The organism is Streptomyces sp. NPDC096193 (assembly GCF_040302905.1).
GTDB lineage: Bacteria > Actinomycetota > Actinomycetes > Streptomycetales > Streptomycetaceae > Streptomyces.
In genome coordinates this window covers 57,672-115,342 of sequence record NZ_JBEOSJ010000011.1, presented here as the reverse complement: position 1 = coordinate 115,342, position 57,671 = coordinate 57,672, and the positions used below count along the sequence as shown (strand labels likewise).

At 70.6% G+C, this 57,671-nt stretch carries 51 protein-coding genes and 2 pseudogenes (2 of these 53 cut by a window edge); 44 read left to right on the top strand and 9 right to left on the bottom strand.

Features of this window, described 5'->3' with window-relative positions; genetic code table 11:
• Together ABTX78_RS18205 and thiD are read left to right on the top strand one after the other, a co-directional pair.
• Window positions 1-283, top strand: partial view of a thiamine-phosphate kinase gene (locus ABTX78_RS18205; RefSeq protein WP_352207782.1) — the final stretch only. Its footprint begins 680 nt before the window's first position; only the last 283 of its 963 coding nucleotides appear in the window; its start codon lies beyond the left edge, outside the window; its stop codon occupies window positions 281-283.
• Window positions 280-1,065, top strand: coding sequence for a bifunctional hydroxymethylpyrimidine kinase/phosphomethylpyrimidine kinase (gene thiD, locus ABTX78_RS18200; RefSeq protein WP_352207781.1), 786 nt, complete (start codon window positions 280-282; stop codon window positions 1,063-1,065). The genes ABTX78_RS18205 and thiD overlap by 4 nt, the downstream gene beginning before the upstream one ends.
• Before the next feature lie 181 nt (window positions 1,066-1,246).
• Here thiD and rpmB read toward each other — a convergent pair whose 3' ends face one another.
• A complete protein-coding gene (gene rpmB, locus ABTX78_RS18195) occupies window positions 1,247-1,432 on the bottom strand; it encodes a 50S ribosomal protein L28 (protein ID WP_003957616.1) in 186 nt (61 codons plus the stop codon).
• 237 nt (window positions 1,433-1,669) lie between these two features.
• On the opposite strand from rpmB, the gene ABTX78_RS18190 reads away from it, so the two are divergent.
• Window positions 1,670-3,268 carry a DAK2 domain-containing protein gene (locus ABTX78_RS18190; protein WP_352207780.1) on the top strand — a complete coding sequence of 533 codons (1,599 nt, stop codon included), beginning with the start codon at window positions 1,670-1,672 and terminating at the stop codon, window positions 3,266-3,268.
• 158 nt (window positions 3,269-3,426) lie between these two features.
• Here the strand turns inward: ABTX78_RS18190 and ABTX78_RS18185 are convergent, their stop codons facing one another.
• Both ABTX78_RS18185 and ABTX78_RS18180 read right to left on the bottom strand, forming a co-directional pair.
• Entirely contained in the window at window positions 3,427-6,333 is a 2,907-nt protein-coding gene (locus ABTX78_RS18185) for a tetratricopeptide repeat protein (RefSeq protein ID WP_352207779.1), read from the bottom strand.
• Entirely contained in the window at window positions 6,330-8,162 is a 1,833-nt protein-coding gene (locus ABTX78_RS18180) for an HSP90 family protein (RefSeq protein ID WP_352207778.1), read from the bottom strand. Before ABTX78_RS18180 ends, ABTX78_RS18185 begins: the two co-directional genes overlap by 4 nt.
• 181 nt (window positions 8,163-8,343) lie before the next feature.
• On the opposite strand from ABTX78_RS18180, the gene recG reads away from it, so the two are divergent.
• From recG to mutM, 8 genes are all read left to right on the top strand, one after another.
• On the top strand, window positions 8,344-10,536 hold the full coding sequence (gene recG, locus ABTX78_RS18175; RefSeq protein ID WP_352207777.1) for an ATP-dependent DNA helicase RecG: 2,193 nt from the start codon (window positions 8,344-8,346) through the stop codon (window positions 10,534-10,536).
• Between the two features lie 72 nt (window positions 10,537-10,608).
• Window positions 10,609-11,193 (top strand): 16S rRNA (guanine(966)-N(2))-methyltransferase RsmD, encoded by a 585-nt coding sequence (gene rsmD, locus ABTX78_RS18170; RefSeq protein WP_352207776.1) that lies wholly within the window; start codon window positions 10,609-10,611, stop codon window positions 11,191-11,193.
• A 26-nt stretch (window positions 11,194-11,219) separates the two neighbouring features.
• The gene (gene coaD / locus ABTX78_RS18165) at window positions 11,220-11,699 is read left to right on the top strand and encodes a pantetheine-phosphate adenylyltransferase (RefSeq protein ID WP_352207874.1); all 480 of its coding nucleotides are present in this window, start codon (window positions 11,220-11,222) and stop codon (window positions 11,697-11,699) included.
• 95 nt (window positions 11,700-11,794) lie between these two features.
• Window positions 11,795-12,862 (top strand): F0F1 ATP synthase subunit B, encoded by a 1,068-nt coding sequence (locus tag ABTX78_RS18160; protein WP_352207775.1) that lies wholly within the window; start codon window positions 11,795-11,797, stop codon window positions 12,860-12,862.
• Window positions 12,863-13,053: 191 nt separating this feature from the next.
• A complete protein-coding gene (locus tag ABTX78_RS18155) occupies window positions 13,054-13,677 on the top strand; it encodes a YceD family protein (RefSeq protein WP_352207774.1) in 624 nt (207 codons plus the stop codon).
• A 2-nt stretch (window positions 13,678-13,679) separates the two neighbouring features.
• Window positions 13,680-13,853, top strand: a complete 174-nt coding sequence (gene rpmF / locus ABTX78_RS18150) for a 50S ribosomal protein L32 (protein ID WP_026165248.1) — start codon at window positions 13,680-13,682, stop codon at window positions 13,851-13,853.
• Window positions 13,854-13,872: 19 nt separating this feature from the next.
• Complete coding sequence (rnc, locus tag ABTX78_RS18145; RefSeq protein WP_352207773.1) at window positions 13,873-14,784, top strand: ribonuclease III; 912 nt, start codon at window positions 13,873-13,875, stop codon at window positions 14,782-14,784.
• A 169-nt stretch (window positions 14,785-14,953) separates the two neighbouring features.
• Window positions 14,954-15,835, top strand: coding sequence for a bifunctional DNA-formamidopyrimidine glycosylase/DNA-(apurinic or apyrimidinic site) lyase (gene mutM / locus ABTX78_RS18140; protein ID WP_352207772.1), 882 nt, complete (start codon window positions 14,954-14,956; stop codon window positions 15,833-15,835).
• A 26-nt stretch (window positions 15,836-15,861) separates the two neighbouring features.
• Here the strand turns inward: mutM and ABTX78_RS18135 are convergent, their stop codons facing one another.
• Entirely contained in the window at window positions 15,862-16,755 is an 894-nt protein-coding gene (locus ABTX78_RS18135; RefSeq protein ID WP_352207771.1) for a CAP domain-containing protein, read from the bottom strand.
• Between the two features lie 137 nt (window positions 16,756-16,892).
• Between ABTX78_RS18135 and ABTX78_RS18130 the strand changes: the two genes are divergently transcribed.
• From ABTX78_RS18130 to ABTX78_RS18115, 4 genes are all read left to right on the top strand, one after another.
• Window positions 16,893-17,174: an acylphosphatase gene (locus tag ABTX78_RS18130; RefSeq protein ID WP_352207770.1), complete on the top strand. Its 282-nt coding sequence runs from the start codon at window positions 16,893-16,895 to the stop codon at window positions 17,172-17,174.
• Window positions 17,175-17,561: 387 nt separating this feature from the next.
• Window positions 17,562-17,780 carry a hypothetical protein gene (locus tag ABTX78_RS18125; RefSeq protein ID WP_313943858.1) on the top strand — a complete coding sequence of 73 codons (219 nt, stop codon included), beginning with the start codon at window positions 17,562-17,564 and terminating at the stop codon, window positions 17,778-17,780.
• 256 nt (window positions 17,781-18,036) lie between these two features.
• Window positions 18,037-21,588, top strand: coding sequence for a chromosome segregation protein SMC (gene smc, locus ABTX78_RS18120; protein ID WP_352207769.1), 3,552 nt, complete (start codon window positions 18,037-18,039; stop codon window positions 21,586-21,588).
• Window positions 21,589-21,785: 197 nt separating this feature from the next.
• Complete coding sequence (locus tag ABTX78_RS18115) at window positions 21,786-23,204, top strand: sugar porter family MFS transporter (RefSeq protein ID WP_352207768.1); 1,419 nt, start codon at window positions 21,786-21,788, stop codon at window positions 23,202-23,204.
• A 75-nt stretch (window positions 23,205-23,279) separates the two neighbouring features.
• Here ABTX78_RS18115 and ABTX78_RS18110 read toward each other — a convergent pair whose 3' ends face one another.
• The gene (locus tag ABTX78_RS18110) at window positions 23,280-24,254 is read right to left on the bottom strand and encodes an LLM class flavin-dependent oxidoreductase (protein ID WP_352207767.1); all 975 of its coding nucleotides are present in this window, start codon (window positions 24,252-24,254) and stop codon (window positions 23,280-23,282) included.
• A 133-nt stretch (window positions 24,255-24,387) separates the two neighbouring features.
• Window positions 24,388-25,848 carry a cytosine permease gene (locus ABTX78_RS18105; protein WP_352207766.1) on the bottom strand — a complete coding sequence of 487 codons (1,461 nt, stop codon included), beginning with the start codon at window positions 25,846-25,848 and terminating at the stop codon, window positions 24,388-24,390.
• A 173-nt stretch (window positions 25,849-26,021) separates the two neighbouring features.
• Here ABTX78_RS18105 and ftsY point away from each other — a divergent pair, with 173 nt between their 5' ends.
• On the top strand, window positions 26,022-27,245 hold the full coding sequence (gene ftsY / locus ABTX78_RS18100; RefSeq protein WP_352207765.1) for a signal recognition particle-docking protein FtsY: 1,224 nt from the start codon (window positions 26,022-26,024) through the stop codon (window positions 27,243-27,245).
• A 129-nt stretch (window positions 27,246-27,374) separates the two neighbouring features.
• Here ftsY and ABTX78_RS18095 read toward each other — a convergent pair whose 3' ends face one another.
• Window positions 27,375-28,028: a bifunctional DNA primase/polymerase gene (locus ABTX78_RS18095; protein ID WP_352207764.1), complete on the bottom strand. Its 654-nt coding sequence runs from the start codon at window positions 28,026-28,028 to the stop codon at window positions 27,375-27,377.
• Between the two features lie 428 nt (window positions 28,029-28,456).
• Between ABTX78_RS18095 and nsdA the strand changes: the two genes are divergently transcribed.
• From nsdA to ffh, 5 genes are all read left to right on the top strand, one after another.
• A complete protein-coding gene (gene nsdA / locus ABTX78_RS18090; RefSeq protein WP_352207763.1) occupies window positions 28,457-29,929 on the top strand; it encodes a transcriptional repressor NsdA in 1,473 nt (490 codons plus the stop codon).
• A 338-nt stretch (window positions 29,930-30,267) separates the two neighbouring features.
• Window positions 30,268-31,623, top strand: a complete 1,356-nt coding sequence (locus ABTX78_RS18085; protein ID WP_352207762.1) for an ammonium transporter — start codon at window positions 30,268-30,270, stop codon at window positions 31,621-31,623.
• Window positions 31,620-31,958 (top strand): P-II family nitrogen regulator, encoded by a 339-nt coding sequence (locus ABTX78_RS18080; RefSeq protein ID WP_352207761.1) that lies wholly within the window; start codon window positions 31,620-31,622, stop codon window positions 31,956-31,958. Before ABTX78_RS18085 ends, ABTX78_RS18080 begins: the two co-directional genes overlap by 4 nt.
• 19 nt (window positions 31,959-31,977) lie before the next feature.
• Entirely contained in the window at window positions 31,978-34,455 is a 2,478-nt protein-coding gene (locus ABTX78_RS18075; RefSeq protein WP_352207760.1) for a [protein-PII] uridylyltransferase, read from the top strand.
• A gap of 104 nt (window positions 34,456-34,559) precedes the next feature.
• Window positions 34,560-36,107 (top strand): signal recognition particle protein, encoded by a 1,548-nt coding sequence (gene ffh / locus ABTX78_RS18070; RefSeq protein WP_352207759.1) that lies wholly within the window; start codon window positions 34,560-34,562, stop codon window positions 36,105-36,107.
• A gap of 144 nt (window positions 36,108-36,251) precedes the next feature.
• Here the strand turns inward: ffh and ABTX78_RS18065 are convergent, their stop codons facing one another.
• Window positions 36,252-37,088 (bottom strand): methyltransferase domain-containing protein, encoded by an 837-nt coding sequence (locus tag ABTX78_RS18065; RefSeq protein ID WP_352207758.1) that lies wholly within the window; start codon window positions 37,086-37,088, stop codon window positions 36,252-36,254.
• Window positions 37,089-37,298: 210 nt separating this feature from the next.
• Between ABTX78_RS18065 and proS the strand changes: the two genes are divergently transcribed.
• The 18 genes and pseudogenes from proS (at window position 37,299) to ABTX78_RS17975 (ending at window position 51,930) form a co-directional block, all read left to right on the top strand.
• Window positions 37,299-38,711 (top strand): proline--tRNA ligase, encoded by a 1,413-nt coding sequence (gene proS, locus ABTX78_RS18060; RefSeq protein ID WP_352207757.1) that lies wholly within the window; start codon window positions 37,299-37,301, stop codon window positions 38,709-38,711.
• A 273-nt stretch (window positions 38,712-38,984) separates the two neighbouring features.
• Window positions 38,985-39,578, top strand: coding sequence for a hypothetical protein (locus ABTX78_RS18055; protein ID WP_313943844.1), 594 nt, complete (start codon window positions 38,985-38,987; stop codon window positions 39,576-39,578).
• Window positions 39,579-39,784: 206 nt separating this feature from the next.
• A complete protein-coding gene (rpsP, locus tag ABTX78_RS18050; RefSeq protein ID WP_352207756.1) occupies window positions 39,785-40,240 on the top strand; it encodes a 30S ribosomal protein S16 in 456 nt (151 codons plus the stop codon).
• Between the two features lie 2 nt (window positions 40,241-40,242).
• Entirely contained in the window at window positions 40,243-40,482 is a 240-nt protein-coding gene (locus tag ABTX78_RS18045; protein ID WP_003958958.1) for an RNA-binding protein, read from the top strand.
• An 88-nt stretch (window positions 40,483-40,570) separates the two neighbouring features.
• Window positions 40,571-41,125, top strand: coding sequence for a ribosome maturation factor RimM (gene rimM / locus ABTX78_RS18040; protein WP_352207755.1), 555 nt, complete (start codon window positions 40,571-40,573; stop codon window positions 41,123-41,125).
• Complete coding sequence (gene trmD / locus ABTX78_RS18035) at window positions 41,125-41,946, top strand: tRNA (guanosine(37)-N1)-methyltransferase TrmD (RefSeq protein ID WP_352207754.1); 822 nt, start codon at window positions 41,125-41,127, stop codon at window positions 41,944-41,946. Before rimM ends, trmD begins: the two co-directional genes overlap by 1 nt.
• Before the next feature lie 132 nt (window positions 41,947-42,078).
• Window positions 42,079-42,429 (top strand): 50S ribosomal protein L19, encoded by a 351-nt coding sequence (gene rplS, locus ABTX78_RS18030; RefSeq protein WP_352207753.1) that lies wholly within the window; start codon window positions 42,079-42,081, stop codon window positions 42,427-42,429.
• A gap of 71 nt (window positions 42,430-42,500) precedes the next feature.
• A complete protein-coding gene (gene lepB / locus ABTX78_RS18025) occupies window positions 42,501-43,280 on the top strand; it encodes a signal peptidase I (protein ID WP_352207752.1) in 780 nt (259 codons plus the stop codon).
• Window positions 43,273-44,365, top strand: a pseudogene (lepB, locus tag ABTX78_RS18020) (signal peptidase I). Before lepB (ABTX78_RS18025) ends, lepB (ABTX78_RS18020) begins: the two are co-directional and overlap by 8 nt.
• A complete protein-coding gene (lepB, locus tag ABTX78_RS18015; RefSeq protein WP_352207873.1) occupies window positions 44,253-45,173 on the top strand; it encodes a signal peptidase I in 921 nt (306 codons plus the stop codon). Before lepB (ABTX78_RS18020) ends, lepB (ABTX78_RS18015) begins: the two are co-directional and overlap by 113 nt.
• Window positions 45,174-45,246: 73 nt before the next feature.
• A complete protein-coding gene (lepB, locus tag ABTX78_RS18010) occupies window positions 45,247-46,005 on the top strand; it encodes a signal peptidase I (RefSeq protein WP_352207751.1) in 759 nt (252 codons plus the stop codon).
• Between the two features lie 112 nt (window positions 46,006-46,117).
• Complete coding sequence (locus ABTX78_RS18005; protein WP_352207750.1) at window positions 46,118-46,615, top strand: NUDIX hydrolase; 498 nt, start codon at window positions 46,118-46,120, stop codon at window positions 46,613-46,615.
• A 54-nt stretch (window positions 46,616-46,669) separates the two neighbouring features.
• Window positions 46,670-46,978 (top strand): DUF2469 domain-containing protein, encoded by a 309-nt coding sequence (locus ABTX78_RS18000; protein WP_003993268.1) that lies wholly within the window; start codon window positions 46,670-46,672, stop codon window positions 46,976-46,978.
• Window positions 46,979-47,062: 84 nt separating this feature from the next.
• A complete protein-coding gene (locus ABTX78_RS17995; protein ID WP_352207749.1) occupies window positions 47,063-47,425 on the top strand; it encodes a YraN family protein in 363 nt (120 codons plus the stop codon).
• A complete protein-coding gene (locus ABTX78_RS17990) occupies window positions 47,425-49,041 on the top strand; it encodes a YifB family Mg chelatase-like AAA ATPase (RefSeq protein ID WP_352207748.1) in 1,617 nt (538 codons plus the stop codon). The genes ABTX78_RS17995 and ABTX78_RS17990 overlap by 1 nt, the downstream gene beginning before the upstream one ends.
• Window positions 49,041-50,216 carry a DNA-processing protein DprA gene (dprA, locus tag ABTX78_RS17985; RefSeq protein WP_352207747.1) on the top strand — a complete coding sequence of 392 codons (1,176 nt, stop codon included), beginning with the start codon at window positions 49,041-49,043 and terminating at the stop codon, window positions 50,214-50,216. Before ABTX78_RS17990 ends, dprA begins: the two co-directional genes overlap by 1 nt.
• Before the next feature lie 249 nt (window positions 50,217-50,465).
• Entirely contained in the window at window positions 50,466-51,302 is an 837-nt protein-coding gene (whiG, locus tag ABTX78_RS17980; protein ID WP_352207746.1) for an RNA polymerase sigma factor WhiG, read from the top strand.
• A 70-nt stretch (window positions 51,303-51,372) separates the two neighbouring features.
• Complete coding sequence (locus ABTX78_RS17975; protein WP_352207872.1) at window positions 51,373-51,930, top strand: TetR/AcrR family transcriptional regulator; 558 nt, start codon at window positions 51,373-51,375, stop codon at window positions 51,928-51,930.
• A gap of 679 nt (window positions 51,931-52,609) precedes the next feature.
• Here the strand turns inward: ABTX78_RS17975 and ABTX78_RS17970 are convergent.
• Window positions 52,610-53,152 (bottom strand): annotated as a pseudogene (locus ABTX78_RS17970) (peptidoglycan DD-metalloendopeptidase family protein); the annotation flags it as partial.
• Between the two features lie 256 nt (window positions 53,153-53,408).
• Here ABTX78_RS17970 and rpsB point away from each other — a divergent pair.
• The 5 genes from rpsB to ABTX78_RS17945 form a co-directional block, all read left to right on the top strand.
• Window positions 53,409-54,356 (top strand): 30S ribosomal protein S2, encoded by a 948-nt coding sequence (rpsB, locus tag ABTX78_RS17965; protein ID WP_352207745.1) that lies wholly within the window; start codon window positions 53,409-53,411, stop codon window positions 54,354-54,356.
• Between the two features lie 108 nt (window positions 54,357-54,464).
• Window positions 54,465-55,301 carry a translation elongation factor Ts gene (gene tsf / locus ABTX78_RS17960; RefSeq protein WP_352207744.1) on the top strand — a complete coding sequence of 279 codons (837 nt, stop codon included), beginning with the start codon at window positions 54,465-54,467 and terminating at the stop codon, window positions 55,299-55,301.
• A gap of 182 nt (window positions 55,302-55,483) precedes the next feature.
• Window positions 55,484-56,266 carry a UMP kinase gene (gene pyrH / locus ABTX78_RS17955; protein ID WP_313948849.1) on the top strand — a complete coding sequence of 261 codons (783 nt, stop codon included), beginning with the start codon at window positions 55,484-55,486 and terminating at the stop codon, window positions 56,264-56,266.
• A 126-nt stretch (window positions 56,267-56,392) separates the two neighbouring features.
• Entirely contained in the window at window positions 56,393-56,950 is a 558-nt protein-coding gene (gene frr / locus ABTX78_RS17950; protein WP_313943829.1) for a ribosome recycling factor, read from the top strand.
• Window positions 56,950-57,671 carry the 5' portion of a phosphatidate cytidylyltransferase gene (locus ABTX78_RS17945; protein WP_352207743.1) on the top strand. 397 nt of this gene lie beyond the right edge of the window, so only the first 722 of its 1,119 coding nucleotides appear in the window; the start codon lies at window positions 56,950-56,952; the stop codon falls past the right edge of the window. Before frr ends, ABTX78_RS17945 begins: the two co-directional genes overlap by 1 nt.

Sequence of the window (57,671 nt, the reverse complement as noted above, 5' to 3'; positions counted from 1 at the left end):
GGAGGCGAGCAAGGTCCGGATCGACCTGCGTTCGGGCTCGATCGACATCCCGACCCAGATGAACGACATCGGCCAGGCCGTCGGCGTCGACCCGTTGCAGTGGGTCCTCACCGGCGGCGAGGACCACGCCATCGTCGCGACCTTCCCGTCCGACGTGAAGCTGCCCGCCCGCTGGAAGGTGATCGGCGAGGTGCTCAACCCGTCGGCGCTGCCCCAGGTGACCGTGGACGGTCTGCCCTGGCACAGCAAGAGCGGCTGGGACCACTTCGGGGAGGACTCGTGACGCCCGTCCGCGTCCTGACCGTCGCCGGCTCCGACTCGGGCGGCGGCGCGGGGATCCAGGCCGATCTGAAGACCATGATGGCCCTCGGCACCCACGGCATGAGCGTGATCACCGCGGTGACCGCGCAGAACTCGCTGGGTGTGCAGGGCGCGTGGGAGCTGCCCGTCGAAGCGATACGGGCCCAGTACCGCAGCGTCGTCGACGACATCGGCGTCCAGGCGGTGAAGACCGGCATGCTGGCGTCCGCGCCGCTGGTGGAGGCCGTGGCCGAGCTGTTGGCCGGGACGGACGCGCCCGTCGTCGTCGACCCGGTGGGGGTCTCCAAGCACGGGGACTCCCTGCTCGCGGCCTCCGCGCTGGATTCGGTCCGCACGACGTTGCTGCCGGTCGCGACCGTGGCCACGCCGAATCTTGACGAGGTGACCCAGCTCACGGGCCTGGAGGTGACGGACGAAGCGGGGATGAGCCGGGCCGCGGAGGCCGTGCTCCGCTTCGGCCCGCGCTGGGCGCTGATCAAGGGCGGGCATCTGTCCGGCGACGCGGTGGATCTGCTGACGGACGGGACCGAGGAGCACTGGCTGCGCGCGACCAGGCTCGACAACCGGCACACGCACGGGACGGGCTGCACGCTCGCCTCCGCCGTGGCCGCGGGGCTGGCGAAGGGACTCACCGTCCCGGAGGCGGTACGTGCCGCGAAGGAGTACGTCACCGGCGCGATCGCGGCGGGGTTCGCCCTGGGCGGCGGCATCGGGCCGGTGGATCACGCCTGGCGTCAGCGGTAGAAGGGGCGGCTGCCCGGTACGGCACGGCTGTGCGCCCGCACGGTCGTGCACGGTTCCTCAGCCGAAGCAGGGCGGCGGGGTCGGGCACGACGGCACGACGGCACGGCAAAAAGCCGGTCCACTGATGTGGACCGGCTTTTCAAGGCAACCGCAGGGGCTGCGCTACGACGAAACGTCGCGGTTAGCGCGAGACCTTGCCGGCCTTGATGCACGAGGTGCAGACGTTGAGCCGCTTCGGCGTCCGACCGACCACGGCACGCACACGCTGGATGTTCGGGTTCCAGCGACGAGACGTACGGCGGTGCGAGTGCGAAATGTTGTTGCCGAAGCCCGGCCCCTTGCCGCAGACGTCGCAGTTGGCAGCCACGGGTCACTCCAAAGACTTCAGATGCACTTACAGTGAATTCCGGCGGCCGGAAATCAGTGATCTGATTCGGTGGCTTTGCCGGGGGAATGGCCCGACTTTCATCGGGCAACCGGAGCAGCATACAACGACTGCGTCCGAGATACGAAACTACCACGGTTCGCCCCGCCCCCTCCCCGGCCCCCGCTCCCACCGGGGTCTACTCTGCGGTGCAACCCGCCGCTCAAGGAGGATCACCAGGTGCCGCAGACCCTCGACGCCGCCTCGGTACGCATCTGGTGCTCACGGGCGCTGGAGGCACTGGGCCGGGAGCGCGAGGAGATCGACGCGATCAACGTCTACCCCGTCGCGGACGGGGACACCGGCACCAATCTCTATCTGACTCTCGAATCGGCGGCCCAGGCGGTCGAGGCCGTCTTCGCCGCGCACGAGACGGGGTCCTCGGCCCCCGCGGCGGCCGACGCGGTCCGCTCCATGGCCCACGGAGCGCTGATCGGGGCCCGCGGGAACTCCGGCACCATCCTGGCGCAGCTGCTGCGGGGCATGGCGGAGCGGCTCTGCGACGGGGATCATCTGGCGGGCGCCCTGCGACGGGCTTCCGCGCTCGCCCGTGAGGCCGTCGCGCACCCTGTCGAAGGAACGATCCTGAGCGTGGCCGCCGCGGCGGCGGAAGCCGCGGAGAGCGCCCCCGACGATGCCGCGCGAGCGGCCTACGAGGGAGCCCGGGCCGCGCTGGACGCGACGCCGGGACAACTCGACGTGCTCAGCCGTGCGGGAGTCGTCGACGCGGGCGGGCGTGGGCTCCTCGCGGTGCTGGGCGCGCTGGTCGAGGCGGTGTCGGGCGAGGCCCCGGTGCCTCCGCCGCTGGCGCACGTACGGCCGGGTCCCGAGGGTCTCGGCGCCCCGGCGCGGCCCTGCGCCGACGACGGCGGGCCGGCGTTCGAGGTGATCTACCTGCTGGAGGCGGAGGACGACGCCGTGGCGCGGCTGCGGACCCGGCTGGACTCTCTCGGCGATTCCCTGGTCGTCGTCGGCGGCGACGGGCTGTGGAACGTCCACGTCCACGTCGACGACGCCGGTGCGGCCGTGGAGGCCGGTGTCGAGGCGGGGCGGCCCTACCGGATCCGCATCACACACTTCGACCTGGCCGCGGCCCCCGTACGGGAGCAGGTGCAGCGGGCGGTGGTCGTGGTCGTCTCCGGCGAAGGGCTCGCCGGTCTGTGCGCCGAGGCCGGCGCGACGACGGTGCTCGCACGGCCGGGGGAGCCGCCCGTCAGCGGCGAACTCGTCGACGCCATCCGCCGCGCGCACGCCCGCGAGGTCGTCCTCATGCCGAACTCCGCCGACCTGCGGCACACGGCGGCCGCGGCCGCCGAACAGGCCAGGACGGAGGGCGTCCGTGTCGCTCTTGTCCCCACGCGCGCGGCCGTCCAGGGAATCGCCGCCCTCGCGGTGCACGAGCCGGACCGGCGCTTCGACGAGGACGTGGTCGCGATGACGGCGGCCGCCGGGGCGACGCGGTACGCCGAAGTCACGGTGGCCGAGCGGCAGTCGTGGACGACGGCGGGCGTGTGCCAGGAGGGCGATGTGCTCGGTTTGATCGACGGAGACGTCGCGGTGATCGGTACGGACCTCATGACCACGGCGACGACCGTGCTGGACCGGATGCTGGCGGCCGGCGGCGAACTGGTGACTCTGGTACTGGGGGAGGGCGTCGCCGACGGCGACGAGGTGGCCGCGAAGCTGGAACGTCACGTCAGGGACACGCACTTGGCCGTGGACACCGTGCTCTACCGCGGCGGGCGGGGCTCGACACCGCTGCTGATCGGCGTGGAGTAGGCGGAGCCGGGCGGCCGGGCTGGGCCCGGGGGGCCTCCCCCGGCCCCGGCTCAGGGCAGGGCCCGCCTTCGAGCCGGGCCTCAGGCTCCTGAGGCCCGGCCCCGACGGCAGGGCCTCCCGCTCACCCCCTGCCCACGTACTCCAGCAGGGCCTCCCGCTCACCGCCTGCCCACGTACTCCAGCAGCGACCGCGCATCCGCCCCCACGCCCTCGGCACCGTGACGTGCCAGCACGCCCCGGGCCCGGGACTCCGCCGCGTCGGTCGCGCCCAGATCCGCCTCCAGCCGGCCCGCCAGAATTTCCGCCCGGGCCCGCTGCTCGGCGTACTGCTCGCCCGCTGCCGTGAACGCGGCGATCGCCTTCTCCGCGTATGCCACCGCCTCCGTGTACGCGGCCCGTGCCGAGCCGTCGGTGTCGTTCTCGCCCGGCCCGACCTCGGCGGCGGATGCGACCAGCTCGGCGGTCTGCCGGTGGGTGTCGGCCAGTTCGGCGCGGAAACCGTCGCGTGCCTCGCGGTCGACGGCACCCTCCAAGGCGCCCTCGCACGCCTGCGCCGCCGACGTCATCAGCTCGCGCGCCGCCGCGGGGCCTGCCTGCCCCTCACGGACGGCGATCCAGGCCCGTACCCGCACCGTCCGCACATACGCGTGGACGTCGCCCAGTTCCCGCCACAGCTCGCCGGCCCGTTGATAGGCCAGGTCCGCCTCGGAGTCGAGGTCGGCCCGGTACAACGCCTGCCCGGCCAGGTTCGCGAGCATCGCGTGGTCGCGCTGCTCCGGCCATCCGCGCGCGATGTCCGCCGCCCGCAGCCAGTGCTCGGCAGCCGCCTGCGGCTCGTTCAGCGCCACCAGACAGTCGCCCAGCCACCACAGCGTCTGCACGATCATGCCGTCGCCGTGATCGTCGGCGGTCAGATCCGGCAGTACCGCCTCCAGCACCGCGGCACTCTCGTCGACGCGGCCCAGCTGGAGCAGAAGGCCGCCGAGCCGGTGCCGGGCGTACGCGCCGTTGCCCTTGCTCTCGCCCGCCTCGTCCGCCCAGTGCGCGGCCTCCAGCGCGTGCTCGGCGGCGTCCGCGAGCTTGTCGTTGTCGGCGAGCGACTCGACGAGCTGGAGGTGCAGCCGGCACAGCCCGCCCGGCTCGGCGTAGGCCCGTGCGTGCTCCAAGGCGGCGCGGGAGGCCCGCTCGGCCGTCTCGGGGTCGCCGAGATGCCGGCTCACCCCCGCGAGCTGGGTCTCGGCCTCGACGGCGTACCAGGGCCGTTCCGCGGCGACGTACGCCTCGGCGGCCCGGGCGTACAGCCGGGCGGCCTCCCGCGCGTCACCCCCGAAGGCCGTGATGTTGCCGAGGTAGCCGAGTGCCTCCCCGACCGTGGTGCCGACGCCCGCGTCGTCCCCGTGCGGCTCGGCGAAGGCCAGCAGCTCCCGTACGGACTCCTCCAGCGCGCCGACCGCGGCCGCCGTGTCCTCGGCAAGGTGGATCCCGTCGTTGAGGATGCGACAGCGGCACAGCAGCACCCGGCTCACCTGATGGGCGCTCGCGCTGCCTTCAGCGTGGAGGGCGAGCACCCGGGCCCGGAGCCCGGCCAGTTCCGCCAGCGCCTCGTCGAAGCGACCGGGCTGCTCGTCCTGGCAGAGCGCGTAGGCGGCCCTCGCCCGAGCGGCCACCGCCCGGCCGAGGTCACCCGCGCTCTCGTAAAGATCCGCGGCGGCGCGGAAGTGTGCCGCGCTCTCGGCGGGCGGCACCGTACGGTCCAGGCCCCGGTGCTCCTCCAACTCGGCGCGGTCGCGCGCGCCGAGCTCGGTGCCCTCGCGCCCGCCCGCGGCGGCGACGGCCGCCCAGGCCTCCAGCGAATCGGGGCGCTGCGCCTCCGAGAGGCTGCGCGCCTCGGCCAGCAGAGAGTCGAGGGAGGCGACGGGCGGCGGGACCGGGGCCGGGCGCGGCACCGGGACGGGCCGGGAGGGCCGCAGCCCCAGCGGCAGCCGCTCCAGCAGCGGTTCCCGGTCCATCCGTTCCCGGATCGCGCGGCTCACCTCAAAGGTGCCGTTGCGCTCGTCGAACCGCGCCGCGAGAGCGAGGGCCTCCTTGCGGGCGTGCACGGCCAGTTCGCGCGCCGTCCAGTCGCGGCCGCCCGGTCCGGCGAGACTCTGCTCTCCGTGGCCGAGGGTGGTGAGCCGGTCGGTGAGCAGCGCCGTCACCGCGAGGTAGCCCATCAGGCTGCTCGGCTCCCCGGAGTCGGTGAAGTACGCCGGACGCTCGGCGAGGATCTCCAGACCGCGTGCCTCGTTGCCGGTCAGCGTCAGGAACTCGACGTGCTGGGCGACGGCGCTGCGCATGCTCTCCATCGAGCGCACCATCCGGTGGCCCCGCAGATGGTGCGCGCGGGCCTGGTCCGGCCGCCCGAGACGCAGCAGGGGCAGCAGCGAGGACGAGAGCACGGCGTGCGGCTCGTGCGCACAGCTGAACTCGCCTTCGTACACAGGCCGCCAGACCTCCAGCGCCGCCGCGTCGTCGCCGCGGTGCGCCAGGTACGACCCCTGAGCCCGCAGCTCGCAGGCCCGGCAGTCGCTCTTGTTGTCGCGGTCCGCCGCCTGCCAGGCCGCGTACGCACGCTCGGCGCGCTCCGTGTCGCCCACATGGCGCGCGATCCGCAGCTCGCCCTGGCGCACGGCACGCTCGGAATGCCCGGCGACCCGGTAGCGGTGCTCCATCTCGCCCTGCCACTTCTCGATGGAGGCGAGCGGGATGTGGGGCTGGTCGATCATGCCGCTGGAGACCCACTTGAACATCCAGAACAGACTGTGCGTCTGCTGTCCGTCGAAGTCCCCGGGCCGTTCGTCCCACATGCGCAGCAGCCGCGCGAAGGGGACGAACATCTTGTCCGCCTCGGAGCTGTAGTTGTAGACCTGCATCAGATGGTTGAGGCCGTCGATCAGCAGCTCGGTGTCGCCCGACTGCTCGATGCCGGCGAATATCCGCTCCGCGCGGGCGTTGCGCGCCGGTCCCTCCGGCTCCCCGTAGTTGTCGGCCAGAGCCTGCCGCAGGGATGTGACGTCGGTACTCATCGGCCGTTCTCCTGGTCGTGGGTGGCCCATTCGAGCAGGCCGACGAACGCGCGGTTGAGCAGCGCGGAGTCGGCCGGGCGCAGCGGCCGCTGGGCCATCAGCAGGGCCTGCCCGTACAGGGCCTCCGTCGCCGTTCCGGCGAGTTCCCTGTCGTCGAGCGAACTGATCCTGCGGATCAGGGGGTTGAGGTGGTTCAGCACCAGCCGGGCCCGCGGCGCGCTGCCGCGCAGCGACCCGAGGATGCCGGCCCACAGATCGTCGGCCTGCTCCTCCGCCTCGGCGCGGGAGCGTTCATGACGGGCCGCACGGTCGTCCAGATGCAGCGCGGGCACGGTCAGCGGATGGAAGGCGCGCAGCGCCACGTCGCAGCCCAGCGGGTCGAGCTTGGCGCGGGCCGCCGCGAGGAAGCCCGCCAGCGCCAGTTCGGCGTCCGGGTCCACGGTGTCGAGATGCGCGGTGACCGTGTCGGCGTCCAGCTCGGCGACGACCGTTCCGGGCCGCACCGAGGGGAGCCTCTCCACCAGTTCGGTGTCGTACGTGTAGCCGCCGTTGACGACGCCGATGCCCTGCGCGGACGCGATCGGCGCGACCTGGCGGTACTCCTCCACGGTCCGCGTGAAGTGCACCACCGGATGCCGCCGGGCGAACTCCGCCAGCGAGAGCGAGCCGTCGGTCGTCTCGAACGGCAGCCACGGCAGCATGGTGCGCAGCATCTCGCCGTCGTGCCTGGCCAGCGACTTCACACCCAGGTGGTGGACGGACAGGAACTGCGCCAGCCGCTCCGGATCACCGGCGGCCAGAGCGGTGAGCCACTCCCTGATCCGGGCGCCCAGCGCCTCCCGCACGGCCGCCAGCGTCTCGTCGGCGTACAGCGACTCACGGGACGCGGTGGGCCGCAGCGAGTCGGTGTCGATCACGCAGCGTACGAAGAAGGCCCAGTCCGGGAGGAGTTCGTCCGCCCGGTCGGTGAGCAGCATGCCCTTCAGATGCACCCGGTGACCGGAACGCTGGGCGGGGCTGACGGCCTGTGGCAGGACGTACGCGACCCCGCGGATCCCGGCGAGCGGGACGTTCAGGTCGAGCGAGTCGAGCGGGGTGAAGCCGAACAGCTCGTGGCAGTGGCGCGCCAGAGCCACCCGGCGGGCCGCCGGGCCCGGGTAGGCGCGGTCCCAGGGCGAGGGCAGATCGGTGACCGCGGTGTCCCCGACCCGTACGTCGTAGGGCAGCAGCGAGCCGAAGTCCCGGGCGAGCGCGAGCACCCGCTCCTCGGTCAGCCAGTCGCCGCTGCCCGGGCGGGCGGTGAGATGCACGGTCGTGCCCGGTTCGGGACGCGCGCTGTCCGGCAGCGTACGCACGGTGTACGAACCGTCGTCGCGGGCGGACCACTCCACGGGCGGCGCGTCCGGCGTCCGCGCGGAACGGCTCACCACACGGATCTCGGCCGCCACGACGAAGCAGGCGAGCAGCCCGATGCCGAACTGGCCGAGGAAGTCGGCGCGCGCGGAGGCGATTCTGTCGACACCGGCACGCTTGGAGCTGCGGCCGATCGTGGCGAGCAGACTGTGCACATCGCTCTCGGTCAGACCGATGCCGGAGTCCTCGACGCGCAGCCGCCCGTCCTCGGCGAAGAGGCGCACCCGTGTGGGCGCGTCCGGGTCCTCGGCCAGCCGGGCCGTGATCGCGTCCACGGCGTTCTGCAGCAGTTCGCGCAGATACACCTTGGGGCTCGAATAGAGGTGATGGGAGAGAAGATCCACCAGGCCGCGCAGATCCACCTGGAAGGTGTGCGGGGTGGTCTCGGACGTGGGTCGCGTGGTCTCAGAAGTCATCGTCGCTGCGCCGGTGGGGGGAGGAGCGGCGGCGCGGGTCGGGCGATCCCGTCGAAGGTGATCGCGGCGTGGGCAAGCAGCGGGGAAGGCGGGGGAGACCGCGCCATCCTAGGGTCCACGGCACCGGTGTGACCAGCGGTTATCCACAGGTGCGCGACGTCTGTCGGTGCCGTGGTGTGCAATGGATCGCGTGTCCGCGCTCGACGAACCCCTGAAGAAGACGCTCGGAGCCGCCACCGCGAAGGTGATGGCCGAGCAGCTCGACCTGCACACCACCGGCGATCTGCTGCACCACTATCCCCGGCGGTACGAGGAGCGCGGCCAGCTCACCCGGCTCGCCGAGCTGCCGCTGGACGAGGACGTCACCGTGGTCGCGCAGGTCGCCGACGCCCGGGTGCACACCTTCAACGCCGGCCGCGGCAAGCGGCTGGAGATCACCATCACGGACGGCAGCGGCCGGCTCCAGCTGGTCTTCTTCGGCCGGGGTGTGCACAAGCCGCATCAGGAACTGCTGCCCGGCAGCCGCGCGATGTTCGCCGGCAAGGTCTCCGTCTTCAACCGCAAGCTCCAGCTGGCCCACCCGACGTACGCCAAGCTCGCCGCCGACAGCGGGGACGACTCCGCCGACGTCGACTCCTGGGCGGGCGCGCTCATCCCCATCTACCCGGCCTGCAAGGGGCTGGAGTCGTGGAAGATCGCCAAGGCGGTCGACGCCGTGCTGCCGAGCGCCCAGGAAGCGGTCGACCCGCTGCCGCCCGCCCTGCGGGAGGGGCGCGGCTTCGTCCCGCTGCCCGAGGCGCTGCTGAAGGTCCACCGGCCGCACACCAAGGCCGACATCGAGGACGCCCGGCAGCGGCTCAAGTGGGACGAGGCGTTCGTGCTCCAGGTGGCGCTGGCCCGGCGCCGGTTCGCGGAGACCCAACTGCCCGCCGTGGCGCGCCGGCCCGTTCCGGGCGGGCTGCTCGACGCCTTCGACGCCAAGCTGCCCTTCACCCTCACCGACGGACAGATCAAGGTCACCGAGGAGATCTTCGGCGACCTGGCCACCGAGCATCCGATGCACCGGCTGCTCCAGGGCGAGGTCGGCTCCGGCAAGACGATGGTCGCGCTGCGCGCCATGCTCACCGTGGTGGACACCGGCGGTCAGGCGGCGATGCTCGCGCCCACCGAGGTCCTCGCCCAGCAGCACCACCGCTCCGTCGTCGAGATGATGGGCGAGCTCGCCGATGGCGGCATGCTCGGGAGCGCCGAGAAGGCCACCAAGGTCGTGCTGCTGACCGGTTCGATGGGCGCCGCGGCCCGCCGGCAGGCGCTGCTCGACCTGGTGACCGGCGAGGCCGGCATCGTCATCGGCACCCATGCGCTCATCGAGGACAAGGTGCAGTTCCACGACCTCGGACTCGTGGTGGTCGACGAGCAGCACCGCTTCGGTGTGGAGCAGCGCGACGCCCTGCGCTCCAAGGGGAAGCAGCCGCCGCATCTGCTGGTGATGACCGCGACCCCGATCCCGAGGACGGTCGCCATGACCGTCTTCGGTGACCTGGAGACCTCCGTACTGGACCAGTTGCCCGCCGGACGCTCGCCCATCGCCACCCATGTCGTCCCGGCCCAGGACAAGCCGCACTTCCTGGCGCGCGCCTGGGAGCGGGTCCGCGAAGAGGTCGGCAAGGGCCACCAGGCCTATGTGGTGTGCCCCCGCATCGGCGACGGCGAGGACGAGAAGACCAAGAAGAAGTCGGCCGAGGACGAGGCGGAGAAGAGGCCCCCGCTCGCCGTCCTGGAGATCGCCGAGCAGCTCTCCGGCGGAGCCCTCGCCGGACTGCGCGTCGAGGTCCTGCACGGCCGGATGGCGCCCGACGACAAGGACGACGTGATGCGCCGCTTCGCCGCGGGCGAGGTGGATGTCCTGGTCGCCACCACCGTCATCGAGGTCGGGGTCAACGTCCCGAACGCCACCGCCATGGTGATCATGGACGCGGACCGGTTCGGCGTCTCGCAGCTGCACCAGCTCCGCGGCCGGGTGGGCCGTGGCTCCGCTCCTGGACTCTGTCTGCTGGTGACCGAGATGCCCGAGGCGACTCCGGCCAGGGCCCGGCTCGGCGCGGTCGCCGCCACCCTCGACGGCTTCGAGCTGTCCCGTATCGACCTCGAACAGCGCCGCGAGGGCGACGTCCTCGGCCAGGCCCAGTCGGGTGTGCGCTCCTCGCTGCGGATGCTCACCGTCATCGAGGACGAGGAGGTCATCGCCGCCGCCCGCGAGGAGGCCGTCACCGTCGTCCGCGAGGACCCGGAGCTGGAGCGGCTCCCCGAGCTGCGCACGGCCCTGGACGCCCTGCTGGACAAGGAGCGTGAGCGGTATCTCGACAAGGGCTGAGACACTGGTCCCGCAGGATGTTGGCCAGGCCGGCCGGCAGGAGCTCCCGGCCGCTCGCGAGTGAGGACTGAGATGACCCGCGTGATCGCCGGTACGGCCGGCGGACGCCGCCTGGCCGTCCCGCCCGGCACCGGCACCCGCCCCACGTCCGACCGCGCTCGCGAGGGCCTGTTCTCCAGCTGGGAATCGCTCCTCGGCACGCTGACCGGACTGCGGGTCGCCGATCTGTACGCGGGCTCCGGCGCCGTCGGCCTGGAGGCTCTCTCGCGCGGCGCGTCCCACGCGCTGCTCGTCGAGGCGGACGCCCGAGCCGCCCGCATCGTCCGCGAGAACGTCCGGACGCTGGGACTGCCCGGTGCCGAGGTCCGCACCGGCAAAGCCGAACAGATCGTGACAGGACCGGCGCCGAGTGACCCCTATGACGTGGTCTTCCTCGACCCGCCGTACGCCGTCACCGACGATGATCTTCGCGAGATCCTGCTCACACTCCGCTCCGAGGGCTGGCTCGCGGACGATGCCGTCGTCACCGTGGAGCGCAGCACCAGAGGCGGCGAATTCGTCTGGCCGCAGGGCTTCGAACCGGTGCGGGCCCGTCGCTACGGCGAGGGAACGCTTTGGTACGGTCGCGCCGCCTCTACGTGCGAAGACGCACCATGACCGGACCGGAGAGCGAGGGACTTCAGTTGCGCCGAGCAGTCTGTCCGGGGTCGTTCGACCCCATCACCAACGGACACCTCGACATCATCGCCCGCGCCTCCAAGCTGTACGACGTCGTACATGTCGCGGTGATGATCAATCAGTCCAAGCAGGGACTGTTCACCGTGGACGAGCGGATCGAGCTGATCCGCGAAGTCACCAGCGACTACGGCAACGTCGAGGTGGAGTCCCACCACGGCCTGCTCGTCGACTTCTGCAAGCAGCGGGACATCCCGGCCATCGTCAAGGGCCTGCGGGCGGTCAGCGACTTCGACTACGAGCTGCAGATGGCCCAGATGAACAACGGCCTCTCCGGCGTCGAGACGCTCTTCGTCCCGACCAATCCCACCTACAGCTTCCTCTCCTCCAGCCTCGTCAAGGAGGTCGCCGCCTGGGGCGGGGACGTCTCCCACCTGCTGCCTCCCGTCGTGTACGAGGCACTCACCCGCCGGCTCGCCGAGAAGTGACGTACTGACAGCCCGTCACCCGGTGTCCGGCGGACGGTCGGGGGCCGTACAGTCGTCCCGTCCGTCTCATATCAGGCAGAGAGTGGCGAACCACGGTGGACGTGCAGAAGAAGCTCGACGAGATCGTCGAGGCGGTGGGCTCGGCCCGGTCCATGCCCATGTCGGCCTCCTGCGTGGTCAACCGCGCCGACCTGCTCGCCATGCTCGAAGAGGTCCGTGAGGCCCTGCCCGGTTCGCTCGCGCAGGCCCAGGAGCTGATCGGCGGCCGTGAGCAGCTGGTCGCCCAGGCCCGTCAGGAGGCGGAGCGGATCATCGAGAGCGCCCACGCGGAACGCGGCTCGCTGATCTCGGACACCCACGTCGCCCGCCAGTCCCAGGACGAGGCGGACCGCATCCTCTCCGAGGCCCGCCGGGAGGCCGAGGAGATCCGCGCGGAGGCCGACGACTACGTCGACTCCAAGCTCGCCAACTTCGAGGTCGTCCTCACCAAGACCATCGGCTCGGTGGACCGCGGCCGCGAGAAGCTGCTCGGCCGGGGCCCGGGCCTGGACGCGCAGGGGTACGCCGACGAGGACGCCCCCGAGTACAGCTCGGACCCGCAGACCCTGATCGGCCGCGCCGACGAGTACGTGGACGCCAAGCTCGGCGCCTTCGAGGCGGTCCTGTCCAAGACCCTGGAGGCCGTCGGCCGCGGCCGGCTGAAGCTCCACGGCCGCACCACCAGCGACGCGCTCGGCGAGCACATGGCCGCCCAGGACGCCGCGGGCGTCCAGCACCGCTCCAGCGACGCCGACTACCTGGCCGGACTGGCCGAGGTCTCGGAGCCCCGGCAGACCCCGGTGCCGCAGCAGGCTCCCGTGCCCCAGCAGCCGCAGTACCAGCCGGTGGCCGAGGCCCAGCCCGCGATCCCGGCCCAGCAGGACCCCTACGCCTCGGGCTACGGGGACCAGCACCAGCAGTACGCCGCGTACCAGCAGGACCCCTACGCCGGGTACCAGCAGCAGGGCTACGACCAGCAGTACGCACAGCAGGACCCGTACGCGTACCAGCAGCCGGTCCAGCACCAGCCCCAGCAGCAGGCCGCGGCCCTCGACGAGACCAGCCTCTTCGACACCAGCATGATCGACCTCGAACAGCTGCGCCGGTACGAGCAGGGGCACTGACCCCGTCGAAGCGGCTGCCGACGAGTACCGGATTGGGTCTACGGCGGCCCGTCCGGTAGCCTGGTTCTTCGGTCGCGCGTAGATCCGCGATGCAGGCTGCCCGCTCCCTCGGAGCACCGGGCCGGCCCACTCCCCACGATTCGAAAGCAGGAAGAGCCCTGAACGCCCGCCTCGACCACCGCAACCCCCTCGTGTTCGACACGCACGAGCTGGGCCGGCGTCCCGGCACGCTCCAGCGGCTGTCCCGCTCGGTGGAGGCGCCCGGTCCGCCGGCGACCTTCGGTATCGAAGGAGTCATCGGCGTGCCGGAAGGTGCGCCCGTGAAGCTCGACCTCCGTCTCGAGTCGGTCATGGAAGGTGTGCTCGTCACCGGCACCGCCCGTGCGACCGCCGAGGGGGAGTGCGTAAGGTGTCTGGAGCCGCTGCGCCAAGAGGTTGCCGCGGACTTCCAGGAGATGTTCTCGTACCCCGACGCCGATGACCGGAGCCGCACTCGCACTGCGGTCCCCGACAAGGACACGGTCGACGGCGAGGACGAGGACACGCTCTTTCTCGAGGACGGCCTGTTCGACCTCGAACCCGTGCTGCGTGATGCGGTGGTGCTCGCACTGCCGATGCAGCCGGTGTGCCGGGAGACCTGTGCCGGCCTGTGTTCCCAATGCGGGATCAGGCTGGACGAGAACCCCGGTCACCACCATGACGCCGCCGACATTCGCTGGGCGGCACTGCAGGGACTCGCCGAAACCATCAAGGACGGCGAGAAGGACAACATGGGCGGCGCCGAAGCAGGCGTCGACGAGAAGCAGGAGAAGTAGCCGTGGCTGTTCCGAAGCGGAAGATGTCGCGCAGCAACACGCGCCACCGCCGGTCGCAGTGGAAGGCTGCGGTCCCCACCCTGGTTTCGTGTGAGCGTTGCCAGGAGCCGAAGCAGCAGCACATCGCGTGCCCGAGCTGCGGCACCTACAACAAGCGCCAGGTCCTCGAGGTCTGAGCGGCTGGTGAGAGGCCCGATGTCTGAACTGTCCCATGCCAAGAAGCAGGCAGACGCAGTAAACACAGCCAACGCAGCCTCGTCCCACACGCTTCTGGAAGGGCGGCTCGGGTATCACCTCGAGTCCGCCCTTCTGGTGCGAGCACTGACCCACCGGTCGTACGCGTACGAGAACGGCGGCCTGCCCACCAACGAACGGCTCGAGTTCCTCGGGGACTCGGTGCTCGGTCTGGTGGTCACCGACACGCTGTACCGCACCCACCCCGACCTGCCGGAAGGCCAACTGGCCAAACTGCGGGCCGCGGTGGTCAATTCGCGTGCGCTGGCGGAAGTCGGTCGCGGTCTGGAACTGGGTCTCTTCATCCGGCTCGGCCGGGGTGAAGAAGGCACGGGCGGACGGGACAAGGCATCCATCCTCGCCGACACCCTTGAAGCGGTGATCGGCGCCGTCTATCTCGATCAGGGTCTCGAAGCGGCGTCCGAGCTGGTGCACCGGCTCTTCGACCCGCTGATCGAGAAATCCTCGAACCTCGGTGCGGGCCTGGACTGGAAGACCAGTCTTCAGGAGCTCACCGCGGCCGAGGGACTCGGCGTTCCGGAATATCTCGTCACGGAGACGGGCCCGGACCACGAGAAAACCTTCACTGCTGCCGCCCGCGTCGGTGGTGTCTCGTACGGCACCGGCACCGGCCGCAGCAAGAAGGAAGCGGAGCAGCAGGCGGCGGAGTCCGCGTGGCGGGAGATCCGTGCCGCCGCGGACGACCGTGTCGCCGCCGCCAAGGTCGCCAAGGCCGAGGCGGAGAAGGCCGAGGCCGACGAACTCGCCGCCGCGGCGGCGAGCTCGGAGGCGGCCACCGCCGCCGACGCCACGGACGGAGAGGCCGCCGACTCCTCTTCGTCCTCGGAACCGGCGGACCGGGCCACGGCCTAGTCCTCGGAACCTGTGGACCGGGCCCCGGCCCGGCCCATGGCGACGCATTCCTTCCGACCACGTCAGGGCCCCTCGTTCCTTCCCGGAGCGCAGGGGCCTCGGCGTTTTTCCGCAGGTGACGGAGAGGTACGCTGCGGGCGTCACTCCGAGCCTCCCCGGAAGGAGCCCCGTGCCCGAGCTGCCCGAGGTCGAGGTCGTACGTCGCGGACTGCAGCGCTGGGTCAGCGGACGTACGATCTCCGAGGTGCAGGTCCTGCACCCGCGCGCCGTGCGCCGCCATCTCGCCGGTGCCGGGGACTTCGCGGCCAGGCTCAAGGGGCACAGCGTCGGGATAGCGCGCAGGCGGGGAAAGTACCTGTGGCTGCCGCTGGCCGACACCGACAGCTCGGTCCTCGGACACCTCGGGATGAGCGGACAGCTCCTGGTGCAGCCGGAGGACGCCGCCGACGAGAAGCATCTGCGGATCCGGATCCGTTTCGACGACTTGCTGGGCACCGAACTCCGGTTCGTCGACCAGCGCACCTTCGGCGGGCTATCGCTCCACGACAACACCCCGGACGGACTGCCCGACGTCATCGCGCACATCGCCCGCGATCCGCTGGACCCGGCCTTCGACGACGGCGTTTTCCACACCGCGCTGCGGCTGCGGCGCACCACCGTCAAGAGGGCACTGCTGGACCAGTCGCTGATCAGCGGGGTCGGCAACATCTACGCCGACGAGGCCCTGTGGCGGGCGAAGCTCCACTACGAGCGCCCGACGACCGGTCTGCCCCGCGCCCGCTCGGCCGAGCTGCTCGGCCATGTGCGGGACGTGATGAACGCGGCCCTGGCCGTCGGGGGCACCAGCTTCGACAGCCTGTATGTGAACGTGAACGGCGAATCAGGATATTTCGACCGATCGTTGGATGCCTACGGCCGTGAGGGCGAGCCCTGCCGGCGCTGCGGCACTCTGATGCGGCGACGCCCCTGGATGAACCGTTCCAGCTACTTCTGCCCGCGCTGTCAGCGGCCGCCGCGCATCGTGCGCGCGTCGCTGCCCGGGAAGCTCTAGCCCCCGGGCAGCTCCCGGCGAGACTGCTAGAAGCCGAAGTCCTGCGTCCACCACGGGCCGCCGTCGGCCATGTGGACACCGACGCCGAGCGACTTGTAATCGCAGTTGAGAATGTTTGCTCGGTGGCCTTCGCTGTTCATCCACGAGTTCATGACCGCGGAGGCGTCGGCCTGGCCGCGGGCGATGTTCTCGGCACCGAGGTTGTTCACGCCGGACTGCGCGGCGCGGACCCAGGGGGAGTCGCCGTCGGGGTCGGTGTGGTCGAAGAAGCCGCGGCCGGCCATGTCCTTGCTGAAGGCGCCGGCGAGCGCGGCCAGCGGAGCGTCGGTCCGGACCGGGCTGCAGCCCACCTTGGACCGCTCCTCGTTCACCAGGTTGAGCACCTCCGCCTCGGCCGCCGCCTCGGAGGAGGACGAGACGGGCTTCTGCCGGTCGGGAGCGCGGTCAGGGGCGCGCGACTCCGTACGGGTCGGGGCGCTCTCCTTCTTCTCCTTCTTGCTCTTCTCCGGGGAAGGCTTCACCGGCTTCGGGGCCGGAGCCTTCGCCGACGGCTCGGCCTTCGGCTTCGCGGGCTTGGTGGGCTCCGCGGGCTTCACCGGCTTCGCGCGCTTCTGAGCAGGGCTTTTCGCCGGTGCCTTCGGACGCGGGGGTGTTGCGGTGGGCGAGGTCGGGGAGGCCGGCGACGACGTCTCGGGCGTCGGTTCGGCGCTCGCGTCACCCTGGGTCTGCAGCCGGGCGGATCCCTCGGTGCGGACCTGCTCGGTGGGCGAGCTCTCGCCGCCCACGATGGAGGTGTCGCCACCCGGCAGCAGGCCGGACGCGACGATCACGGCACCCACCGCCACGGCAGCGGAGACGCCGAGCAGCCCAGTACGTACGGGCCTGCCCGCACGTTTGGCGGAGCGTCGATGACGTCCCATCTGCTGGCCTTCCTTGTGCTTTACGGCTGGACAAAGGAGGCTCACCCGAACGGGTGAGTCTCAGCTCGACCGGACTGTACGCCATAACACCGAATGGGGATGTGATGCGGCACTGGCCCATTGGCTACCTTGCAGCCATGGATGATGTTGCACGTCTGACGGCGTGGGTACGCGGCCGAGTACAAGGAGTGGGCTTCCGCTGGTTCACCAGGGCAAACGCTTTGGAGATCGGCGGCCTCACCGGCTTCGCCCTCAACCTGGACGACGGCAGGGTGCAGGTCGTGGCCGAGGGCCCACGTGAGAATTGCCACCGTCTGCTGGACTGGCTGCGGTCCGACGACACACCCGGTCGAGTCGACGGCGTCACTGAGATCTGGGACACGCCCCGCGGAGGGTACGAGGACTTCGCGATCCGCTGAGGTTCCGTCGCCGGCCCGCCCCCGCCGTCGCGGAACGCATGCCTCCGGCACCTGTCCGTGGCAGAAAGAGCCTGGTGGTTGCCAAGAAGGGCTTGTCATGCCAGGCTGCGGCCGTAAGGATGATCTCCACGCCCCTCGGCCCCGGAGAAGAGGCTCCACCGCGCGTTCCGCGGCAGTGAGCACCCGGGTTCGCCCTTGATACGGGGTGTGATCGTGTTGACCGTCAAACTTTTTGGTGAGACTCTGGAAGCCCCGCGCACCTTAGCTGTTTGGCAGTACGAACCGCAGCGACATGAGCACCAATAGCACTGTCGAGCACCGCGGGTGCGATTCCCTCACGACCCACACCGCTTCCGGTCGGTCACTCAGTGTGGAGGACCATCCATCATGGCAAAGGCGCTTCTCGGTTACGTCGGCGGCTCCGACCCGCGACTCCTCGCCGAGATGCGACGGCTTCAGCAGCGCGTCCAGGACCTCGAATCCGAGCTTGTACGGATTCAGTCCGAGAACGACGCGCTCAACGCTGCCGTCGCCAAGCACCCTGGAGAGTCGCTGCTTGACGGCATCGACATCGACGTACCCCAGGCGGAGCCCGCGCTCACCTGACAGAGCTCGGTCACGCCGGTAGATCAACCGCACAAGATATGCAAGGGACGCTTCGGCGTCCCTTCTTTCTTTCCCCCCGGCGTCCTACAGTCCTTCTTCTACCGCGTGATCTGCCCTGCGTCCTCATGGGTGAAACCGTGAGCCGCCCGCCGTCCCGGATGGCGAGACCGAGTGCACCCGCGAACTGTCCCCCGGGGCAGGCCGGGACGGGCCGGTTCCGGCGGTCCGAGCGAGGCGAAAGGTAGAGTCCGGCTGCGTGCACCTCAAGGCCATGACCCTGCGCGGGTTCAAATCCTTCGCCTCCGCCACGACGCTGCGGTTCGAGCCGGGCATCACGTGCGTCGTCGGCCCCAACGGCTCGGGCAAGTCCAACGTCGTGGACGCGCTGTCCTGGGTCATGGGGGAGCAGGGGGCCAAGTCGCTGCGCGGCGGCAAGATGGAGGACGTCATCTTCGCCGGGACGACCGGGCGCCCGCCGCTCGGCCGCGCCGAGGTCTCCCTCACGATCGACAACTCAGACGGCGCTCTGCCGATCGAGTACGCCGAGGTCACCATCACGCGGATCATGTTCCGCAACGGCGGCAGCGAGTACCAGATCAACGGCGACACCTGCCGGCTGCTGGACATCCAGGAACTGCTCTCCGACTCCGGCATCGGCCGCGAGATGCACGTCATCGTCGGGCAGGGCCAGCTCGACTCCGTCCTGCACGCCGACCCCATGGGGCGGCGGGCGTTCATCGAGGAGGCCGCCGGCGTCCTCAAGCACCGCAAGCGCAAGGAGAAGGCGCTGCGGAAGCTGGACGCGATGCAGGCCAACCTCGCCCGCGTGCAGGACCTGACCGACGAACTGCGCCGGCAGCTCAAGCCCCTCGGGCGGCAGGCCGCGGTCGCCCGCCGCGCCGCCGTCATCCAGGCGGACCTGCGCGACGCCCGGCTGCGGCTGCTCGCCGACGATCTCGTACAGCTCCGGCAGGCACTGAGCACCGAGGTCGCCGACGAGGCCGCGCTGAAGGAACGCAAGGAGGCGGCCGAGGCCGAACTCAAGGCCGCGCTCGGCCGGGAGGCCGATCTCGAGGACGAGGTGCGGCGGCTCGCGCCGCGGCTCCAGCAGGCCCAGCAGAGCTGGTACGCACTGTCCCAGCTCGCCGAGCGCGTGCGCGGCACCATCTCGCTGGCCGACGCGCGGGTCAAGAGCGCGACCGCGCAGCCCGCAGAGGACCGGCGCGGCCGCGACCCCGAGGACATGGAGCGCGAGGCCGCCCGGATCCGTGAGCAGGAGGCCGAACTGGAGGCCGCGCTGGAGGCGGCGGAGCGCGCCTTGGAGGACACCGTCGCCCACCGCGCCGATCTGGAGCGGGAACTCGCGGTCGAGGAACGCCGGCTCAAGGACGTGGCCCGTGCCATCGCCGACCGCCGCGAAGGACTGGCCCGTCTCAACGGCCAGGTGAACGCGGCCCGCAGCAGGGCCGCTTCGGCGCAGGCCGAGATCGACCGGCTGGCCTCCGCCCGGGACGAGGCCCAGGAGCGGGCGGTCGCCGCCCAGGAGGAGTACGAGCAGCTCCAGGCCGAGGTCGACAGCCTGGACGCCGACGACACGGAGCTGGGTGAGAGGCACGACGCGGCCAAGCGTGAACTGGGCGAGGCCGAGGCGGCCCTGAGTTCGGCCCGCGAGGAACTCACCGCGGCCGAGCGCAAGCGCGCCGCCGTCGCCGCCCGGCGCGAGGCGCTCGCGCTGGGCCTGCGCCGCAAGGACGGCACCGGCGCCCTGCTGGCGGCGAAGGACCGGCTCGGCGGACTGCTCGGACCGGCATCGGAGCTGCTCACGGTCGCACCCGGCCATGAGGTAGCGGTGGCGGCTGCCCTCGGCGCGGCCGCCGACGCCGTCGTCGTCTCCACCACGGCGACGGCCGCCGAAGCACTGCGCCTGCTGCGCAAGACCGACGCCGGACGCGCCGCCATACTGCTGGCCGGTGGCCCCGAGACCGCAGGGGAACGGCACCCGGACGGTCCTGGGTACGCCGCCGATCTGGTGCGCGGGCCCGAGGAGCTGATGCCCGCGGTGCGCTCGCTGCTGCGGGACATCGTCGTCGTCGGCACGCTGGAGGACGCCGAGGACCTGGTCCACGCACGGCCCGGACTCACCGCCGTGACGGCGGAGGGCGATGTCCTCGGCGCGCACTTCGCGCAGGGCGGCTCGGCCGGTGCGCCGAGTCTTCTGGAGGTGCAGGCCTCCGTCGCCGAGGCCGCCGCCGAGCTGGAGGAGCTCGCCGTACGGTGCGAGGAACTGGCGGCCGCCCAGCAGCAGGCCGCCGGGCGGCGCACCGCATGTGCCGGGCTCGTCGAGGAGTTGGGGGAGCGCCGCCGGGCGGCCGACCGGGAGAAGTCGGCGGTCTCGGGCCGGCTGGGCCGGCTCGCGGGGCAGGCGCGCGGCGCCGCGGGCGAGGCCGAGCGGACGACCGCGGCCGTCGCCCGGGCGCAGGAGGCGCTGGAGCGGGCCCGCGGGGAGGCCGAGGAGCTGGCCGAACGGCTGCTGGTCGCCGAGGAGACTCCGGTCGAGGAGGAGCCGGACACGCATGTACGGGACCGGCTCGCCGCGGACGGCGCCAACGCGCGGCAGACCGAGATGGAGGCACGGCTCCAGGTCCGTACGCACGAGGAACGGGTGAAGGGACTCGCGGGCCGGGCCGACGCGCTCGACCGCGGGGCGCGCGCCGAACGTGAGGCGCGGGCACGGGCCGAACAGCGCCGTGCGCGGCTGCGTCACGAGGCGGAAGTCGCCGCCGCGGTGGCGAGCGGCGCCCGCCAGCTGCTGGCCCACGTCGAGGTCTCGCTGGTACGCGCGGAGGCCGAACGGGTCGCGGCCGAGGCGGCGAAGGCCGAGCGGGAGAGGGAGCTGACGGCCGCCCGCAACGAGGGGCGCGACCTCAAGAGCGAGCTCGACAAGCTCACCGACTCGGTCCACCGGGGCGAGGTGCTCGGCGCCGAGAAGCGCATGCGGATCGAGCAGCTGGAGACGAAGGCGCTCGAAGAGCTCGGTGTGGAGCCCGCCGGTCTTGTCTCGGACTACGGGCCGGACCAGCTCGTGCCCCCCTCGCTGCCGGCCGAGGGCGAGGAGCTGCCGGAGGACCCGGAGCACCCCCGCAACCAGCCGCGACGTTTCGTCCGCGCCGAACAGGAAAAACGCTTGAAGTCGGCCGAACGGGCGTATCAGCAGCTCGGAAAGGTGAATCCGCTGGCCCTCGAGGAGTTCGCGGCGCTGGAGGAGCGCCACAAGTTCCTCTCGGAACAGCTCGAAGACCTGAAGAAGACGCGGGCCGATCTGCTTCAGGTGGTGAAGGAGGTGGACGAGCGCGTCGAGCAGGTCTTCACCGAGGCCTACCGCGACACCGCCCGGGAGTTCGAGGGCGTCTTCTCGCGCCTCTTCCCCGGAGGCGAGGGCCGGCTGATCCTGACCGACCCCGACAACATGCTCACCACGGGTGTGGACGTGGAGGCCAGGCCACCGGGCAAGAAGGTCAAGCGGCTCTCCCTGTTGTCGGGAGGCGAGCGTTCGCTGACCGCGGTGGCGATGCTGGTGTCGATCTTCAAGGCGAGGCCGAGCCCGTTCTATGTGATGGACGAGGTCGAGGCGGCGCTCGACGACACCAACCTCCAGCGCCTGATCCGCATCATGCAGGAGCTCCAGGAGTCGTCCCAGCTGATCGTGATCACGCACCAGAAGCGGACGATGGAGGTCGCGGACGCGCTGTACGGCGTGTCCATGCAGGGCGACGGAGTCTCCAAGGTCATCAGTCAGCGTCTCCGCTGACAACTCTTCAACTCTTGAACTGAAGCGGACACCCATGTGTCCCGAATATGTTGGGGATAGGGTCTTGACTTCGAAACTTGAACGAATAGTCTCTGCAACGTTGCTTTTACCTTCAAGTGGTGGGCCGCATGAAGTTGTGCGCCACTTGAAGGGCTCGCCCCCCACGCCCGGCGCTGCCGGAGGCCCCAGGAGTACACGTGACCAGCACTGAGCCACCACCGGCATCCGGCGCCCGTGAGGCCCACCCCGACCATCTCGGGCATGTCATCTTCATCACGGCCTCGGCCGCGATGGGCGGATTCCTCTTCGGCTACGACAGTTCGGTCATCAACGGAGCCGTCGAAGCCATCCGCGACCGCTACGACATCGGGTCCGGAACCCTGGCCCAGGTCATCGCCATCGCCCTGATCGGCTGTGCCATCGGCGCCGCCACGGCCGGCCGCATCGCCGACCGCATCGGCCGTATCCGCTGTATGCAGATCGCCGCCGTGCTCTTCACGATCAGCGCGGTCGGTTCGGCCCTGCCGTTCGCCCTCTACGACCTCGCCTTCTGGCGCATCGTCGGCGGGTTCGCCATCGGCATGGCCTCCGTCATCGGCCCCGCCTACATCGCCGAGGTCTCCCCGCCCGCGTACCGCGGCCGGCTCGCCTCCTTCCAGCAGGCCGCGATCGTCATCGGTATCGCCGTCTCCCAGCTGGTGAACTACGGCATCCTCCAGATCGCCGACGGCGACCAGCGCGGCGAGATCCTCGGCATCGAGGCCTGGCAGTGGATGCTCGGCGTCATGGTCGTCCCGGCCGTGCTCTACGGGCTGCTCTCCTTCGCGATCCCCGAGTCGCCCCGCTTCCTCATCTCCGTCGGCAAGGTCGAAAGGGCGAAGCAGGTCCTCGCCGAGGTGGAGGGCACGAAGATCGACCTGGACGCCCGGGTCGCCGAGATCGACCGAGCCATGCGCCGGGAACACAAGTCGACATTCAAGGACCTGCTCGGCGGGCGCTTCGCCTTCCTGCCCATCGTGTGGGTCGGTATCGGCCTCTCGGTCTTCCAGCAACTCGTCGGCATCAACGTCGCGTTCTACTACTCCTCGACGCTGTGGCAGTCCGTCGGCATCGACCCGAGCGGCTCGTTCTTCTACTCGTTCACCACGTCGATCGTGAACATCATCGGCACCGTGATCGCGATGGTCCTGGTCGACCGGGTGGGCCGCAAGCCGCTCGCCCTGATCGGCTCCGCCGGTATGGCCATCGCCCTCGCCGTCGAGGCCTGGGCCTTCTCCGCCGACCTCGTCGACGGCAAACTCCCCGACACCCAGGGCTTCGTCGCCCTGATCGCGGCCCACGTCTTCGTGCTCTTCTTCGCCCTCTCGTGGGGTGTCGTCGTGTGGGTCTTCCTCGGCGAGATGTTCCCGAACCGGATCCGCGCCGCCGCCCTCGGCGTCGCCGCGTCCGCGCAGTGGATCGCCAACTGGGCCATCACCGCGAGCTTCCCGAGCCTGTCGGACTGGAACCTCTCGGCCACCTACGTCATCTACACATGCTTCGCCGTGCTCTCCATCCCCTTCGTGCTGCTGTTCGTGAAGGAGACCAAGGGCAAGGCGTTGGAGGAGATGGGCTGATCCCCGCTGCCCCTCTCCTCTTCACGGCACTGCCCCGGCTCGCCGATCGAGCCGGGGCAGTCCGCCGTCTCCGCGTCACGAGGCGGTCAGCCGGGGGACCACCTGCTCGGCGAAGAGCTGGAGCGAACGCCATCCCTCGTCCAACGGCATCCCACCGCACAGTGGATGCAGGACCAGGCTGTCGGCCCCGAGCCCCACGCATTCCTCGGGCGTGACGATCCGGTACACCCCTTCGGCACGCAGCTCCTCGACCGTCGTCGCCTTCGACCGCACCGCCGAGCGGATGTCCGCGGACTGCCAGGAGGCGTAGGTCCGCGCCTCGTGCAAGAAGTGTTCGCCGAACTCCGCCCAGGTGCGGTCGGGGTCCTCGGACAGATGCAGCAGCGGGGTTTTCTCCGCGGGCATCATGCAGAAGCCGTCCGTGCCGTACCGGGTGCGCAGTTCCTGGTAGTACGCCTCCAGCTCGGGCAGATGCGCGCTCGGGAAGAACGGCAGCCCGAAACGGGCCGCCCGCCGCGCGGCGGCCTTCGAGGAGCCTCCGACCAGCAGCAGGGGATGCGGCTGGGTGTACGGACGCGGGGTGACCTGGACCGTACGACCGCGATAGCTGAACGGCTCGCCCTTCCAGGCCGTCAGCAACGTGTCCAGCAGCTCGTCCTGCAGCGCGCCGCGCCGGCTCCAGTCGGCTCCCAGCTGCTCGTACTCCTCCGGCCGGTAGCCGATGCCCGCGACGGTGACGAGCCGGCCGCGCCCGATCAGGTCGAGCACGGCGATGTCCTCGGCCAGCCGCAGCGGATCGTAGAGCGGGCCGATGATCGCGGAGACGGTGACCGCGATGCGGCTCGTGCCACCGAGCACGGCTGAGGCGAACACGAAGGGGGAGGGCAGCCAGTTGTTGACCGCGCCGTGGTGCTCCTCGGTCTGGATGGTGTCGATACCGCGGTCGTCGGCGTACGCGGCCATCTCCAGCGCCGCGCGGTAGCGGGCCGCGAGCGTCTCGGGTGTCGCGCCGGGATCGACGAGATTGAAGCGGGCCACTGTGAAGGCCATGGGGACGTCCCCCTCCACCGGTTGTGAACCTGGCGAGGATGGACGTTAGCTGACGCGCTGTCAGATTCCCAGGGTCCGGACCGCCGGGCTTCCGGTGGCGGGGGTGAAGCGGGGCGGGCGGGCCCCGCCGGGGTCAGAGCGACAGGCGTACGGGCTCGGCCGCCGCCGCTTCCGTGGCGGCCGCGGCCGGGGTCCCGGTCCGGGGCAGCACCGCGTACAGCGCCGCCGCCACCACGATCGTCACTCCCCAGCCGAGACCGTTCTCGCCGAGCCACGACGAGGCGAGCGGCCCCGAGAACCAGTCGACCTTGGTGAACAGCAGGCCCACCAGCAGCGCGGCGGCCCAGGAAGCCGTCGCCTGCCAGGCGAAACCGCCGCGGTACCAGTAGGCGCTGGTGCGCGTGGTGTCCATCAGGGCCGCGCCGTCGTAGTCCTTCCGGCGCAGCATGTCCACGCCGAAGACACCGATCCACGCGGAGAACGCCACCGCCAGCAGCGTCAGGAACGAGATGAACGAGCCGGTGAAGCTGGTCGCCACCACCATCAGCAGGAAGCCGAGGACCAGGCTGATGACCGCGTTCACACTGACGGCCCAGGCGCGCGGGACCCGGATGCCCAGGGCCTGCGCCGTGAAGCCCGCCGAGTACATGGACATGGAGTTGATCAGCAGCATGCCGACCAGGGCGATCAGCAGATAGGGCACGGCGAGCCACAGCGGCAGGATCTCGCCGATGAACGCGACCGGGTCGCTGGCACTCGCCAGGTCCGGAGTCGAGACCGCCATCACCGCGCCCATCAGCACCATCGGCAGGACGACGATCCCGGCGCCGCCGATCGTCGAGCCGACCACCGCGCGGCTGGACGCGGTCCGCGGCAGATAGCGGGTGAAGTCCGGACCCGAGGGGACCCAGCTGATGCCGCCCGCCGCGATCGTGCCGATGCCGGCGACCAACATCGCCGTCGACCCGGCCGGCTTGTCGAAGACCGCCGACCAGTCCGTGTTGGCGACCAGATGGACCAGGACGAGCACGCTGAACCCGCCGAAGAGATACGTCGACCAGGTGCTGCACCGCCGCAGGGCGTTGATGCCCAGCCCCGAGACGAGGAAGGTGCAGGCGACGAAGAGCAGCAGCGTCACGATGATCAGCGCGGTGTTGCTGCGTACGCCGAAGAGCAGATCCAGCACGGTCAGCACGGCATAGGCGCCGGTCACCGCGTTGATCGTCTCCCAGCCCCAGCGCGCGACCCAGATCAGCGAGCCCGGCAGCAGATTGCCGCGCTGCCCGAAGACCGCGCGGGACAGGGCCATGCCGGGAGAACCACCCCGCTTGCCCGCCACGGATATCAGGCCGACGATGCCGTACGAGACGACGGGGGCCGCGATAGCGACGACCAGGACCTGCCAGAAGTTCAGACCGTTGAACACCACCAGACCCGCGCCCATCGTGAGCAACAGCACACTGATGTTGGCGGCGACCCAAGTGGGGAACAGTTCGCGGACGTGGCCTGTGCGCTCCCCGTCGGGGACGGGTTCGAGACCGCGCGTCTCGACCGCGCTCTCTGTCGCGCCTTCGGTATCGGAGGCGTGGGGCATGGGGGAGCTCCGTGAAAGGGGTGGGGGGAGTCCGGGACAGGGCCGGCGCCGGCGGAAACCGGAGTCACCAGCATCGTATGTACCCCCCAAAAGGTCCAAATACAGTCCGAGGTCCCTGAAGGACCGTCCGACGCAGCCGCGGCCGGAGAGTCGTGGCCGATACTGGGTGGGTTATGGAAATCGTCATCCTTGTTGTAGTCATCGCCCTGGTCGCTCTCGGCGCGATCAGCGGCCTCGTGGTCAGCAGCCGCAAGAAGAAGAAGCTGCCGCCCTCGGCGCCGTCGAGCACGCCGACCATCACCGCTCCGCCCGCCGAGCCGCATGTAGGCGACGAGGCGGAGACCCCGCGGGACGAGCCACGCCGGACCATCGAGGAGGTCGACCTTCCGTCGGCCGAGGAGGCCGCCGGCACGCCGGTCGCCGTCGAGGACCCGGTCGTCGCCGAGCCCCCCGCCCCCGCGATCGAGATTCCGGAGCCCACCGCCGGCCGGCTCGTCCGGCTGCGCGCCCGCCTCGCCCGCTCGCAGAACTCGCTCGGCAAGGGGCTGCTCACGCTCCTGTCCCGCGAGCACCTCGACGAGGAGACATGGGAGGAGATCGAGGACACGCTGCTCACCTCTGACGTCGGTGTCGCGCCGACCCAGGAACTCGTCGAGCGGCTGCGCGAGCGGGTCAGGGTGCTTGGCACGCGTACGCCGGACGATCTGCGCAACCTGCTCCGCGAGGAGCTGCTGGCGCTCATCGGCACCGACGTCGACCGCGCCGTCAGGACCGAGAGCGGCCTGGACACTCCGGGCGTCGTCATGGTGGTCGGTGTCAACGGCACCGGTAAGACCACCACGACCGGCAAGCTCGCCCGGGTGCTCGTCGCCGACGGCCGCTCGGTCGTGCTCGGCGCCGCGGACACCTTCCGTGCGGCGGCGGCCGATCAGCTCCAGACGTGGGGCGAGCGCGTCGGCGCCCGCACCGTGCGCGGTCCCGAGGGCGGCGACCCGGCCTCGATCGCCTTCGACGCCGTGAAGGAAGGCATCGCCGAGGGCGCCGATGTGGTGCTGATCGACACGGCGGGCCGGCTGCACACCAAGACGGGCCTGATGGACGAGCTCGGCAAGGTCAAGCGCGTTGTCGAGAAGCACGGCCCGCTGGACGAGATCCTGCTGGTCCTCGACGCCACGACCGGTCAGAACGGTCTGGTGCAGGCGCGGGTGTTCGCGGAGGTCGTGGACATCACCGGCATCGTGCTGACCAAGCTCGACGGCACCGCCAAGGGCGGCATCGTCATCGCGGTCCAGCGCGAGCTGGGCGTGCCGGTGAAGCTGGTGGGTCTGGGCGAGGGCGCCGACGACCTGGCGCCGTTCGAGCCGGAGGCGTTCGTCGACGCGCTCATCGGGGAGTGAGGCAGAGCCGGGGCGAGCCCCGGAGTGCGGACGCACGAGGGCGGGGCCGGACATTCCGGCCCCGCCCTCCTGCGTCGGTCGCCCGGCGGACCTCAGGCCGCTGAGCGCGCGTGGGTCGCCCCGCCGGCCTCAGGCCGCGGAGCGGTGGCAGATGTACGCCAGCGTGCCCAGCAGCAGCCGCGCCTGCGGCGGCGCCACGGCCGTGTCCAGCGAGGGCGCCCGCAGCCAGCTGACCGGTCCGAGGCCCGCGTGGTCGGAGGGCGGCGCGGTGATGTGGCTGCCAGGACCGAGGCAGTGCAGATCGAGCCCGGCGTCGTCCCAGCCCATCCGGTAGAGCAGATGCGGAAGTTCGGCGGCGGCGCCCGGTGCCACGAAGAACTGGCAGCGCCCGTCCGGAGTCGCCGAGACCGGGCCCAGCGGCAGTCCCATCCGCTCCAGACGCACCAGCGCGCGCCGGCCGGCCGGCGCCGCGACGTCCAGGATGTCGAAGGTGCGCCCGACGGGCAGCAGCACGGCCGCGCCCGGTACCTCGGCCCACGCCTTGGTGACATCGTCCAGCGTCGAGCCGGCCGGGATCTCGGGGGCGTAACCCAGGGGATGGGCCCCGGGGGACGTACAGTCCGGGACGCCGCACGAGCACTCGCCGGACGCGGCCCGCGCCCCCGGCACGACGGTCCAGCCCCACAAGCCGGTGTACTCCGCCACCACGGTGCACTCCGTGGTGCGGCCGCGGCGTCGAGAGCCGGACCGCATGTCCCGCATGCCGCCGATAGTGAAGCCCATGCCCCCTCCAACGGGTTGCGCTCGCCGGTGGTTACGACCTGAAGTCTCCTCGTCACACTGCGTCGCAGAGGGTGAAGCTCTGGCGGCGCACTGTGGTGCGAGGAGTGGTGCGGACCTGACCGCGCGCCCCTGCGCGCATCGTTCCGCTCCCTCTCGATCGTCCCGTGTCAAGTGAATCGCGCCCGACCGCAAGGGAGTTCATTCGAAGGGGTGGCGAATGGTGGCGTTTCTGCAATCCCACTCGCTGAGTGGGTGATCGTAGGATTACTTTCAGTGCACGAACCCTGGAAGTGTGTGTACTTGCGGGTATGCCGGAGGCAACTCGGCTTCCTGTTCGAAGGAGTGCATCCACCGTACGGAGAGTCGCAACTCGCGGCATTCTGGTAGGGGTTCGCACGATCACAGCAGCAGTGGATGGGGGCGTTCCAGTGGACGGCAGCGGCGCCGGTACGAATACCGGCAAGCGCCCGAACGAGCAGTTGAGCTCGTGGTTCGTGCGCAGCGGTTGGTCCAAGGGCGAGCTGGCACGCCAAGTCAACCGCCGGGCGCGGCAGATGGGCGCCCATCACATCAGCACCGACACCTCGCGGGTGCGGCGCTGGCTCGACGGCGAGCAGCCGCGCGAGCCGATTCCGCGGATCCTGTCGGAACTGTTCTCGGAGCGCTTCGGCAGCGTCGTCGCGATCGAGGACCTCGGTCTCCGTTCCGCGCACCAGTCACCCTCGGTGTCCGGCGTGGACCTTCCCTGGGCGGGCCCGCAGACCGTCGCTCTGCTCAGCGAGTTCTCGCGCAGCGACCTCATGCTGGCGCGGCGCGGCTTCCTCGGGACATCGCTGGCACTGGCCGCGGGACCCGCCCTCGTCGAGCCCATGCAGCGCTGGCTGGTGCCCTCGCCCGCGTCCGAGCAGGGCGCCCCCGAGCCTGCCGCCGGCGGGCGCAAGGGCTCCCGGCTCTCCGGTCCCGAGCTGGACCTGCTCGAAGCCACCACCGCGATGTTCCGCCAGTGGGACGCCCAGTGCGGCGGAGGGCTGCGCCGCAAGGCCGTCGTCGGCCAGCTGCACGAGGTCACTGACCTCCTCCAGGAACCGCAACCGCAGGACACCTCCCGGCGTCTGTTCGTCTGCGCCGCGGAACTCGCCGAGCTCGCCGGCTGGATGAGCTACGACGTGGGCCTCCAGCCCACCGCGCAGAAGTACTTCGTGCTGGCACTGCACGCCGCCAAGGAGGCCGGCGACAAGCCGCTCGGCTCGTACATCCTGTCGTCGATGAGCCGCCAGATGATCCACCTGGGGCGGCCCGATGACGCGCTGGAACTCGTCCATCTCGCCCAGTACGGCAGCCGCGACTGCGCCACCCCGCGCACCCAGGCCATGCTGTATGCGATGGAGGCCCGCGCGTACGCCAACATGGGCCAGCCCAGCAAGTGCAAGCGGGCGGTCCGGATGGCCGAGGACACCTTCTCCGACGCCGGCATCGACGGCGAGCCCGAGCCCGACTGGATCCGGTTCTTCTCCGAGGCCGAGCTCAATGGCGAGAACGCTCATTCCTACCGCGACCTGGCCTATGTGGCAGGCCGCAGCCCCACCTACGCCTCCCTGGCCGAGCCGGTCATGGAGCGCGCCGTCGACCTCTTCGGCAAGGACGACGAGCACCAGCGGTCGTACGCACTGAATCTGATCGGCATGGCGACCGTCCATCTGCTCAAGAGGGAGCCCGAGCAGTCGACGGCCCTCGCGTCCAAGGCCCTCGCCGTCGCCAAGCGGGTCCGTTCCGAGCGGGTCAACACCCGGCTCCGCAAGACCGTGGACACCGCCGCCCGTGACTTCGGCGACGTGCCCGAGGTCGCCGACCTCACCGACCTGCTGACCTCGCAGCTGCCCGAGACCGCGGAGGCCGTCTGAGGGCCGCGCCCCCGACACCCGGACCCCGCGTCCCCCGGAACTCCGGCCGCGGCGATCACCCCGACAGCCCGACTCGGCTCCCCCGTGCCAGGTCAACCGGGTGACCGCCGCGGCCGGTCCGCGACGTGCGCAGAGGATACCCCCGGGCCGCATCTGTGAGCCGTCAGTTCATGGCTGCGTAACACGCCGGACCTCTTCGTCACTGCGGCGAAACATCGTGCGGCATCGTCGGAAACCGCGCTGCGCCAACCTCATGGCGCATAACCGGCTCGCCCGAACCGCTCAGGCTCCGGAAGTTTCCCGGCACCCGCCGCCGCACCGACGACGAGGAGACGCCGATGCCTCCAGGCATCTCGACGCTTGCCGCAGACGCACCCACGCTGTCTGCCGCCAATACCGGCTTCATGCTCATCTGCTCCGCCCTCGTGATGCTGATGACGCCGGGCCTGGCCTTCTTCTACGGAGGCATGGTCCGCGTCAAGTCCACCCTGAACATGCTGATGATGAGCTTCATCAGCCTGGGGATCGTCACCATCCTCTGGGTCCTGTACGGGTTCAGCCTCGCGTTCGGCACCGACTCCGGCTCCCTCATCGGCTGGTCGTCCGACTACGTGGGGCTGAGCGGCCTCGGCCTCACGCAGCTGTGGGACGGCTACACCATCCCGGTGTACGTCTTCGCCGTCTTCCAGCTGATGTTCGCCATCATCACCCCCGCCCTGATCAGCGGTGCGCTCGCGGACCGGGTGAAGTTCACCGCCTGGGCGCTGTTCATCACCCTGTGGGTCACCGTGGTCTACTTCCCGGTCGCCCACTGGGTCTGGGGCGCGGGCGGCTGGCTCTTCGAGATGGGTGTCATCGACTTCGCCGGCGGCACCGCCGTCCACATCAACGCGGGTGCCGCGGCCCTCGGCGTGATTCTCGTCATCGGCAAGCGCGTCGGCTTCAAGAAGGACCCGATGCGGCCGCACAGCCTTCCGTTGGTGATGCTGGGTGCCGGCCTCCTGTGGTTCGGCTGGTTCGGCTTCAACGCCGGATCGTGGCTCGGCAACGACGACGGCGTGGGCGCTGTGATGTTCGTCAACACCCAGGTCGCCACGGCCGCCGCCATGCTCGCCTGGCTGGCATACGAGAAGATCCGCCACGGCGCGTTCACCACCCTCGGTGCCGCCTCCGGCGCGGTCGCCGGTCTCGTCGCCATCACACCCTCCGGCGGCGCCGTGAGTCCGCTCGGCGCCATCGCGGTGGGTGCCGTCGCCGGTGTGCTGTGTGCCATGGCCGTGGGCCTGAAGTTCCGGTTCGGCTACGACGACTCCCTCGACGTCGTCGGCGTCCACCTCGTCGGCGGTGTCGTCGGATCCCTGCTGGTCGGCTTCCTCGCCACCGGCGGAGTGCAGTCGGACGCGAAGGGCCTGTTCTACGGCGGCGGACTCGACCAGCTCGGCAAGCAGGCCACCGGAGTCTTCGCGGTCCTGGCCTACTCTCTGGTGGCCTCGGCACTCCTCGCCTTCATCATCGACAAGACGATGGGCATGCGGGTCGACGAGGACGTCGAGGTCTCCGGCATCGACCAGGAAGAGCACGCGGAGACCGCGTACGACTTCAGCGGAGCGGGCGGCGGTGCCGGATCCCGCAAGGCAGCCCCCGCGCCGAGTGACGCCGTTTCCGCAGCGCCGAACAAGAAGGTGGACGCATGAAGCTCATCACCGCAGTCGTGAAGCCTCACCGGCTGGACGAGATCAAGGAGGCCCTCCAGGCCTTCGGCGTCCAGGGGCTCACGGTCACCGAGGCCAGCGGATACGGCCGCCAGCGCGGCCACACCGAGGTCTACCGGGGTGCGGAGTACACGGTCGACCTCGTACCGAAGATCCGCATCGAGGTGCTGGTCGAGGACGATGAGTCCGAACAGCTCATCGATGTGGTGGTCAAGGCCGCCCGTACGGGCAAGATCGGTGACGGCAAGGTGTGGAGCGTTCCCGTCGAGACGGCGGTACGGGTGCGTACGGGCGAACGCGGCCCGGACGCGCTGTAGGACGAAAGGGAGCTGCCGGGTGACGAGCCTCGAAGTGACGACCGACGCGGAAGACTCGGGACCCAGCGGCTACGCGGCGGCCCGGCTGCGCCTTCTCACCGAGAAGGAGCGGCCCGGGCCGCCGCGCCGTGCGGCCCTCGCCGGCCTCACGGACCGGTGGCTGGCCGCGCTCTTCTCCACCGCCTGTCAGGAAGCCGGAGTGCGCGGCGCGGCGCTCGTGGCCGTCGGCGGCTACGGGCGGGGTGAACTCTCCCCGCGCAGCGACCTCGACCTGCTGCTGCTCCACGACGGCTCGGCGGGCTCCGGCGCGATCGCCACGCTCGCGGACCGCATCTGGTATCCGGTGTGGGATCTCGGGCTCGCTCTCGACCACTCCGTACGCACCCCGGCCGAGGCCCGCAAGGCGGCGGGCGAGGACCTGAAGGTCCAGCTCGGGCTGCTGGACGCCCGCCCGGTCGCCGGTGATCTGGGGCTGGTCTCCGCGCTGCGCACCACCGTGCTCGCCGACTGGCGCAATCAGGCCACCAAGCGGCTGCCCGAGCTGGACGCGCTGTGCCGGGAACGGGCCGAGCGACAGGGCGAGTTGCAGTTCCTGCTGGAGCCCGACCTCAAGGAGGCGCGCGGCGGGCTGCGGGACGCCACCGCACTGCGGGCCGTCGCCGCGTCCTGGCTCGCCGACGCACCGCGCGAGGGCCTCGCCGATGCGCGCCGCACCCTGCTCGACGCCCGGGACGCCCTGCACCTGGTCACCGGACGGGCCACCGACCGCCTCGCCCTGCAGGAGCAGGACCAGGTCGCCGCCGAGCTCGGCCTGCTGGACGCCGACGCCCTGCTGCGCCAGGTGTACGAGGCGGCCCGGACCGTCTCGTACGCCACCGATGTCACCTGGCGGGAGGTGAACCGCGTCCTCAAGGCGCGGTCCGTACGTCCGCGGCTGAGGGCCATGCTCGGCGCGGGCCGCCGGCCGGAGCCGGAGCGCACCCCGCTGGCCGATGGCGTCGTCGAGTTCGACGGCGAGGTGGTGCTCGCGCGCACCGTGAAGCCCGAACGCGACCCCGTGCTGCCGCTGCGGGCCGCCGCGGCCGCCGCCCAGAACGGGCTGCCGCTCTCCCTGCACGCCGTACGGCGGCTCGCGGCCGCCACCCGCCCGCTGCCCGTGCCGTGGCCGGCCGAGGCCCGTGAGGAGCTCGTCACCCTGCTCGGCGCCGGTGAGTCCACCGTCACCGTCTGGGAGGCCCTGGAGGCCGAAGGACTGATCACCCGGCTGCTGCCGGACTGGGAGCGGGTGCGCTGCCGGCCGCAGCGCAACGCCGTGCACACCTGGACCGTGGACCGGCACCTCGTCGAGGCCGCCGTCAAGGCCTCCGCGCTCACCCGCCGCGTCCACCGCCCCGACCTGCTGCTGGTCGCCGCCCTGCTGCACGACATCGGTAAGGGCTGGCCCGGCGACCACTCGGTGGCGGGCGAGACCATCGCCAAGGACGTCGCCACCCGCATCGGCTTCGACCGCTCAGACGTCGCCGTCATCGCCACCCTCGTCCGGCACCATCTGCTGCTCATCGAGACCGCCACCCGGCGCGATCTGGACGACCCGGCGACCGTGGCCTCCGTCGCGGCCGTCGTGAAGTCGCAAGGGACGCTGGAGCTGCTGCACGCCCTGACCGAGGCGGACGCGCTGGCCACCGGACCGGCCGCCTGGTCGGCCTGGCGCGGTTCGCTCGTGACCGACCTGGTCAAGCGGGTCTCCGGTGTCCTCGCGGGGGAGCCCGAGGAGCCGGAGCCCACCGCGCCCAGCGCGGAGCAGGAGCGGCTCGCCGTCGAGGCACTGCGCACCGGCGGCCCGGTGCTCTCGCTGCACGCACAGGCCGACCACCCCAAGGGCGAGGGCGAGGGCGACGGCGAGGGCGAGGAGGAGGGTGAGCCCGAGCCGGTCGGTGCGGAGCTGCTGATCGCCCTGCCGGACCAGCCGCGTGTGCTGCCCGCCGCGGCCGGAGTCCTCGCCCTGCACCGGCTCACCGTCCGTGCCGCGGATCTGAGCGCCGTCGAACTGCCGAGCGAGGTGGGGCCGGGGTCCGTCCTCGTCCTGAACTGGCGGGTCGCCGCCGCATTCGGTTCGCTCCCGCAGGCGGCCCGGCTGCGGGCCGACCTCGTCCGTGCCCTGGACGGCTCGCTCGACATCGCGTCCCGGCTCGCCGAACGCGAGGCCGCCTATCCGCGGCGCCGCGGGGTGCAGGCCCCGCCGCCCCGGGTCACCGTCGCCTCCGCGGCGTCCCGGCACGCCACCGTGATCGAGGTCCGCGCCCAGGACGCCCCCGGACTGTTGCACCGCATCGGTCACGCGCTGGAAACGGCCGGCGTACGGGTGCGCAGCGCCCATGTGTCGACCCTCGGCGCCAACGCGGTCGACACGGTCTACGTCACGGCCGCGGACGGGTCGATGCTGTCCGGCGCCCGCGCGGCCGAAGTGGCGCGAGAGGTGGAGCAGGCGCTGCGCTGAACGGTGTCCGGAAAGCTCCTGACGGGCCGGGTCACGCAATTTGTGCGGCCGGATACCCTGGGGGGCGACTGACTCAGCCCCCGACCCGAGGATCTGCGACCACCGTGTTCGATACCCTTTCCGATCGTCTCAGTGCGACGTTCAAGACTCTCCGCGGTCGGGGCCGCCTGTCCGAGGCGGACATCGACTCCGCAGCACGCGAGATCCGTATCGCGCTGCTCGAAGCGGACGTCGCCCTTCCCGTGGTCCGTGCGTTCATCGCGAACGTCAAGCAGCGGGCCCTGGGCGCCGAGGTCTCGAAGGCGCTGAACCCCAGCCAGCAGGTCATCAAGATCGTCAACGAGGAGCTCGTCGGCATCCTCGGCGGCGAGACCCGCCGGCTCCGCTTCGCCAAGCAGCCGCCGACCGTGATCATGCTCGCGGGTCTCCAGGGTGCCGGTAAGACCACTCTCGCCGGAAAGCTCGGCCTCTGGCTCAAGGGGCAGGGCCACTCCCCGCTGCTCGTCGCCTGTGACCTCCAGCGGCCCAACGCCGTGAACCAGCTCGCGGTGGTCGCCGAGCGCGCGGGCGTCGCGGTCTACGCGCCCGAGCCGGGCAACGGCGTCGGCGACCCGGTCAAGGTCGCCAAGGACTCCATCGAGCACGCCAAGGCCAAGCAGTACGACGTGGTCGTCGTCGACACCGCCGGCCGTCTGGGCATCGACCAGGAGCTGATGCAGCAGGCCGCGGACATCCGCGACGCCGTCAGCCCCGACGAGGTCCTCTTCGTCGTCGACGCCATGATCGGTCAGGACGCGGTCAACACCGCCGAGGCCTTCCGCGACGGCGTGGGCTTCGACGGCGTGGTGCTCTCCAAGCTCGACGGTGACGCCCGCGGTGGTGCGGCGCTCTCCATCGCGCATGTCACCGGCCGCCAGATCATGTTCGCCTCCAACGGCGAGAAGCTGGACGAGTTCGACGCGTTCCACCCGGACCGCATGGCGTCCCGCATCCTCGGCATGGGCGATGTGCTCAGCCTGATCGAGAAGGCCGAGCAGACCTTCAGCCAGGAAGAGGCCGCCGCAATGGCCTCCAAGCTGGCGAGCAGCAAGGGCAAGGACTTCACGCTCGACGACTTCCTTGCCCAGATGGAGCAGGTCCGCAAGATGGGCTCCATCTCCAAGCTGCTCGGGATGCTGCCCGGCATGGGGCAGATGAAGGACCAGATCAACAACATCGACGAGCGCGAGGTGGACCGCACCGCCGCGATCATCAAGTCGATGACCCCAGCCGAGCGCCAGGACCCGACGATCATCAACGGCTCGCGCCGTGCCCGTGTCGCCAGGGGCTCCGGTGTCGAGGTCAGTGCCGTGAAGAACCTGGTGGAGCGGTTCTTCGAGGCCCGCAAGATGATGTCGCGCATGGCCCAGGGCGGAGGGATGCCGGGTATGCCCGGGATGCCCGGCATGGGTGGTGGTCCCGGCCGTCAGAAGAAGCAGATCAAGCAGGCCAAGGGCAAGCGCAAGAGCGGCAACCCGATGAAGCGCAAGGCGGAGGAGCAGGCCGCCGCGGCCCGCCGCGAGCAGGCCGCGCAGGGTGGTGCCTTCGGCCTCCCCGGCGGCCAGGACCAGGACTTCGAACTGCCGGACGAGTTCAAGAAGTTCATGGGCTGACGGCTCACCCGCATGACGCCAGGGGCCCACGGCCGGGCAGGCCGTGGGCCCCTTTCGCGTTTCTCGCGCCGCACCGCGCCGGCCCGCTCGCGGCCCTCGTCGGCGCGACGGCAGTCCCCTCCCGCCGGAGGGGACTGCCGAGTCTCAGGGGGTCCGGGCTATCAGGTAGCGGAAGACGTTCGGCATCCACACCGTCCCGTCGCCGCGGACGTACGGATGCAGCGCCTCCGCCATCTCCTTGCGGACCTGCGCCAGGTCCGTGGCGCGCACCGCCGCCGAGTAGAGCCCCGTCGACAGCAGTCCCCGCACCGCACTGTCCAGGTCCGCGTACCCGAAGGGGCACGCCACCCGGCCCGAGCCGTCCGGTTTCAGGCCCGCCTTGGAGGCCACGTCCTCCAGGTCGTCCCGCCGCGCGGGACGCCAGCCGCTGCCGCGCATCCGCTCGGCCACCCGCAGCACGCCCGCCGTGGCGCAGCGCTCCGGAGGCCCCCAGCCGGTGAGCACCACCGCGCTGCCGCGCTCGCCGAGCTCCACGGCCTCTTCCAGCGCCGGTCCGAGCCCCTCGGTGTCACCGGCGGCGCAGCCGATGGGCTGGAACGCCGTGATCATGTTGTACGGGGACCCCGCCGCGCCGGCCGCGTCCCGCACCTCGCCGTCCACCAGGTCGACGTCCTGCGCGCCCGCGCGCGGGCCGTCCTCCGGAGCCATCCGTTCCTTCGCCAGTGCGAGCCGCTCACGGTCCGTGTCGACGCCCGTCACGCTCGCTCCGCGCGAGGCGGCGATCAGCAGGGCGAGACCGGAGCCGCAGCCGAGGCCGAGCAGCCGGGTCCGTGAACCGACCTCCAGCCGTGAGTACACCGCTTCGTACAGCGGCACCAGCATCCGTTCCTGGATTTCGGCCCAGTCCCGGGCCCGTGCGCACGCCTCGGCGGGCGTCAATGACGCCCTACGGGGTCGGTGTCGGACGAGCGTTGGTGTCATGGAAAGCGCCCCAATCCGCCGTGTGTGGCCGAGTACTGGACTGCCCCCGTGTTTCCGTGCGATCCCCCGTATGCCAGAGAACTCCCCATGCGTCCCCGCGTCCAGGGGGCGTGGGGGGAATGCTTGGGTTCCCGGGGCTTCCCGTACGCATGTGCGCCCCGGCTCCGGTCGATTCACGGGGCGGACCCGTGTCGCCGTACGATGCGCGCCATGGCAAAGGCACCCGTTCTCACGCCCCAGGCTGAAGACTTCCCTCGCTGGTACCAGGACCTGATCAACAAGGCCGAGTTGGCGGACAACGGCCCGGTGCGCGGCACCATGGTCATCCGGCCGTACGGCTACGGCCTGTGGGAGCGGATGCAGCAGGAGATGGATGCCCGCATCAAGGACGCGGGTGCCCAGAACGCCTACTTCCCGCTCTTCATCCCCCAGTCTTACCTGACTCGCGAGGCTGAGCACGTCGAGGGCTTCGCGCCCGAGCTCGCCGTGGTCACGCACGGTGGCGGCAAGGAGCTCGAGGAGCCCGTCGTCGTCCGCCCCACCTCCGAGACGATCATCAACGACTACTTCTCGAAATGGGTGCAGAGCTACCGGGATCTGCCGCTCCTGATCAACCAGTGGGCCAACGTGGTCCGTTGGGAGATGCGCCCGCGCGTCTTCCTGCGGACGACGGAATTCCTCTGGCAGGAGGGCCACACCGCCCACGCCACCTACGAGGAGGCCCGGGACTACGCCGCGCACATCCACAGGAACGTGTACGCGGCCTTCATGGTCGACGTCCTCGGCATCGACGTCGTCCTCGGCCGCAAGACCGCGCGCGAGCGCTTCGCCGGAGCCGTCAACACCCTGACGCTGGAAGGGATGATGGGCGACGGCAAGGCGCTGCAGATGGGCACGAGCCACGAGCTCGGCACCAACTTCGCCAAAGCCTTCAACACCCAGTACCTGTCCAAGGACGGCAAGCAGGAGCTCGTCTGGCAGACCTCCTGGGGCAGCTCCACCCGGATGGTCGGCGGACTGATCATGTCCCACGGCGACGACAACGGACTGCGCGTCCCGCCGCGCCTCGCAGCCGTCCAGGTCGTCGTCATGGCCATCAAGGGCGACGAGGCCGTCACCAAGGTGCGCGAGATCGGCGACCGGCTCAAGGCCGCCGGTCTGCGTGTCCACGTCGACGACCGTACGGACACGCCGTTCGGCCGCCGCGCGGTCGACTGGGAACTCAAGGGCGTCCCGGTACGCGTCGAGATCGGCCCGCGGGACCTGGAGGCCGGCACCGCGATGCTCGCCCGCCGGATTCCGGGAGGCAAGGAGCCGGTGCGCATCGACGACCTGGCCGGACTGCTGCCCGCGTTGCTGGAGGAGGACCAGGCCCGGCTGCTGCGCGAATCGCGGGAACGGCGCGAGTCCCGTACCGCGGATGTGACCGGGATCGACCAGGCCGCCGAGGCCGCCATCGCGGGCGGCTGGGCCAGGATCCCTTGGGCGACGCTGGGCCAGGAGGGTGAGGCGAAGCTCGCCGAGCAGTCGGTGTCGGTGCGCTGTCTGGTCGCCGAGGACGGGTCGGTGCCCGACGCGGATGACGCGCCGGGTAATGTCGCGATCGTCGCGCGGGCCTACTGAGGCAGCGCAGCAGCACGACCCGTGCCACGCAACCCGTGCCACGCAACCCGTGCCACCGGCCCGGCTCCGGGCCGCGGCCCCCGGCGCGCAGCCCTCGTCACGCGCGGGGCGTACGAGCCGCTACATACCACCTTGTTGCGAGCTGCGAGGCTTCTCCGCAGATCAGCGCACCCGCCCTCGTCAGGACGCATCAATGGCAACTGACGGGTACGTGCAAATTATTTGGGATGCCCCGTAATGGAACCCGCGAGACGTCCGGCTCGTTATCACGACGTGAGCACGACACCACCTGTTCTCGCCGCAGAGCTGGCACAGGCGTGGGCCGACATTCAGCGGCACCACCCCGAACTGCCGGATCTTGCCGCGCCCGAGTCCCTGATCGGAGAGTCCTCGTCCGCCTGCGGCGCCGAGCTCTCCTTCGAGCGACTGCTTCACGAAGCGGTCCACGGCATCGCCGCCGCGCGAGGTGTCCGCGACACCTCACGCGCCGGCCGCTACCACAACCGTCGATTCCTGGCGATCGCCGAGGAGATGGGTCTCGACCATGTGGAGGAGCCGCACCCCAGCAGCGGGTTCTCCCTGGTTGCGCTCAGCCCCGAGGCGAAGCGCCGCTACCGTCCCACGATGGAGAGACTGCAGCGTGCCCTCAAGGCGCACACGGTCGCCACAGCCTCCGACACCAAGCGCTCCTTCCGCGGACCTGCCGCCCGGCACGGCTCCTCGGGCGGCGGTGTGCGGGTGAAGGCCGTCTGCGACTGCGGTCGCAACGTCCGGGTGGTGCCGTCCGTCCTGGCCCAGGCCCCGATCGTCTGCGGTGGCTGCGGTAAGCCTTTCCGTATCCCCGAAGTGGTCGCCGCGGCGAGCTGACCCCCGGCACCGGCCGCCGACGGGGGCGGTGCAGGTCCGGGGGGAAGCGAGCCGTCGGCGTGTGGCACAATGGCTAGCTGTACTCGACAGTCGCACAGGACCCCTCTCTCCTCCGGCTGACGCGTCCATCGGGCACCCCGAGTACCGCAACCCCACGTGGCATCTCGTTGTGCCCAACCACGTCAAGACCAGGAGACACCACTTCCGTGGCAGTCAAGATCAAGCTGAAGCGTCTGGGCAAGATCCGTTCGCCTCACTACCGCATTGTCGTCGCCGACTCCCGTACCCGCCGTGACGGCCGGGCCATCGAGGAGATCGGTCTGTACCACCCGGTGCAGAACCCCTCGCGCATCGAGGTCGACTCCGAGCGCGCGCAGTACTGGCTGTCCGTCGGCGCCCAGCCGACCGAGCCGGTCATGGCGATCCTGAAGCTCACCGGTGACTGGCAGAAGCACAAGGGCCTGCCGGCCCCGGCGCCGCTGAAGGTCGCTGAGCCGAAGGCCGACAAGCGCGCCGCGTTCGACGAGTTCGCCAAGAGCATCGAGGGCGGCGAGTCCAAGGGTGAGGCCATCACCCCGAAGGCGAAGAAGTCCGACAAGAAGGCGGACGAGGCGGCTGAGGCTGATTCGTCGGCGTCCGCCGCTGAGTCGACCGAGGCCTGAGCATGCTCGAGGAGGCTCTCGAGCACCTCGTGAAGGGCATCGTCGACAACCCGGACGATGTGCAGGTCGCCTCGCGCAACCTGCGCCGTGGACGTGTGCTCGAGGTCCGGGTCCATCCCGACGACCTCGGTAAGGTGATCGGCCGCAACGGCCGCACCGCGCGCGCTCTGCGGACCGTCGTGGGCGCCATCGGCGGCCGTGGCATCCGCGTCGACCTCGTCGACGTGGACCAGGTCAGCTGACCAGAAGAACACCGGCACGGGCCGGGGAGGGCTTTCGAGCCGTCCCCGGCCCGTCGTCGTACGGGTCGTACGAAAGAGAGAGTGCAACGTGCAGTTGGTAGTCGCCCGGATCGGCCGTGCCCACGGCATCAGGGGCGAGGTCACCGTCGAGGTGCGCACCGACGAGCCGGAGCTGCGGCTCGGGCCGGGTGCCGTCCTCGCCACCGAGCCGTCCACGGTCGGGCCGCTGACGATCGAGACCGGCCGGGTGCACAGCGGCCGGCTGCTGCTGCGCTTCGAGGGCGTACGCGACCGCACCGCCGCCGAGGCCCTGCGCAACACCTTGCTGATCGCCGACGTGGACCCCGAGCAGCTGCCCGAGGACCCCGACGAGTACTACGACCACCAGCTGATGGACCTCGACGTCGTCCTCGCCGACGGCACCGAGATCGGCCGGATCACCGAGATCAGCCATCTGCCGTCGCAGGACCTGTTCATCGTCGAACGGCCGGACGGCAGTGAGGTGATGATCCCGTTCGTCGAGGAGATCGTCACCGGCATCGACCTGGAGGAGCAGCGGGCCGTCATCGACCCGCCGCCCGGGCTGATCGACGCCAGCGAGGCCGAGATCGCGTCGGCGCGCGATGCCGGGGACGAGAACTGATGCGGCTCGACGTCGTCACGATCTTCCCCGAGTATCTGGAACCGCTGAACGTCTCGCTCGTCGGCAAGGCACGCGCCCGCGGACGGCTCGACGTCCACGTGCACGATCTGCGGGAGTGGACGTACGACCGGCACAACACCGTCGACGACACCCCTTACGGCGGCGGCCCCGGCATGGTCATGAAGACCGAGCCGTGGGGCGACGCCCTGGACGATGTGCTGGCGAGCGGCTACGAGGCGGGCGCCCACAGCCCCGTGCTGGTCGTGCCCACCCCCAGCGGCCGTCCCTTCACCCAGGAACTCGCCGTGGAGCTCTCCGGGAACCCCTGGCTGATCTTCACGCCCGCCCGCTACGAGGGCATCGACCGCCGGGTGGTCGACGAGTACGCGACCCGGATGCCGGTCCACGAGGTCTCCATCGGCGACTACGTCCTGGCCGGCGGCGAGGCGGCCGTCCTGGTGATCACCGAGGCGGTGGCGAGGCTGCTGCCCGGTGTCCTCGGTAACGCGGAGTCGCACCGCGACGACTCCTTCGCACCCGGCGCCATGGCGAACCTCCTCGAAGGGCCCGTCTACACCAAACCGCCCGAGTGGCGTGGCCGCGCCATTCCGGACGTGCTGGTCAGCGGGCATCACGGGAAGATCGCGCGCTGGCGCAGGGACGAGGCGTTCCGGCGTACGGCGCTCAACAGGCCGGACCTGATCGAGCGTTGCGACCCGGCCGCCTTCGACAAGAAGGACCGGGAGACGCTGTCCATCCTGGGCTGGGCCCCGGAGCCCGGCGGCCGATTTTGGCGCAGGCCCCCGGCCGTGGAACAATAGGCCGCTGCTGTGCGTCCGGCCGGCGCCCCTGCCACAGGGGGAACGACGCCCGCTCGACGAGGACAGCAACCTCAATCTCACTCTCGACCGTTCCGTCGATGACCTGTGGCATCGGCGAGGAAGCAGCTCACCATGGCCCACCTGCTCGACAACGTCAACGCGTCTTCGCTGCGCAGCGATGTTCCCGCCTTCCGTCCCGGTGACACCGTGAACGTCCACGTGCGCGTCATCGAGGGCAACCGCTCGCGTATCCAGCAGTTCAAGGGCGTTGTCATCCGCCGTCAGGGTTCGGGCGTCAGCGAGACCTTCACGGTCCGCAAGGTCTCCTTCTCCGTTGGCGTCGAGCGCACCTTCCCGGTGCACAGCCCGATCTTCGAGAAGATCGAGCTCGTCACCCGCGGTGACGTCCGTCGCGCGAAGCTGTACTACCTCCGTGAGCTGCGCGGCAAGGCCGCGAAGATCAAGGAGAAGCGCGACAACTGAGCGTCGTGCGACTGAGCTTCGGCTCACACGACGCCCGTGTCCGCAGAAGGGCCGGATAGGCTTCGCCCTCGATGGACACCGAAGCGGAGAACACAGAGCGCGACCGCTCTTCCACCCCCGAAGCCGGGGTAGAGGGAGAGGGGTCGCGCTCCGTGCGTTCCTCCCGGCTCTCCGGGATCTCGTGGAGGAGAGCCGCGCTTCTGGGTGTGGCCTGCGCGTTCGCGGTCCTGATGGTCAGCCGTTTCGTGGTGCAGCCCTTCCAGATCCCCAGCAGTTCCATGGAGCCGGCCCTTCAGGTCGGGGACCGGGTGCTGGTGAACAAGCTGGCGTACCGTTCCGGCTCGGAGCCGCAGCGCGGGGACATGGTCGTCTTCGACGGCACGGGCTCCTTCGTCCGGGAAGGCCTGGCGGAGAATCCGGTCAGCTCGGCGGCACGGGATGCGCTCGCGGCACTGGGTCTCGCCGAGCCGGCCGAAACCGACTTCGTGAAGCGCGTGGTGGGTGTGGGCGGCGACCGTGTGGTCTGTTGCGACAAGGGGGGCAGGGTCGAGGTGAACGGCGTACCGCTGGACGAGAGGTATCTCCATCCCGGCGACGTTCCGTCCGAGGTGCCCTTCGACATCGTCGTTCCCGAGGACACCCTGTGGGTCATGGGGGACCACCGGAGCAGTTCGCGCGACTCCCGGGACCATCTCGGTGAGCCCGGCGGCGGCATGGTGCCCGTCGACAAGGTCATCGGGCGGGCGGACTGGATCGGCTGGCCCCTCGGCCGCTGGACCTCCCTGGAGCGTCCGGACACCTTCTCCCGCGTACCGGAGGCGGGACGAATGCCGGACGGCGCCCATGGGTAACCGTGGGCGTCGCGCCAGCCACCGATCCGACACCCGGCTTCCGACCGGGACCCGGCCGACCAACGGTGCGAGGTCTCTGCCTGGCCGGGCCGAGCGGCGACGGCTCGCGCAGAAGGTGAAACGCAAGCGGCGTCGTTCCGCCGTCAAGGAGATACCCCTCCTGATCACCGTGGCGCTGATGATCGCGCTGGTGCTGAAGACGTTCCTGGTGCAGGCGTTCGTGATCCCGTCGGGCTCGATGGAGCAGACGATCCGCATCCAGGACCGTGTGCTGGTGGACAAGCTCACGCCGTGGTTCGGCTCCCGGCCCGAGCGCGGTGACGTCGTCGTCTTCAAGGACCCGGGCGGCTGGCTCCAGGACGAGCAGAACCCGTCGACGGCGCAGGATCCGATCGTCGTCAAGCAGGTCAAACAGGGTCTGACCTTCATCGGGCTGCTGCCGTCCGACGACGAGCAGGACCTGATCAAGCGGGTGGTCGCGGTCGGCGGGGACACCGTCAAGTGCTGTGACAAGGACGGTCGCGTCACGGTCAACGGGACCCCGCTCGTCGAGCCCTATCTGAACCCCGGAAACGTTCCTTCGACGCTGAAGTTCGAGGTCGACGTACCCAAGGGGCGGATCTTCGTGATGGGTGACCATCGCGCCAACTCGGCCGACTCGCGCTTCCACCTCGACGAGAAGGACCGGGGCACGGTCTCCGAGGACGAGGTCGTCGGGCGCGCGGTCGTGATCGCCTGGCCCATCGACCACTGGCGCAAACTGGAGGAGCCGGAGACATACGCATCGGTCCCGAACGCGCGTGCCGGTTCGACCGGGGCACTCGGAGCGTCGAATAGTGTGTCCCCTCAGGATCAGAACGGATTGATCCTGCTCCCGAGCCCTGCGGAACTCCCGCTCGTTATGGGAGTGGTGGGCCTGCTTCTCCTTCGGGGCAGGCGGTACGCACGGAGACAGGAGTGGATGTGGGGGATGTGGCGGTCGGCGCACGATCCGGACACGAACAGCCGGAGGACAGGCCGGGCGGGCACGCCGAGCCACCCGCGGAGATGACGGGCGGGACGGCGGACGATCCGCCGCGCGGTGACGACCACGGCGCGGACGGCGGATCGGCGGAGGGCAGTGGTACGGGACAGAAGAAGCAGCGATCCTTCTGGAAGGAACTGCCGCTCCTGATCGGTATCGCGCTGCTTCTCGCGCTGCTCATCAAGACGTTCCTCGTGCAGGCCTTCTCGATCCCGTCGGACTCGATGCAGGACACCCTGCAGCGCGGCGACCGGGTGCTCGTGGACAAGCTCACGCCGTGGTTCGGCTCGGAACCGGAGCGCGGCGAGGTCGTGGTCTTCCACGACCCGGGCGGCTGGCTCGACGGCGAGCCCACCCCGGCCCCGAACATCGCGCAGAAGTTCCTCAGCTTCATCGGCCTGATGCCCTCGTCCGAGGAGAAGGACCTGATCAAGCGGACGATCGCGGTCGCCGGCGACACGGTGGAGTGCAAGAAGGGCGGCCCGGTCAAGGTCAACGGGAAGGCGCTCGACGAGCCGTACATCTTCCCCGGGGACACCCCCTGCGACGACCAGCCGTTCGGGCCGTTCAAGGTGCCGAAGGACCGGATCTGGGTGATGGGCGACCACCGCCAGAACTCCCGGGACTCCCGGTACCACATGGAGGACGTGAACGGCGGGTTCGTCCCGGTCGACAAGGTCGTCGGACGCGCTGTCGTGGTCGCGTGGCCGCTCAACCGCTGGGCGACACTGCCGGTGCCGTCCACCTTCGACCAGCCCGGCATGAACACCGCCGCGGCGGCCGTCTCGTCGAGTGCGCCGCTGGCGATGGGCGCGGCGGGTGCCCTGCCGATCGTGCTGTGGCGCCGGCGGAGGCTGACCGACGGGTAGGGTGCCGTCCCAGATCGCACGATCCCCGGGCAGCGCGTCCCGGGGGCGAGTCTCCGAGGTGGGGAGCGCTGGGATGGGAACAGGACGTACGGATGACGGCCACGGCCGGCTCGGCAGTGCTCTGTCGGGCGTGGCCGTGGCCGTCGGCTGTGTGCTCTTCCTCGGAGGGTTCATCTGGGGTGCCGTGGTCTATCAGCCGTACACCGTGCCCACCGACTCCATGACGCCGACCGTGCGGGTCGGGGAGCGGGTGCTGGCGGAGCGGATAGACGGCGACGAGGTACGGCGCGGGGACATTGTCGTGTTCCGCGACTCCCAGTGGGGAGACATGCCGATGGTCAAGCGGGTCGTCGGCGTCGGCGGCGACAAGGTCGCGTGCTGTGGCGACGGCGGAAAGCTGACCGTCAACGGCACGGCGATTGACGAACCGTATCTGCAGAAGAAGGGCCCCGCTTCGGGGAAGACCTTCAGCGCCACGGTGCCGCAGGGCCAGCTGTTCATGCTCGGGGACGAGCGCATGGGGTCGCTGGACTCCCGTGTGCACCTCCAGGACCCCGGGCAGGGGGCGGTGCCCCGTTCGGCGGTGGAGGCCCGGCTGGACGCCGTGGCCTGGCCCCTGGACGGCGGGCTGCTGGAGCGGCCCGAGGGGTTCGAGGCGCTGCCGGGAGGGGTCTCCCGCATCGGGCCGGTGCAGCTGATCGTCGGGGTGATCGTGACGGGTGCGGTGCTGATCTTCGGGGGGGCGGCGTACGGGCCGCTGGCCAAGCGGCTGTCCAGGAAGCGCGGGGCGTCCGGGAGCCGGGACAGGAAGGCGACGGCCGGTGTTGGGTGACGATGTCGGACGGGTCCCGGGGCCGGCCGCGGGACCGGCCCCGGAGGGCTCCGGAAGCGGCGGGGCTCTCGGGAGTGGCGCGGCCTTTTCGGGTAGCGGCGGCGGCGAGACCATGCCCGGCTCCGAACATGAGCTGCGAAGGGTCTCACGGGTCGTGCTGCTGGACCCCGAGGACCGGATTCTGCTGATGCACGGCTTCGAGCCCGACGATCCGGCCGACACCTGGTGGTTCACGCCCGGGGGCGGGCTGGAGGGCGACGAGACCCGCGAGGAGGCGGCCCTGCGGGAGCTGGTGGAGGAGACCGGGATCACCGAGGTCGAACTCGGCCCGGTCCTGTGGCGCCGGACCTGCTCGTTCCCCTTCGCCGGCCGCCGCTGGGACCAGGACGAATGGTACTTCCTGGCGCGTACGGCGCAGACGGTGACCGATCCGCGCGGTCTCACGGAGCTGGAGCGGCGCAGTGTCAGGGGCCTGAGGTGGTGGACCTCCGCCGAACTGTCGGCGGCGCGTGAGACGGTGTATCCGACCAGGCTCGCCGAGCTGCTGCGCACGCTGCTCGACGAGGGTCCTCCGAGTACACCGGTGGTCCTGGCCCCAGAAGTGGTCTAGGGGTCCCAGGGCTGTCGCACAATAGGGGGACGCACGGCTGAAGGGGAACATGCCATGAGCGCCGAGGACCTCGAGAAGTACGAGACCGAGATGGAGCTGAAGCTCTACCGGGAGTACCGAGACGTCGTCGGGCTGTTCAAGTACGTGATCGAGACCGAGCGTCGGTTCTATCTCACCAACGACTACGAAATGCAGGTCCACTCGGTGCAGGGCGAGGTCTTCTTCGAGGTCTCGATGGCCGACGCCTGGGTCTGGGACATGTACCGACCGGCCAGATTCGTCAAGCAGGTACGGGTACTCACGTTCAAGGACGTGAATATCGAGGAGCTCAACAAGAGTGATCTCGAACTTCCGAGTGGCTGAGTTTTCCACAAGAGGCGAGTTGTCCACCAAGATCCACACGTGAGGACCTGAAGCGTCACAGTCGGTGCCGGAGGTGGTGCCGAGATGAACGCTACGGGGGCACTGGGACGGTACGGCGAGAAGTTGGCGGCGCGGCTGCTGACCGAGGCCGGCATGACGCTTCTCGCGAGGAACTGGCGGTGCGGGCGGACGGGCGAGATCGACATCGTCGCCCGGGACGGCGACCTTCTGGTCGTCTGTGAGGTCAAGACCCGCCGAGCGGGTCCCTTCGAGCATCCGATGGCCGCGGTCACGCCCACGAAGGCGGACCGCCTCAGACGGCTCGCCGAATGCTGGCTGGAGCGGCACGGCGGCCCACCGCTGGGCGGCGTGCGCATCGACCTCGTCGGCGTGATGCTGCCCCGGCGCGGTGCGCCCGTCATCGAGCATGCGCGGGGGGTGGCCTGATGGGGTTCGCGCGAGCGTGTTCGGTGGCGCTGGTCGGCGTCGAAGGCGTGGTGGTGGAGGTCCAGGCGGACCTGGAGCCGGGCGTCGCGGCGTTCACCCTGGTCGGACTGCCGGACAAGAGCCTGGTGGAGAGCCGGGACCGGGTCAGGGCCGCGGTGGTGAACTCGGGCGGCGAGTGGCCGCAGAAGAAGCTCACGGTGGGGCTCAGCCCGGCGTCCGTGCCCAAGGGCGGCAGCGGTTTCGATCTCGCCGTGGCGATGGCCGTCCTCGGTGCGTCGGAGCGGGTCGACCCCAAGGTCATCGCGGATCTGGTGTTGATCGGGGAGCTGGGGCTGGACGGCCGGGTGCGCCCGGTGCGTGGTGTGCTCCCCGCCGTCCTCGCCGCCGCCGAAGCGGGATACCGGCAGGTGGTCGTTCCGGAGCAGACCGCGGGGGAGGCCCGGCTCGTCCCCGGCGTCTCGGTCCTCGGGGTCAGAAGCCTGCGCCAGCTGATCGCCGTGCTGAACGACGAGCCGGTCCCGCAGGAGGAACCGGTGCCCGAGGGTAGACCGGATCCGATGCTGGCCGGGCTGATGATGCCCGGAGCGGGCATCGGTACCGGTCTCGCTCCGGAGACGGTGGACGGTCCCGATCTCGCCGATGTCGCGGGCCAGTGGGCCGCGCGGACGGCGTTGGAGGTCGCCGCGGCGGGCGGCCACCATCTGATGCTGCACGGCCCGCCGGGGGCGGGGAAGACGATGCTGGCGGAGCGGCTCCCCGGCGTGCTGCCGCCGCTGACGCGGCAGGAGTCCCTCGAAGTCACGGCGGTGCACTCGGTGGCCGGCATCCTGCCGCCCGGCGAACCGCTGGTGCGCACACCGCCCTACTGCGCACCCCACCACTCGGCGACCATGCAGTCGCTCGTCGGCGGCGGGAACGGGCTGCCGAGACCCGGGGCTGTCTCGCTGGCGCACCGGGGCGTGCTGTTCCTCGACGAGACCCCGGAGTTCTCCGGCAAGGCGCTGGACGCCCTGCGTCAGCCGCTGGAGGCGGGCCATGTCGTGGTGGCGCGCACCGCGGGCGTGGTCCGGCTGCCGGCGCGCTTTCTGATGGTCCTCGCGGCCAATCCGTGCCCGTGCGGACGGCACACCTTGCAGGGCACGGGCTGCGAGTGCCCGCCGTCGGCCGTCCGCCGCTATCAGGCACGACTGTCCGGACCACTGCTCGACCGGGTCGATCTGCGGGTCGAGGTCGAACCGGTCAACCGCAGCGATCTGCTCGGTGCGGGCAGACGGGGCGAGCCGACCGCGGTGGTCGCGGGTCGGGTGCTCGCGGCGAGACAGCGTGCCGCAGCCCGGCTGCGGGACACCCCCTGGACCGTCAACAGCGAGGTGCCGGGGCACGAACTGCGGACCCGCTGGGTCGTCGCACCCGGCGCCCTGTACGCGGCCGAGCGCGACATGGAGCGCGGACTGCTCACGGCCCGCGGGCTGGACCGAGTACTGCGGGTGGCCTGGACGATCGCCGACCTCGCCGGGCACGACAGGCCTCAGCCCCAGGACGTCGATCTGGCCCTGGAACTGCGCACCGGAATCTCGCGCGGTGCGCCGATGCCGACGGGTGGAGGTGGGCTGTGATGCCGGGCGGCGGCTCGTCGGTGGGGGACGACGAGCGCATCGCACGGGCCGCCCTCACCCGGGTGTTCGAGCCCGGGGACGAGCACGGCGGACGGTGGCTGGCCGAGATGGGCCCCCTCGAACTCCTGGCCCGTCTCACCACACCTGGGCCCGACGACGTACCACTGCCCGGCGCGTCACCGCGCCGAGTGGCGAGCTACCGCATACGGGCGGCGGCGGCCGACCCGCTGCGCGATCTGGAGGCGGTGGCCTCCTTCGGCGGCCGGTTCATCTGCCCGGGCGAGGGGGAATGGCCGACTCAGCTGGACGACCTCGGCGATGCCAGACCCGTGGGGCTGTGGATCAGGGGGCGGCCCGACCTGCGGAAATGGGCCCTGCGGTCGGTCGCGGTCGTGGGCGCCCGGGCCTGCACGCCGTACGGGGCGCACATGGCCGCCGGCCTCGGCTCGGGGCTGGCCGAGCGGGGCTGGGTCGTGGTGTCGGGCGCGGCTTTCGGGGTCGACGGCTCGGCGCATCGCGGCGCCCTGGCGGCAGGCGGTGCCACCGTCGCCGTGCTGGCCTGCGGCGTGAACGTCGCCTACCCGCGAGGCCACACCGAATTGCTCGGACGGATTGCCGAACAGGGCCTGGTCGTGGGGGAGTTGCCGCCGAGCGACCATCCGACGCCCAGCAGGTTCATCCTGCGGAACCGGGTGATCGCCGCCCTGACCCGGGGCACGGTCGTCGTCGAGGCCGAGTACCGCAGCGGGTCGCTGGCCACGGCGCGCAGCGCCCAGAGACTGGGCCGGCACACCATGGGTGTGCCGGGACCTGCGACCAGCGGCCTTTCGGGCGGCGTGCACGAACTGCTGCGTGGCGAGGCAGTGCTGGTCACCGACGCCGACGAAGTGGCGGAGCTGGTCGGAGAGATCGGAGAGCTGGCGCCGGAGCGGCGCGGCCCGGTGCTGCCGCGTGACGTGCTCGATCCCCTGAGTGCGCGGGTCCTTGATGCTCTGCCGGCGACTGGCGCGGTTGACGGCGTCCGAATCGCCCGTGACGCCGGCGTCACCCCGGACGAGGCGCTCGGCAGGCTGTACGAACTGCAGGCCCTTGGTTTCGTCGAACGGCACGGAGATGGTTGGCAGTTGACACGCACCGCCGTCGGGCGGTCGAACGCGCGGCGAGGCGGTCCTTGACCTGGGGCATTCGGGTGAAAAGGTGTGGGCGATGACCTCCGCAGGCCTGTTGGTGACACCGGAAGGACCGGCGCGTGCCGTGCTCGCGCCGGTTCGAAGGTGTGGCCGATGGCTGATACCCCGCACAGGTTCCATCCCCCTGCCTTCGCCCACCGCGACCGCGCAGTCACGCTACGCTCACCATTTCCGCCCAGACGCTCGTCCCCCTTCGCTCCCCTCCCCCCACAGCAGAACGGCTCAAGGCAACGCATGCCCCAGCACACCTCCGGGTCTGACCGCGCGGCAGTGCCCCCCGCTGCCCGTGGCACCGTGCGGCCCCCCGCTCCCTCCTCCCTCGAGGAGCTGTGGCGGTCGTACAAGGACACAGGGGACGAGCGACTGCGGGAGCAGTTGATCCTGCACTACTCACCGCTGGTGAAGTACGTCGCGGGCCGGGTGAGCGTCGGGCTCCCGTCCAACGTCGAGCAGGCGGACTTCGTCTCCTCCGGGGTCTTCGGGCTCATCGACGCCATCGAGAAGTTCGACATCGAGCGGTCCATCAAGTTCGAGACGTACGCGATCACCCGCATCCGTGGCGCGATGATCGACGAACTGCGGGCCCTGGACTGGATTCCGCGCTCGGTACGCCAGAAGGCCCGTGCCGTCGAGCGCGCCTACGCCACCCTCGAAGCGCAGCTGAGACGTACCCCGTCCGAGAGTGAGGTCGCTTCCGAGATGGGCATCGCTGTGGAGGAACTGCACGCTGTTTTCAGCCAGTTGTCGCTCGCGAATGTGGTCGCCCTGGAGGAGCTGCTGCATGCCGGGGGCGAGGGTGGCGACCGGCTCAGCCTGATGGACACCCTGGAGGACACGGCCGCGGACAACCCGGTCGCGGTGGCCGAGGACCGTGAACTGCGCCGGCTGCTCGCCCGGGCCATCAACACCCTCCCCGACCGTGAGAAGACCGTCGTCACCCTCTACTACTACGAGGGCCTGACCCTCGCCGAGATCGGCAACGTCCTCGGAGTGACCGAAAGCAGGGTCAGCCAGATCCACACGAAATCGGTCCTCCAGCTGCGGGCGAAGCTCGCAGACGTGGGACGTTGACGCGGATTCCTGCCTGCCTCCGGCGGGACATCCGTAGAGTGGGCGCGTGCCAAGGATTCGAGCGGCCTCCGTGGCCGAGCACCGGACGATGCAGCGCGACGCCCTGCTGGATGCCGCGCGCTCCCTGTTGTCCGAGGGCGGGACGGAGGCGCTGACCTTCCCCGCTCTCGCCGAGCGCACGGGCCTCGCCCGGTCCTCCGTGTACGAGTACTTCCGTTCGCGAGCAGCGGTCGTCGAGGAGCTCTGCGCGGTGGACTTCCCCGTGTGGGCGGCGGAGGTCGAGACCGCGATGCAGCGCGCGGACTCGGCGGAGGGCAAGGTCGAGGCGTATGTGCGCCGGCAGCTGGCCCTCGTGGGGGACCGGCGGCACCGGGCTGTCGTCGCGATCTCCGCGAGTGAGCTGGACGCGGGTGCGCGGGAGAAGATCCGTGCCGCGCACGGCGGGCTGATCGCGATGATCGTCGAGGCGCTCGGCGAGCTGGGCCATGAGCAGCCCCGGCTCGCGGCGATGCTGCTTCAGGGCGTGGTGGACGCGGCGGTCCGGCGGATCGAACTGGGCGCGGCGGAGAATCCCGCGTCGGTCGCGGACGCGGCGGTGTCCATGGCGATCCGGGGTGTGCGCGGCTGAGTCCGGGTTTCCCTTCCGCTCCTGTCGCTCCTCCTTCTTGTGGTTGCTGAACGTGGCGGTCGGCAGGCCCCTCCCGCCGCCTGACCAGGCCGTCCGGCGACCGGTCCCGCGGTCCCGCGGCCTGGCCGGGCTGCCAGTCCCGCCAGTCGCGCCGCCCGTCCGGGTCGGCGGAGCCTGCCGGGTCCCGCCGCCTGACCGGGCCGTCCGGTTGTCCGGTCCCGCGGGTCCCTCTGGCTGACCGGTCCCGCCGGTCCCGCCGCCCGACCGGGCAGTCCGGGCCTGCCCGGCACCCGCGCTCGCCGGCTCGGATCTCGTGGCTGAGTGCCACCGTGGTTCTGCTCCCTCCGCGCGCCTGCGCCTGCAACGCTGACGCGCGTATCACCGCAGCTGGCGAGGCCCGGCGTTGACTGCGGACGGACCTCGCCGCCCTGACCCCGCCGCGGCCGCGCCGGGCCAGCCCCCGCCTCGTCAGCCCTGCGTGCACCAGCGCTACCGTCACCAGGAGCGCCGCCGCGTGCAGCGCCCCTGCCGAGCCCATCGCACTCGCCGCCACCGGCTCCGACGCCTGTTCTGCGGCCGGCTCCGCCATCGCCTGCACGGTCCGGCCGACGCTCCCCTGCTCACCCGCACCCGCACCCGCACCGGCACCCGCACCCGGACCCGCGCCCGCCTCCAGCTCCGGTACTTCCAGGACCGGAAGCAGCCGTGAGGGGCCGCGGCGCAGCAGCCAGGGAGGCAGCAGCGTGAGCGGATCCAGATAGTCCGTGCCCCGCAGCAGCCCCCAGTGCAGACAGCCGACCGCGCAGTGCGAAGGGCCGGCCTCGACGTGCCCCACCACATCACCCGCGCGAACCTCCGTGCCCACCGCGGCCAGTGCCGTCACCGGCTCGTAGGTCGTGCGCAGGGGAGGATCCCCCGTACCGGTGAGACTGATGGTGAGCACGCCCCGGCCCGCCACCTTGCCCGCGAAGGAGACCTGTCCGGGCGCGGCCGCCCGCACCGGTGCCCCGGGCGAGGCCGCGAGGTCAATGCCGCGGTGACCCCTTCCGTACGCCGAGGCCGGTGGCTCCCAGCCCCGTACGATCTGTGGACGTGGTGGCCCCAGCGGCCAGCTTCCGGTGTCGCCCGCGGGCAGGGGGCGAGCGGACGCCCGGTCGGCCGACGCCGTCGCGACGACCAGCACGAACAGGGCGAGCAAGGGCCCGAGAAGTCTGCGGTTCATGGCACAGACCGTCCCGTACGACCCCCGAACCGAGTGGATCATGCTCCGGATCTGTGGAGTACCGATCGGTTGTGGACAGCGCCGTCACCCGGCACTGTCCGGGTCCCGTACACTTCTTCTGGCGATCCGGGTCACCGGGTCGACTTCGCACGCCCCGCCATCCACCCTTCGAAGGTCGATGGCCGCGCTCCTCGGTCCCTTGTGGCATGGCGCGTCGGGGCGTCAGGACAAACCGAGAATCCAAGGAGATACGGCCATGGCCGTCGTCACGATGCGGGAGCTGCTGGAAAGCGGCGTCCACTTCGGTCACCAGACCCGTCGTTGGAACCCGAAGATGAAGCGATTCATCTTCACGGAGCGCAACGGCATCTACATCATCGACCTGCTCCAGTCGCTGTCGTACATCGACCGCGCCTACGAGTTCGTCAAGGAGACCGTCGCCCACGGCGGCTCCATCATGTTCGTCGGCACCAAGAAGCAGGCCCAGGAGGCCATCGCCGAGCAGGCGACGCGCGTTGGCATGCCGTACGTCAACCAGCGTTGGCTCGGCGGCATGCTGACCAACTTCTCCACGGTCTACAAGCGCCTGCAGCGCCTCAAGGAGCTGGAGCAGATCGACTTCGAGGATGTGGCCGCGTCCGGCCTCACCAAGAAGGAGCTCCTGGTCCTCTCGCGCGAGAAGGCCAAGCTGGAGAAGACCCTCGGCGGCATCCGCGAGATGCAGAAGGTGCCGAGCGCCGTCTGGATCGTCGACACCAAGAAGGAGCACATCGCCGTCGGTGAGGCGCGCAAGCTCCACATCCCGGTCGTCGCGATCCTCGACACCAACTGCGACCCCGACGAGGTCGACTACAAGATCCCGGGCAACGACGACGCGATCCGCTCCGTCACCCTGCTCACCCGCGTGATCGCCGACGCCGTCGCCGAGGGCCTCATCGCCCGTTCCGGCGTCGCCACCGGCGACTCCAAGCCGGGCGAGAAGGCCGCCGGCGAGCCGCTCGCCGAGTGGGAGCGCGACCTCCTCGAGGGCGAGAAGAAGGCCGACGAGGCTGAGAAGCCCGCCGAGGCCGAGGCCCCGGCTGCCGAGGCCGACAAGCCGGCCGAGGCCGCGGCCGACGAGGCTGAGAAGCCCGCCGAGGCGGAGGCGCCCGCCGAGGCCCCCGCCGCCGAGGCCGAGAAGCCGGCTGACGCCGAGCAGGCCTGAACCGCACAGCTTCGGTAGGTGAACGGCGGGGGACGGTGCCACAAGCGCCGGCCCCCGCCGCTCACCCGTAGATCTTCGACTTTCGACTTTCGAGAGAGATTCAGGGACATGGCGAACTACACCGCCGCTGACGTCAAGAAGCTCCGCGAGCTCACCGGCGCCGGCATGATGGACTGCAAGAAGGCCCTCGACGAGGCCGAAGGCAGCGTCGACAAGGCCGTCGAGCTCCTTCGCGTCAAGGGCCAGAAGGGCGTCGCCAAGCGCGAGGGCCGCAACGCAGAGAACGGCGCCGTCGTCTCTCTCATCTCCGAGGACCAGACCTCCGGTGTCCTGCTCGAGCTGAAGTGCGAGACGGACTTCGTCGCCAAGGGTGACAAGTTCCAGGCCGTCGCCAACTCGCTCGCCGAGCACGTCGCCGCCACCTCCCCGGCCGACCTCGACGCGCTGCTCGCCTCCGAGATCGAGGCCGGCAAGACCGTTCAGGCGTTCGTCGACGAGGCCAACGCCAACCTGGGCGAGAAGATCGTCCTGGACCGCTTCGCGCAGTTCTCCGGTGCGTACGTCGGTGTCTACATGCACCGCACGATGCCCGACCTCCCGCCGCAGGTCGGCGTGCTGGTCGAGCTCGACAAGGAAGACGCGCAGATCGCCAAGGACGTCGCGCAGCACATCGCCGCGTTCGCGCCGAAGTACCTCAACCGCGATGAGGTCCCGGCCGACGTCGTCGAGAACGAGCGTCGCGTCGCCGAGGCCACCTCGCGTGAGGAGGGCAAGCCCGAGGCCGCCCTCCCGAAGATCGTCGAGGGTCGCGTCAACGGCTTCTTCAAGGAGGTCACCCTCCTCGACCAGCCGTTCGCGAAGGACAACAAGAAGTCCGTCCAGAAGGTTCTGGACGAGGCCGGTGTCACGCTGAAGCGCTTCGCGCGCATCCGCGTCGGCGCCTGAGCAAGTACGTGATCGCCGCGGGAGCCCGATAGGGTTTCCTACGCAGTCATCGGCCGCGCGTGCCTGACGGCACCACTGCGTTGCAGCGCCGGACGACCGCAGATCTGACGAGGAGGCCATTGCCGACAGGGAAAACAGACCCACCGGCAATGGCCTTCTCGTATGTGCACGAGGAGATCTCCATGAACAAGGGCGCGGACGCCAATCAGGCAACCGGCGACAAGAGCGACCACGACGACAAGAAGGCCGGGCGCTTCATGCTGAAGCTGTCCGGTGAGGCGTTCTCCGGCGGTGGGGGTCTCGGCGTCGACCCCGACGTCGTGCACGCCATCGCCCGCGAGATCGCCGCCGTGGTACGCGACGGCGCCGAGATCGCGGTCGTCATCGGCGGCGGAAACTTCTTCCGCGGCGCAGAACTGCAGGTCCGCGGCATGGACCGGGCCCGCTCCGACTACATGGGCATGCTCGGCACGGTCATGAACTGCCTCGCCCTCCAGGACTTCCTGGAGAAGGAGGGCATCGACTCCCGTGTCCAGACCGCCATCACGATGGGGCAGGTCGCGGAGCCGTACATCCCGCTGCGCGCCGTGCGCCACCTGGAGAAGGGGCGCGTCGTGATCTTCGGCGCCGGTATGGGCATGCCGTACTTCTCCACCGACACCACCGCCGCGCAGCGTGCCCTGGAAATCGACGCCGAGGCCCTGCTGATGGGCAAGAACGGTGTCGACGGTGTCTACGACTCCGACCCCAAGACCAACCCGGACGCGGTGAAGTTCGACGCGCTGGAGTACGGCGAGGTGATCACCCGCAACCTCAAGGTCGCGGACGCCACGGCGGTCACCCTCTGCCGCGACAACGCCCTGCCGATCCTCGTCTTCGAACTCCTCACCGAAGGCAATATCGCGCGGGCCGTCAAGGGTGAGAAGATCGGGACTCTCGTGAGCGACCAGGGCACCCGGGGCTGACCCGGGGGCGTCCCTCCAGGGATAGACAAAGCCCTGCCGGTCGGACACCGTGCAGGGGAAGACGCGACACAGGTTCCGCCCAGCCCAGTGCATGCCGGGCCCACTCAAGACACGCAGGAGCAAGTGGTGATCGAAGAGACCCTCCTCGAGGCCGAGGAGAAGATGGAGAAGGCCGTCCTGGTCGCCAAGGATGACTTCGCCGCGATCCGCACCGGACGTGCGCACCCGGCGATGTTCAACAAGATCGTGGCCGACTACTACGGTGCGCTGACCCCGATCAACCAGCTGGCCTCGTTCTCGGTGCCGGAGCCGCGGATGGCCGTGGTGACCCCGTTCGACAAGACCGCGCTGCGCAATGTCGAGCAGGCGATCCGTGACTCCGACCTGGGCGTCAATCCCAGCAACGACGGCAACATCATCCGTGTGGTGTTCCCCGAGCTGACGGAGGAGCGCCGCCGCGAGTACATCAAGGTGGCCAAGAGCAAGGCCGAGGACTCGAAGATCTCGATCCGCTCGGTGCGCCGCAAGGCCAAGGAAGCCATCGACAAGCTGATCAAGGACGGCGAGGTCGGCGAGGACGAGGGCCGCCGCGCGGAGAAGGAGCTCGACGACACCACCGCGAAGTACGTCGCGCAGGTGGACGAGCTGCTCAAGCACAAGGAAGCCGAGCTGCTCGAGGTCTGATGAACGACTCTTCCTGGGGGGCTCCGCAGAGAGCCAGGTACGTCGGAGAATGGCTGCCCCCCGACCAGGGGCCTGCCCCGGCGGGTCCCGCATACGATGAGCATGACGCACAGCAGACTCGGCCCATGCCCATCGTGCCGGACTTTCCCGACGCAGGTAGAGACGCCGAAGACCGTAACGACCGCGACGAGCGCAACGACCTCGACCGGGGGGCCGCTCCACCGAGCGGCCCCCTGTTCCGGGACGAGATTCCGCAGGAGCCCATGCCCACCCCGCAGCCGGCGCCCGAACCGCCGCAGAGAAAGCGGGCCGGGCGTGACCTGAGGGCGGCCATAGGGGTCGGCGTCGGTCTGGGCGCGGTGATCGTGGCGTCCCTCTTCATCGTCAAGGCCGTGTTCGTCGGCGTGATAGCGGTCGCCGTGGTGGTCGGGCTGTGGGAACTGACGTCCCGGCTCGAGGAGCGCAAGCAGATCAAGGCCCCGCTGGTGCCGCTCGCGGTGGGCGGAGCGGCCATGGTCGTGGCCGGCTATGTGCGCGGAGCCGAGGGCGCCTGGGTCGCGATGGCCCTCACCGCGCTGGCGGTGCTGGTCTGGCGGATGACCGAGCCTCCCGAGGGATATCTGAAGGACGTCACCGCGGGCGTGTTCGCCGCGTTCTACGTCCCGTTCCTCGCGACGTTCGTGGCGATGATGCTCACCGCCGACGACGGCGCCGAGCGCGT

Excerpts from the sequence above, each read along its gene's own strand:
- ABTX78_RS18185 (WP_352207779.1), bottom strand. The coding sequence starts at position 6,333 with ATGAGTACCGACGTCACATCCCTGCGGCAGGCTCTGGCCGACAACTAC.
- ABTX78_RS18180 (WP_352207778.1), bottom strand. The coding sequence starts at position 8,162 with ATGACTTCTGAGACCACGCGACCCACGTCCGAGACCACCCCGCACACC.
- recG (WP_352207777.1), top strand. The coding sequence starts at position 8,344 with ATGGATCGCGTGTCCGCGCTCGACGAACCCCTGAAGAAGACGCTCGGA.
- rsmD (WP_352207776.1), top strand. The coding sequence starts at position 10,609 with ATGACCCGCGTGATCGCCGGTACGGCCGGCGGACGCCGCCTGGCCGTC.
- rnc (WP_352207773.1), top strand. The coding sequence starts at position 13,873 with ATGTCTGAACTGTCCCATGCCAAGAAGCAGGCAGACGCAGTAAACACA.
- ABTX78_RS18135 (WP_352207771.1), bottom strand. The coding sequence starts at position 16,755 with ATGGGACGTCATCGACGCTCCGCCAAACGTGCGGGCAGGCCCGTACGT.
- ABTX78_RS18130 (WP_352207770.1), top strand. The coding sequence starts at position 16,893 with ATGGATGATGTTGCACGTCTGACGGCGTGGGTACGCGGCCGAGTACAA.
- ABTX78_RS18125 (WP_313943858.1), top strand. The coding sequence starts at position 17,562 with ATGGCAAAGGCGCTTCTCGGTTACGTCGGCGGCTCCGACCCGCGACTC.
- ABTX78_RS18110 (WP_352207767.1), bottom strand. The coding sequence starts at position 24,254 with ATGGCCTTCACAGTGGCCCGCTTCAATCTCGTCGATCCCGGCGCGACA.
- ABTX78_RS18105 (WP_352207766.1), bottom strand. The coding sequence starts at position 25,848 with ATGCCCCACGCCTCCGATACCGAAGGCGCGACAGAGAGCGCGGTCGAG.
- ftsY (WP_352207765.1), top strand. The coding sequence starts at position 26,022 with ATGGAAATCGTCATCCTTGTTGTAGTCATCGCCCTGGTCGCTCTCGGC.
- ABTX78_RS18095 (WP_352207764.1), bottom strand. The coding sequence starts at position 28,028 with ATGGGCTTCACTATCGGCGGCATGCGGGACATGCGGTCCGGCTCTCGA.
- ABTX78_RS18085 (WP_352207762.1), top strand. The coding sequence starts at position 30,268 with ATGCCTCCAGGCATCTCGACGCTTGCCGCAGACGCACCCACGCTGTCT.
- ABTX78_RS18080 (WP_352207761.1), top strand. The coding sequence starts at position 31,620 with ATGAAGCTCATCACCGCAGTCGTGAAGCCTCACCGGCTGGACGAGATC.
- ABTX78_RS18065 (WP_352207758.1), bottom strand. The coding sequence starts at position 37,088 with ATGACACCAACGCTCGTCCGACACCGACCCCGTAGGGCGTCATTGACG.
- proS (WP_352207757.1), top strand. The coding sequence starts at position 37,299 with ATGGCAAAGGCACCCGTTCTCACGCCCCAGGCTGAAGACTTCCCTCGC.
- ABTX78_RS18045 (WP_003958958.1), top strand. The coding sequence starts at position 40,243 with ATGCTCGAGGAGGCTCTCGAGCACCTCGTGAAGGGCATCGTCGACAAC.
- trmD (WP_352207754.1), top strand. The coding sequence starts at position 41,125 with ATGCGGCTCGACGTCGTCACGATCTTCCCCGAGTATCTGGAACCGCTG.
- rplS (WP_352207753.1), top strand. The coding sequence starts at position 42,079 with ATGGCCCACCTGCTCGACAACGTCAACGCGTCTTCGCTGCGCAGCGAT.
- lepB (WP_352207752.1), top strand. The coding sequence starts at position 42,501 with ATGGACACCGAAGCGGAGAACACAGAGCGCGACCGCTCTTCCACCCCC.
- lepB (WP_352207751.1), top strand. The coding sequence starts at position 45,247 with ATGGGAACAGGACGTACGGATGACGGCCACGGCCGGCTCGGCAGTGCT.
- ABTX78_RS18005 (WP_352207750.1), top strand. The coding sequence starts at position 46,118 with ATGCCCGGCTCCGAACATGAGCTGCGAAGGGTCTCACGGGTCGTGCTG.
- ABTX78_RS18000 (WP_003993268.1), top strand. The coding sequence starts at position 46,670 with ATGAGCGCCGAGGACCTCGAGAAGTACGAGACCGAGATGGAGCTGAAG.
- ABTX78_RS17995 (WP_352207749.1), top strand. The coding sequence starts at position 47,063 with ATGAACGCTACGGGGGCACTGGGACGGTACGGCGAGAAGTTGGCGGCG.
- ABTX78_RS17990 (WP_352207748.1), top strand. The coding sequence starts at position 47,425 with ATGGGGTTCGCGCGAGCGTGTTCGGTGGCGCTGGTCGGCGTCGAAGGC.
- dprA (WP_352207747.1), top strand. The coding sequence starts at position 49,041 with ATGCCGGGCGGCGGCTCGTCGGTGGGGGACGACGAGCGCATCGCACGG.
- whiG (WP_352207746.1), top strand. The coding sequence starts at position 50,466 with ATGCCCCAGCACACCTCCGGGTCTGACCGCGCGGCAGTGCCCCCCGCT.
- rpsB (WP_352207745.1), top strand. The coding sequence starts at position 53,409 with ATGGCCGTCGTCACGATGCGGGAGCTGCTGGAAAGCGGCGTCCACTTC.
- tsf (WP_352207744.1), top strand. The coding sequence starts at position 54,465 with ATGGCGAACTACACCGCCGCTGACGTCAAGAAGCTCCGCGAGCTCACC.
- pyrH (WP_313948849.1), top strand. The coding sequence starts at position 55,484 with ATGAACAAGGGCGCGGACGCCAATCAGGCAACCGGCGACAAGAGCGAC.